This window comes from Paenibacillus sp. FSL K6-1096 (assembly GCF_037977055.1).
In the GTDB taxonomy this organism is placed as follows: domain Bacteria; phylum Bacillota; class Bacilli; order Paenibacillales; family Paenibacillaceae; genus Paenibacillus_AQ.
In genome coordinates, this window is record NZ_CP150274.1 from 6,112,171 (window position 1) to 6,169,841 (window position 57,671).

General features: G+C 55.9%; 56 protein-coding genes (1 of these 56 running past the window's edge). 42 read left to right on the forward strand and 14 right to left on the reverse strand.

The genetic code is table 11. The annotated features are described in order from the left end of the window. The 7 genes from MHI24_RS26805 to MHI24_RS26835 all read left to right on the forward strand — a co-directional run. Positions 1-472, forward strand: partial view of a GTP-binding protein gene (locus MHI24_RS26805; RefSeq protein ID WP_340022597.1) — the final stretch only. It extends 737 nt beyond the left edge of the window; only the last 472 of its 1,209 coding nucleotides appear in the window; the start codon falls outside the window, past its left edge; its stop codon occupies positions 470-472. Positions 473-1,602: 1,130 nt separating this feature from the next. Beyond that, positions 1,603-2,310 (forward strand): metal ABC transporter ATP-binding protein, encoded by a 708-nt coding sequence (locus MHI24_RS26810; protein WP_340022598.1) that lies wholly within the window; start codon positions 1,603-1,605, stop codon positions 2,308-2,310. Next, on the forward strand, positions 2,256-3,095 hold the full coding sequence (locus MHI24_RS26815; RefSeq protein WP_340026804.1) for a metal ABC transporter permease: 840 nt from the start codon (positions 2,256-2,258) through the stop codon (positions 3,093-3,095). Before MHI24_RS26810 ends, MHI24_RS26815 begins: the two co-directional genes overlap by 55 nt. 21 nt (positions 3,096-3,116) lie before the next feature. Continuing rightward, positions 3,117-4,280, forward strand: coding sequence for a metal ABC transporter substrate-binding protein (locus MHI24_RS26820; RefSeq protein ID WP_340022599.1), 1,164 nt, complete (start codon positions 3,117-3,119; stop codon positions 4,278-4,280). A gap of 22 nt (positions 4,281-4,302) precedes the next feature. Next, complete coding sequence (gene rpsN / locus MHI24_RS26825) at positions 4,303-4,572, forward strand: 30S ribosomal protein S14 (RefSeq protein WP_340022600.1); 270 nt, start codon at positions 4,303-4,305, stop codon at positions 4,570-4,572. Between the two features lie 155 nt (positions 4,573-4,727). Continuing rightward, a complete protein-coding gene (locus MHI24_RS26830; RefSeq protein WP_340022601.1) occupies positions 4,728-5,147 on the forward strand; it encodes a DUF6157 family protein in 420 nt (139 codons plus the stop codon). 41 nt (positions 5,148-5,188) lie between these two features. Beyond that, positions 5,189-5,815, forward strand: coding sequence for a class I SAM-dependent methyltransferase (locus tag MHI24_RS26835; protein WP_340022602.1), 627 nt, complete (start codon positions 5,189-5,191; stop codon positions 5,813-5,815). Between the two features lie 129 nt (positions 5,816-5,944). On the opposite strand, the gene MHI24_RS26840 is transcribed toward MHI24_RS26835, so the two are convergent. Then, positions 5,945-6,529 (reverse strand): helix-turn-helix transcriptional regulator, encoded by a 585-nt coding sequence (locus MHI24_RS26840; RefSeq protein WP_340022603.1) that lies wholly within the window; start codon positions 6,527-6,529, stop codon positions 5,945-5,947. Positions 6,530-6,731: 202 nt separating this feature from the next. On the opposite strand from MHI24_RS26840, the gene MHI24_RS26845 reads away from it, so the two are divergent. The 18 genes from MHI24_RS26845 to MHI24_RS26930 all read left to right on the forward strand — a co-directional run bounded on the left by MHI24_RS26845 (position 6,732) and on the right by MHI24_RS26930 (position 25,672). Beyond that, on the forward strand, positions 6,732-7,019 hold the full coding sequence (locus MHI24_RS26845) for a Dabb family protein (RefSeq protein WP_340022604.1): 288 nt from the start codon (positions 6,732-6,734) through the stop codon (positions 7,017-7,019). Positions 7,020-7,237: 218 nt separating this feature from the next. Then, positions 7,238-7,690, forward strand: coding sequence for a HepT-like ribonuclease domain-containing protein (locus tag MHI24_RS26850; protein WP_340022605.1), 453 nt, complete (start codon positions 7,238-7,240; stop codon positions 7,688-7,690). A gap of 26 nt (positions 7,691-7,716) precedes the next feature. Then, positions 7,717-8,382 (forward strand): metalloregulator ArsR/SmtB family transcription factor, encoded by a 666-nt coding sequence (locus tag MHI24_RS26855; protein WP_340022606.1) that lies wholly within the window; start codon positions 7,717-7,719, stop codon positions 8,380-8,382. Positions 8,383-8,479: 97 nt separating this feature from the next. Next, entirely contained in the window at positions 8,480-8,965 is a 486-nt protein-coding gene (locus tag MHI24_RS26860) for a YtxH domain-containing protein (protein ID WP_340022607.1), read from the forward strand. 72 nt (positions 8,966-9,037) lie between these two features. Then, positions 9,038-9,511, forward strand: a complete 474-nt coding sequence (locus MHI24_RS26865) for a DUF1572 family protein (protein ID WP_340022608.1) — start codon at positions 9,038-9,040, stop codon at positions 9,509-9,511. Positions 9,512-9,668: 157 nt separating this feature from the next. Then, entirely contained in the window at positions 9,669-10,475 is an 807-nt protein-coding gene (racE, locus tag MHI24_RS26870; protein ID WP_340022609.1) for a glutamate racemase, read from the forward strand. A gap of 238 nt (positions 10,476-10,713) precedes the next feature. After that, complete coding sequence (locus tag MHI24_RS26875) at positions 10,714-11,925, forward strand: M14 family zinc carboxypeptidase (protein WP_340022610.1); 1,212 nt, start codon at positions 10,714-10,716, stop codon at positions 11,923-11,925. Between the two features lie 382 nt (positions 11,926-12,307). After that, positions 12,308-13,246 carry a sugar ABC transporter permease gene (locus MHI24_RS26880; RefSeq protein WP_340022611.1) on the forward strand — a complete coding sequence of 313 codons (939 nt, stop codon included), beginning with the start codon at positions 12,308-12,310 and terminating at the stop codon, positions 13,244-13,246. 25 nt (positions 13,247-13,271) lie between these two features. After that, entirely contained in the window at positions 13,272-14,108 is an 837-nt protein-coding gene (locus MHI24_RS26885) for a carbohydrate ABC transporter permease (protein ID WP_340022612.1), read from the forward strand. A 102-nt stretch (positions 14,109-14,210) separates the two neighbouring features. Then, a complete protein-coding gene (locus MHI24_RS26890) occupies positions 14,211-15,575 on the forward strand; it encodes an extracellular solute-binding protein (protein ID WP_340022613.1) in 1,365 nt (454 codons plus the stop codon). Between the two features lie 79 nt (positions 15,576-15,654). After that, complete coding sequence (locus MHI24_RS26895) at positions 15,655-17,400, forward strand: histidine kinase (protein ID WP_340022614.1); 1,746 nt, start codon at positions 15,655-15,657, stop codon at positions 17,398-17,400. Continuing rightward, a complete protein-coding gene (locus MHI24_RS26900) occupies positions 17,381-18,985 on the forward strand; it encodes a helix-turn-helix domain-containing protein (RefSeq protein ID WP_340026805.1) in 1,605 nt (534 codons plus the stop codon). The genes MHI24_RS26895 and MHI24_RS26900 overlap by 20 nt, the downstream gene beginning before the upstream one ends. A gap of 590 nt (positions 18,986-19,575) precedes the next feature. Further along, positions 19,576-20,928, forward strand: coding sequence for an FAD-dependent oxidoreductase (locus MHI24_RS26905; RefSeq protein WP_340026806.1), 1,353 nt, complete (start codon positions 19,576-19,578; stop codon positions 20,926-20,928). Between the two features lie 24 nt (positions 20,929-20,952). Next, on the forward strand, positions 20,953-23,073 hold the full coding sequence (locus MHI24_RS26910) for a family 16 glycoside hydrolase (RefSeq protein WP_340022615.1): 2,121 nt from the start codon (positions 20,953-20,955) through the stop codon (positions 23,071-23,073). A gap of 175 nt (positions 23,074-23,248) precedes the next feature. Then, a complete protein-coding gene (locus MHI24_RS26915; protein ID WP_340022616.1) occupies positions 23,249-23,500 on the forward strand; it encodes a hypothetical protein in 252 nt (83 codons plus the stop codon). A 135-nt stretch (positions 23,501-23,635) separates the two neighbouring features. Beyond that, positions 23,636-23,938: an iron-sulfur cluster assembly accessory protein gene (locus MHI24_RS26920; protein ID WP_340022618.1), complete on the forward strand. Its 303-nt coding sequence runs from the start codon at positions 23,636-23,638 to the stop codon at positions 23,936-23,938. A gap of 42 nt (positions 23,939-23,980) precedes the next feature. Continuing rightward, positions 23,981-24,220 (forward strand): DUF1450 domain-containing protein, encoded by a 240-nt coding sequence (locus MHI24_RS26925; RefSeq protein ID WP_340022619.1) that lies wholly within the window; start codon positions 23,981-23,983, stop codon positions 24,218-24,220. A 771-nt stretch (positions 24,221-24,991) separates the two neighbouring features. Further along, on the forward strand, positions 24,992-25,672 hold the full coding sequence (locus MHI24_RS26930; protein WP_340022620.1) for a hypothetical protein: 681 nt from the start codon (positions 24,992-24,994) through the stop codon (positions 25,670-25,672). A 382-nt stretch (positions 25,673-26,054) separates the two neighbouring features. Here the strand turns inward: MHI24_RS26930 and MHI24_RS26935 are convergent, their stop codons facing one another. Next, positions 26,055-27,188 (reverse strand): class I SAM-dependent RNA methyltransferase, encoded by a 1,134-nt coding sequence (locus tag MHI24_RS26935; RefSeq protein WP_340022621.1) that lies wholly within the window; start codon positions 27,186-27,188, stop codon positions 26,055-26,057. 179 nt (positions 27,189-27,367) lie between these two features. Here MHI24_RS26935 and MHI24_RS26940 point away from each other — a divergent pair, with 179 nt between their 5' ends. After that, positions 27,368-27,997: an O-methyltransferase gene (locus MHI24_RS26940; protein WP_340022622.1), complete on the forward strand. Its 630-nt coding sequence runs from the start codon at positions 27,368-27,370 to the stop codon at positions 27,995-27,997. 54 nt (positions 27,998-28,051) lie between these two features. Here the strand turns inward: MHI24_RS26940 and MHI24_RS26945 are convergent, their stop codons facing one another. Further along, the gene (locus tag MHI24_RS26945; protein WP_340022623.1) at positions 28,052-29,272 is read right to left on the reverse strand and encodes an MFS transporter; all 1,221 of its coding nucleotides are present in this window, start codon (positions 29,270-29,272) and stop codon (positions 28,052-28,054) included. 229 nt (positions 29,273-29,501) lie between these two features. On the opposite strand from MHI24_RS26945, the gene hemE reads away from it, so the two are divergent. The 10 genes from hemE to MHI24_RS26995 all read left to right on the forward strand — a co-directional run bounded on the left by hemE (position 29,502) and on the right by MHI24_RS26995 (position 40,091). Beyond that, complete coding sequence (gene hemE, locus MHI24_RS26950) at positions 29,502-30,548, forward strand: uroporphyrinogen decarboxylase (protein ID WP_340022624.1); 1,047 nt, start codon at positions 29,502-29,504, stop codon at positions 30,546-30,548. Between the two features lie 29 nt (positions 30,549-30,577). After that, entirely contained in the window at positions 30,578-31,522 is a 945-nt protein-coding gene (gene hemH / locus MHI24_RS26955) for a ferrochelatase (protein ID WP_340022625.1), read from the forward strand. Continuing rightward, positions 31,519-32,973 carry a protoporphyrinogen oxidase gene (gene hemG / locus MHI24_RS26960; protein WP_340022626.1) on the forward strand — a complete coding sequence of 485 codons (1,455 nt, stop codon included), beginning with the start codon at positions 31,519-31,521 and terminating at the stop codon, positions 32,971-32,973. Before hemH ends, hemG begins: the two co-directional genes overlap by 4 nt. Before the next feature lie 232 nt (positions 32,974-33,205). Continuing rightward, positions 33,206-34,618: a CapA family protein gene (locus MHI24_RS26965; protein WP_340022627.1), complete on the forward strand. Its 1,413-nt coding sequence runs from the start codon at positions 33,206-33,208 to the stop codon at positions 34,616-34,618. Positions 34,619-34,673: 55 nt separating this feature from the next. Further along, entirely contained in the window at positions 34,674-35,405 is a 732-nt protein-coding gene (locus tag MHI24_RS26970) for a glycerophosphodiester phosphodiesterase family protein (protein ID WP_340026807.1), read from the forward strand. Between the two features lie 60 nt (positions 35,406-35,465). Next, positions 35,466-36,089 carry a fumarylacetoacetate hydrolase family protein gene (locus MHI24_RS26975; RefSeq protein WP_340022628.1) on the forward strand — a complete coding sequence of 208 codons (624 nt, stop codon included), beginning with the start codon at positions 35,466-35,468 and terminating at the stop codon, positions 36,087-36,089. Between the two features lie 25 nt (positions 36,090-36,114). Beyond that, the gene (locus tag MHI24_RS26980; protein ID WP_340026808.1) at positions 36,115-36,918 is read left to right on the forward strand and encodes a DUF92 domain-containing protein; all 804 of its coding nucleotides are present in this window, start codon (positions 36,115-36,117) and stop codon (positions 36,916-36,918) included. A gap of 76 nt (positions 36,919-36,994) precedes the next feature. Continuing rightward, positions 36,995-37,603 carry a TetR/AcrR family transcriptional regulator gene (locus MHI24_RS26985; protein ID WP_340022629.1) on the forward strand — a complete coding sequence of 203 codons (609 nt, stop codon included), beginning with the start codon at positions 36,995-36,997 and terminating at the stop codon, positions 37,601-37,603. A gap of 18 nt (positions 37,604-37,621) precedes the next feature. After that, positions 37,622-39,562, forward strand: coding sequence for an ABC-F family ATP-binding cassette domain-containing protein (locus tag MHI24_RS26990; protein ID WP_340022630.1), 1,941 nt, complete (start codon positions 37,622-37,624; stop codon positions 39,560-39,562). A 40-nt stretch (positions 39,563-39,602) separates the two neighbouring features. Continuing rightward, on the forward strand, positions 39,603-40,091 hold the full coding sequence (locus MHI24_RS26995; protein WP_340022631.1) for a tetratricopeptide repeat protein: 489 nt from the start codon (positions 39,603-39,605) through the stop codon (positions 40,089-40,091). Between the two features lie 97 nt (positions 40,092-40,188). Here MHI24_RS26995 and MHI24_RS27000 read toward each other — a convergent pair whose 3' ends face one another. From MHI24_RS27000 to MHI24_RS27020, 5 genes are all read right to left on the reverse strand, one after another. Next, a complete protein-coding gene (locus MHI24_RS27000; RefSeq protein ID WP_340022632.1) occupies positions 40,189-41,232 on the reverse strand; it encodes a M42 family metallopeptidase in 1,044 nt (347 codons plus the stop codon). A 27-nt stretch (positions 41,233-41,259) separates the two neighbouring features. After that, on the reverse strand, positions 41,260-41,580 hold the full coding sequence (locus MHI24_RS27005; protein ID WP_340022633.1) for a lipopolysaccharide assembly protein LapA domain-containing protein: 321 nt from the start codon (positions 41,578-41,580) through the stop codon (positions 41,260-41,262). An 85-nt stretch (positions 41,581-41,665) separates the two neighbouring features. After that, the gene (gene pepF, locus MHI24_RS27010; RefSeq protein ID WP_340026809.1) at positions 41,666-43,456 is read right to left on the reverse strand and encodes an oligoendopeptidase F; all 1,791 of its coding nucleotides are present in this window, start codon (positions 43,454-43,456) and stop codon (positions 41,666-41,668) included. 209 nt (positions 43,457-43,665) lie between these two features. After that, positions 43,666-43,836, reverse strand: coding sequence for a hypothetical protein (locus MHI24_RS27015; protein WP_340022634.1), 171 nt, complete (start codon positions 43,834-43,836; stop codon positions 43,666-43,668). Between the two features lie 6 nt (positions 43,837-43,842). Further along, entirely contained in the window at positions 43,843-44,076 is a 234-nt protein-coding gene (locus MHI24_RS27020; protein ID WP_238649347.1) for a hypothetical protein, read from the reverse strand. 172 nt (positions 44,077-44,248) lie between these two features. Here MHI24_RS27020 and MHI24_RS27025 point away from each other — a divergent pair, with 172 nt between their 5' ends. Further along, positions 44,249-44,446 (forward strand): cold shock domain-containing protein, encoded by a 198-nt coding sequence (locus MHI24_RS27025; protein ID WP_087914664.1) that lies wholly within the window; start codon positions 44,249-44,251, stop codon positions 44,444-44,446. A gap of 218 nt (positions 44,447-44,664) precedes the next feature. On the opposite strand, the gene MHI24_RS27030 is transcribed toward MHI24_RS27025, so the two are convergent. Further along, positions 44,665-45,918 (reverse strand): MFS transporter, encoded by a 1,254-nt coding sequence (locus MHI24_RS27030; protein WP_340022635.1) that lies wholly within the window; start codon positions 45,916-45,918, stop codon positions 44,665-44,667. Positions 45,919-46,142: 224 nt separating this feature from the next. Between MHI24_RS27030 and MHI24_RS27035 the strand changes: the two genes are divergently transcribed. The 4 genes from MHI24_RS27035 to MHI24_RS27050 all read left to right on the forward strand — a co-directional run bounded on the left by MHI24_RS27035 (position 46,143) and on the right by MHI24_RS27050 (position 51,193). Next, positions 46,143-47,225 carry a tetraprenyl-beta-curcumene synthase family protein gene (locus MHI24_RS27035; protein WP_340022636.1) on the forward strand — a complete coding sequence of 361 codons (1,083 nt, stop codon included), beginning with the start codon at positions 46,143-46,145 and terminating at the stop codon, positions 47,223-47,225. A gap of 73 nt (positions 47,226-47,298) precedes the next feature. Beyond that, positions 47,299-48,270 (forward strand): 6-phosphofructokinase, encoded by a 972-nt coding sequence (gene pfkA, locus MHI24_RS27040; RefSeq protein ID WP_340022637.1) that lies wholly within the window; start codon positions 47,299-47,301, stop codon positions 48,268-48,270. Positions 48,271-48,417: 147 nt separating this feature from the next. Further along, complete coding sequence (locus MHI24_RS27045) at positions 48,418-50,916, forward strand: FAD-dependent oxidoreductase (protein WP_340022638.1); 2,499 nt, start codon at positions 48,418-48,420, stop codon at positions 50,914-50,916. Positions 50,917-50,932: 16 nt separating this feature from the next. Next, positions 50,933-51,193, forward strand: coding sequence for a metal-sensitive transcriptional regulator (locus MHI24_RS27050; RefSeq protein WP_340022639.1), 261 nt, complete (start codon positions 50,933-50,935; stop codon positions 51,191-51,193). Between the two features lie 78 nt (positions 51,194-51,271). Here MHI24_RS27050 and MHI24_RS27055 read toward each other — a convergent pair whose 3' ends face one another. The 4 genes from MHI24_RS27055 to MHI24_RS27070 all read right to left on the reverse strand — a co-directional run bounded on the left by MHI24_RS27055 (position 51,272) and on the right by MHI24_RS27070 (position 55,381). Then, the gene (locus MHI24_RS27055) at positions 51,272-52,627 is read right to left on the reverse strand and encodes an MATE family efflux transporter (protein ID WP_340022640.1); all 1,356 of its coding nucleotides are present in this window, start codon (positions 52,625-52,627) and stop codon (positions 51,272-51,274) included. 137 nt (positions 52,628-52,764) lie between these two features. Next, complete coding sequence (locus tag MHI24_RS27060) at positions 52,765-53,997, reverse strand: putative glycoside hydrolase (protein WP_340022641.1); 1,233 nt, start codon at positions 53,995-53,997, stop codon at positions 52,765-52,767. Between the two features lie 247 nt (positions 53,998-54,244). Next, positions 54,245-54,433 (reverse strand): hypothetical protein, encoded by a 189-nt coding sequence (locus tag MHI24_RS27065; protein WP_238649356.1) that lies wholly within the window; start codon positions 54,431-54,433, stop codon positions 54,245-54,247. 174 nt (positions 54,434-54,607) lie between these two features. Then, positions 54,608-55,381, reverse strand: coding sequence for a YitT family protein (locus tag MHI24_RS27070; protein ID WP_340026810.1), 774 nt, complete (start codon positions 55,379-55,381; stop codon positions 54,608-54,610). 390 nt (positions 55,382-55,771) lie between these two features. Here MHI24_RS27070 and MHI24_RS27075 point away from each other — a divergent pair, with 390 nt between their 5' ends. Further along, complete coding sequence (locus tag MHI24_RS27075; protein WP_340022642.1) at positions 55,772-57,436, forward strand: DEAD/DEAH box helicase; 1,665 nt, start codon at positions 55,772-55,774, stop codon at positions 57,434-57,436. A 77-nt stretch (positions 57,437-57,513) separates the two neighbouring features. On the opposite strand, the gene MHI24_RS27080 is transcribed toward MHI24_RS27075, so the two are convergent. Then, on the reverse strand, positions 57,514-57,612 hold the full coding sequence (locus tag MHI24_RS27080; protein WP_340022643.1) for a YjcZ family sporulation protein: 99 nt from the start codon (positions 57,610-57,612) through the stop codon (positions 57,514-57,516). Between the last annotated feature and the right edge of the window lie 59 nt (positions 57,613-57,671).

Genomic DNA, 57,671 nt, shown 5'->3' on the forward strand with positions numbered 1-57,671 from the left:
AGAGCATACACCCGAGACGGAGGAGTATGGCATTACCTCGTTCGTCTACCGGCGCAGAGCCCCGTTCCACCCGCAGCGGCTGAGCTTCTTCTTCAGCAACTGGCCTGCTGAGGTGGTCCGCGCCAAAGGCCTCGTCTGGCTGGCCGCACGCGGCGATCTGGCGGCGACGGTCAGCCAGGCAGGACCGTCGATCCAGTTCGGCCCCGCCGGCTACTGGCTGGCGACCCTGCCGGTGGAACAGCAGCAGGAGGTGCTGGCCACCGAGCCGGATGTGCTGGCGAAATGGGACGCGCAGTGGGGCGACCGGCTGAACGAGATAGTATTCATCGGGGTCAGCATGAACCGTGAGGATATCGAGGCCCGTCTGGACCTCTGCCTGCTGACCGACGCAGAGATGCAGCAGGACTGGAGCAGCTTCAACAATCCGCTGCCTTGGCCTGCGGAGGAGCTGCTTGCGGCAGCGCAGGAGTAGGCGGAAGCTGGTGCTGGGGAAATAGTGCAGTGTGTGGGGAGCCGGAATCATTGAGCTGATTCCGGCTTCTCTGTGCTTACGGCATTGTGCGGGCGGAATGTAGTCGGAAAACCGATTACAATGCGCAGGCGCGGGGTGTGCGGGCTGAATGTAATCGGAAAACCGATTACAATGCGCAGGCGCGGGGTGTGCGGGCCGGATGTATGCGAAAAACCGAACACATTCGGCGCTGCGTGGGCATGAGGAGCAAATGTAATCGAAAAATCGAACACATTCGGCGCTGCGTGGGTACGAGGACCAGATGTATGCGAAAAACCGAACACATTCGGCGTTGCGTGGGTACGAGGAACAAATGTATGTGAAAAACCGAACACATACGGCGCTGCGCGGGTACGAGGACCAAATGTATGTGGAAAACCGAACACATTAGGCGACGGCGGAGGTACATGGGCCGGATGTATGCGAAAAACCGAACACATTCGAGCGCTGCGTGGGTACGAGGGCCGGATGTATGCGAAAAACCGAACACATTCGGCGCTGCGCGGGCACGAGGGCCGGATGTATGCGAAAAACCGAACACATTCGAGCGCTGCGTGGGTACGAGGGCCGGATGTATGCGAAAAACCGAACACATTGCGCCTAGTGTGGGCGCGCATGCGCAATGTAATCGAAAAACCGATCACATTGCGAGTAGCGGGGATGAGCGCGCTGGATGAGGGCACTGGAGCCGGAAGATTGCGGAATACCGAGCACAATGCGCAATAGTTGGTACGACGGCGTATGGTCTGGTGATTATTTAGCTTGCTGCCTTGAAATCAGGAGTATTGAGCAGCTGCAAATCGGTGCGATTACGATAAATTTACGTTTACGGGTTTACAAATCGTAATTGTTACGATAAACTCAATGAAGTTAAATAGTAATTATTACGAATAGAAGGCGAGTTAATAGCTACTTAATAGCTACTTAATAGCAATTTGCTAACAAGTCACTAATAATTAACTAACTAGTAACTGACAAGCCAACAACAAGTCAACAACAAGCCAACAAGCGACTACCAAGTCATTAACAATCAACAGACACTCTAGCTCATTCACCCTGCTACAGTGTCAGGAAGGGAGGGACGATGCCATATGATTCTGTCCTCGATGCGGGATGTGGTGTTCGGCTACGGGAACGAGCCGGTGATCAGCGGCTTGTCGCTGGATATTGAAGCCGGGCAATTCATCGGCATAACCGGTCCGAACGGAGCAGCAAAGACTACGCTGCTCAAGCTGATGCTGGGCCTGCTGAAGCCATGGAGCGGAACGGTCACCCTGAACCGGGGGATGGATGGAGCAGGGCGGCCTGTGATCGGTTATGTGCCGCAGCAGGTGGCCTCCTTCAATGCCGGGTTTCCCAGCAAGGTAATTGAGCTGGTCCGCTCCGGCTGTTATGCCAGGCTCGGGCTGTTCGGCCGGTTCTCGAAGCAGCAGGAGGCGCTGGTTGAGCGCAGCCTGCGGCAGGTAGAGATGTGGGAGTACCGCAATTCCCGGATCGGAGAGCTGTCCGGCGGGCAGAAGCAGCGGATCTGCATTGCCCGGGCGCTGGCCCAGCAGCCGCAGGTGCTGGTGCTGGATGAGCCGGTGACGGGGATGGATGCTGCCAGCCGCAGCGGCTTCTATCAGCTGATGCGCCATGATGTTACCAGCCATGGCCGGACGGTCATTATGGTTACCCATAACCTTGGAGAGACAAGTTCCTATCTGGATACAGTGATCAGCCTGGAACGCAAAGAGCAGGAGGGCTGGACATGCTTGGTTACGAATTCATGCAGCGTGCATTTTGGGCAGGAGGCCTGATCGGCCTCATTGGCCCGTTGCTTGGCGTGTACCTGATGCTCCGCAGGCAGGTGCTGATGGCAGATACGCTATCGCATGTATCGCTTGCCGGAGTTGCACTGGGCTCCGTGCTGCACTGGAATCCGGCGCTCAGCGGCTTTGCCGTGGCTATAGCCGGCGGCCTTGTCATTGAGCAGCTGCGCCGCTCTTACCGTACATACAGCGAGCTGCCCGTAGCGATCATTATGACCTCGGGCCTGGCGCTGGCTGTCGTGCTGATGAGCCTGAAGCAGAATCTGGCGAAGAGCTTCAGCTCCTATCTGTTCGGCTCTATCGTTGCGGTCAGCGATACACAGCTTAAGCTGATTGCAGCGGTGGCCGCCGCCGGCCTGCTCTATTTCATCATCCTGCGCCGCCCGCTGTACAGCCTGACCTTCGACGAAGAGACGGCAACCATCGGCGGCGTCCGCACCGGTCTGCTGTCCTTCTCATTCGCGGTGCTGACCGGCATGACCGTTGCGGCAGCCATGCCGGTGGTCGGCGTGCTGCTCGTGTCCGCTCTGATCGTCCTGCCGGCCTCCATTGCCCTGCGGATCGCTTCAGGCTTCACAGCAGCGATTCTTATCGCGATCGGCACGGGTCTTACCGGTGTGTATGCCGGACTGACGGCTTCCTACTATATTAATACGCCTCCCGGGGGCACCATTGCCCTGATTCTGCTGGTGTTCCTGCTGACCGTTATGGCATTGCAGAAGATGGTCAGACGAAGAAGCCGCCGTAAGCTTCACCATTCCCAAACTATATAAGAAAAGAGGTCAACACATCCCATGTCTATGTTGAAATCAGTACACCGCTCCAGAAACGGATTCAGAATCCGCCATCTGGCCGCTGTATCCCTGACGTCCATCCTGATTCTCGCCGGCTGCGGAAGCAATAACACGGCGGGCAATGCGGCATCTGCCGGCAGCCCCGAGGCCACTCCTTCTATTGCTCCTTCCGCTGCTGCTTCTGAAGCGCCGGGGAACCGCTTGAATATTAAAGTCAGCTTCTACCCGATGTATGAATTCACCAAGAATATTACCGGAGATCTTGCTGATGTGGAGGTTCTGGTCCCGGCCGGGGTCGAGCCGCATGACTGGGAGCCGACCGCGAAGGATATGGCCGATATTTCGGATGCCGATGTGCTGGTCTATAACGGTGCAGGAATGGAGGGCTGGGCACAGCAGGTCATTGACGCCGCAGCCGGGAGCAGCCTGCTTGCCATTGAAGCCAGCAAAGGGCTGGAGATCGTGGAGGGCGCCGAAGAGGAGCATGAGCATAATGAAGACCACGATTATGACCATGACCATGACCATGATCAGGCTGCCGCTGATACTGCCGACCACGACCACGATCATGCGGATGGCGAATCCGCTGCCGGAGAAGCAGAACATGATCATGACCACGAACACAGCCATGACCACGGCGGTCTGGACCCGCATGTCTGGCTGGACCCGGTCATGGCCATCGGAGAGGTCCGCACGATTGAAGCGGCGCTCTCCAAGGCATCCCCGGAGAATGCCGCAGCCTTCAAGGCGAACAGTGAAGCTTATATCGCCAAGCTGGAGCAGCTCGACCAGGAGTTCAGAGACGGGCTGAAGGACACGAAGCGCAAGGATTTCATTACTCAGCATGCCGCCTTTGGTTATCTGGCCCGGCAATACGGCTTAACACAGGTGCCGATCGCCGGATTATCACCCGAGCAGGAGCCTTCCGCAGCCCAGATGGCCGATATCGTGGAGTTCGCCAAGGCGAATAAGGTGACCACGATCTTTTTTGAGACACTGGTATCCTCCAAGGTAGCCGATGCTATTGCCCAGGAAATAGGCGCGAAGACGGCTGTGCTGAATCCGATTGAAGGGCTGACGGATGAGGACGTTAAGAATAATCTGGATTACCTGGGTCTCATGCGCCAGAATCTGGCCGCGCTGACCCAGGCGCTGAACGAATAGGAAGGGAGGTCGGATTCAGACCATGGCTAAGAAATCGAAGGTTATCAAGGAATTGAAGCGGCAGGAGCTGGTAGCCAAATACGCCGCGAAACGCAGAGAGCTGAAGGCAGCGGGGGATTGGATGGCCTTGCAAAAGCTGCCGCGCGACTCCTCGCCTGCCCGGCTGCACAACAGATGCAGCGTAACCGGCCGGCCACGCGGATATCTGGGCAAATTCAAGATATCCCGGATCGTCTTCCGCGAGCTGGCGCATAAGGGCCAAATTCCCGGAGTTACCAAGTCAAGCTGGTAGGCCTGGAAATCATTTCATAGCTCCGCTAATGGCAGGCGGCTGGTTCTCTGTGATACAGGGATCAGCCGCCTGTTTGTGTTAATCGCTTCTGTCGGAACCGCAGAATTGGGTTATAATAGAAGCAGAACATCTGTCTGCTGGAGGAGGCGTATTTCATGAGTTATACGGATACATTCATACGGGTGTCCGAAGATTGTCCGTCTGAGACAGGCATAGTTCCGGTATCCGGCCGGACACTTCCGCCCGCCCATGTCATTCAGTACCATTTGCTGGCTGAATCACCTTACCGGTATACCCATGAGGAGCTGCTGTACGAAGTCCATGTACGCCACAAAGCGATTCCCGAAGAGGAGCGTGAAACGCGCCGGGAGGAGCTATATACTGAGCTGTTCTCCAAAAAACATCCGTGCCTGCGCGCCTCCATGCTGCCCAAGAAATTCGGCTGGGGGCTTCATTATAATGCAGAAGGCAAGATTGCCCTGTATGCCAGGGAATCTCCGGAGTATGATTATTACACCTCCAGTGACGAAGCAGGCGTGAAGCTGCTGAATGCGATGCGCAATAAGCGGGGCTGATCAATAAGAACACAATTTCGGACACAGAAAGAAGGAACAGCATGACAGAGTATTGGGATCACAGGTTTGCCGGGGAAGGGATGATCTGGGGGAGCGGGCCGAGCCCGTCAGCGGAATGGGCGAAGGAGCGGTTTCGCAGGGCAGGGGTGTCTACGGTGCTGGTTCCCGGGGCCGGTTATGGACGGAATACCAAAGCTTTTGCCACTGAATTTACAGTTTACGGCATAGAATTAAGTGAAGCGGCACTGGAGCTGGCGAGGGAATGGGACCCGGCTACGACCTTTATTGCAGGATCGGCGCTGGAGCCGCAGCTTACAGCTCCGGTGGATGCGGTCTATTGCTATGATGTGCTGCATTTATTCCTGGCGGAGGACCGCCGCAGGCTGATTGAGGCAAGTCTTGCTCAGGTCCGGCAGGGAGGGCTGCTCTACTTCACCAGCTTCTCTGATGAGGACCCCAACTATGGCTGCGGAACGGAGCTGGAGCCGGGAACCTATGAGTATAAGAAGGATAAATACGCGCACTTCTTCAGTGAGGCCGGACTCAGGTCGGAATTCGCCGGAACGGAGATTCTGGAGACAGGTACGTTTACTGAGATTTTACATAGCCCGCAGGGCGGCACGCATGAATACATACTAAGAACGATTCTCGCACGCAAACAAGTGTAAACGGCCGTCCTTTTAAAGGAGGGTTCCGTTTCAGCGAGAAATAGAAGGATAAACCGCCCTCCAGCAGACGCCAAAAGGCCCTTCTCCGGGGGAAGGACCTTGCTTCGTTGATGGCCTGCATAGACTGAGTTAATGATGCTCGCAATCCGCGAACAGAATATGCCTTGGAATGCGGAAGAAATTCTCCGCCTTCTCCTGCAGGGCCGGTGTAGGCAGATGGCAATGGTGCAGCCACTTGCGGAAGGTTCCGGGATGCACGCCGATCCAGATGCTGACATCGGTTACCGAGAAGTCATACACCATGCAGAGGCCGGTCAGAATGGCATTGCGCTGCGGTGAATGGGCAAGCGTTCTTTTCATGAAGCGGGAAGGGGTCGGCTGGCATACAATCGGACTCTGCCGCACAAGAGCTTCATTGAACAGGATATGCGGAGGATAGCCTAAATGGCGGCAGACCTTGTCCAGATTGGTTCTGGACGGAATGCGGCCTTCATATACCCAAGCGCTTACGCTGCGGGAGGAAACGGAGAGCTCTTCGGCAAGCCGGGAGAGCTTCATGTCCTTGGCCATCAGAACGGCCAGCAGCACGCGGTTGCGGATCTGGCTGCGTGTGGGACGGCGAAATCGTTTGACCCGTACACCTTGTCCAAGATATTTGCGGTTGATCAGAGACCAGGCCTGAATTTTATGTGTTTCTTGCTGATTCTTAGGCATAATTCCTCCGGTTTACTGATTTCATGAAGTGGTCGTTGTTCTAGTTTAGCTGTTATGACTTTAACATTTCATCAAGGCATTCGTCCAGAGGCGAGGCTCCTGTTTTGCTCAAGATCCGGGATTGTTTCAGTAATGCTGAGGTTTATGATATATTTTTAGTAATCTAATTTACAATAATCTAAGAGCTGGGAGCGGGATTTCGATGATCAAGCATATTGTATTTTTCAAATTAAAGGACCGGTCCCCGGACAAGGTCGCAGAGACGGTTGCCGTGCTGCGTAATATGGAAGGCCGCATTCCGCAGCTCCTGTCCATTGAAGTCGGCGCCGATGTGATTCATTCCGAGCGTTCATTCGATATTGCGCTGGTTACCGAGGTGGCCTCGCTGGAGGATTTGCAGGCGTATCAGGTGCATCCGGCCCACAAGGAAGTCATCGCCCATATCAACGAGGTTAAGGAACTGTCTGTAGCTGTTGACTACGAGGTCTGAGTGTACGGCAATTCTGTAAGTCGCTAGCCCATTATGGACAGAAAGCGGTGAGGGAAATGCGCGAGCTGGAGTATCCGATGGAAGCGTTGACGTATCTGATTGTTTTTGTAGCGGCGTGTGTGGTCATGCTGTTCTGGCTGAAGCGCCGGGGCAGGCGCGGGAAGTAAGGGAACGGCTCAGGCCGCTTAGTCAAAATACCGCAGGGTGGAGGGTCAGCTGTGTATTATGTCAACCGGAAGCAAATTGAAGTGATTCTTGAACAGATCCCTGATCTGAATGAAGGTCTGCGCCACGCGGCTGCTTCCTGGGACGGAAGCACGATGATGGGCCTTATGCAGGAACGCTGCCTTCATCTGGCCGTTGAGGTGGTCACGGATGTCGGCAGCTGCCTGATCGACGGGTTCATTATGCGCGATGCGGGTAGTTACGAGGATATCATCTCCATTATTCATGATGAGCAGGTGCTGGGCGACAGCGGGATCTATGAAGCTCTGACCTCCCTTGTAGCCTTGCGCAAGCCGCTGGTTCAGGACTATTATGTGTGGAACCGGCAGGCGCTGCATCCAATGACAGCGGGGCTGCCGGAGATTCTTGAGCGGTTCGCCGCCGAGGTGCGCAGATATCTGGACCAGGAGCTGGGCAGCGGGGCTATAAGCCAGGCAGGGCCATAAGTAATCTGACAGAAAGGAGATTCTCTATGGCGAAGAAAGGTCAGGAGAGCGGTTCTACCCGGCGGATGATTATGACGCTGCTGAAGATGCGGGGGCCGCTGACGATCAGCGCGCTTGCAGAAGAACTGGGGATTACCGAGATGGGTGTCCGCCGCCATGTGCTGCAGCTGGAGCAGGAGTCACTGGCCAAGACCCGGGTGGTGCGCCAGGCGATGGGACGTCCCATCCATGTCTATTCGCTGACGGAGAGGGCGGAGGATCATTTTCCCAAAAGCTATCACAATCTGGCGCTGGAGCTGCTGCGGGAGCTGGACCACGGGAGCGGCGGCGAAGCCGTCAATCAGCTGTTCGAAGGCCGCAGGAAGCGGATGCTGGCCCAGTACGGCAAAGTGATGCAGGGCCGTGATCTGGAGCAGCGGGTCGCCGAGCTGTCTTCGATTCAGAATGCCGGAGGGTATATGGCGGAATGGAGCAAGGAGGAAGACGGCTCCTACGTCCTGCGTGAATATAATTGTCCGATCCGCCAGGTGGCGGCAGAGTACCGCAAGGCCTGTGAGTGCGAGCAGCATCTGTTCGAGGAGCTGCTGGATGCCAAGGTGATCCGCAGTGAGTGTATGGCCGAGGGCGGCCAGTGCTGCCGGTATGCGATTACCCCGGGCTCCAGGGAGAAAACTTCCGAAATGAAGAGCTGAACAGTCACAGGACATCCTCTCTATGCTTATGATATAGCAGAACTAGGCGATCGCCCGGTGGCCGGGCAGAGGCACTTACAATCCGAAGGAGAGATGCATGATGAGAAAAGATACCAAAAGCTTGTTCTGGGGTGTGCTTGCCGGCAGCGTGGTGGGAACGGTGACAGCCTTGCTGTTCGCTCCCAAGCCGGGCAAGGAGCTGCGTAAGGATATCGCCGAAGGTACGGCTGATGCGGTGGATAAGGTCCAGACTATCGCCGGCCAGGCCAGCGAGAAGACTACGGAAATTTACGGCAAGGCGAAGGAAGCAGTAGTCTCTGTGGCCCATGAGGTGAAGGAATGGAGCAAGTCCGTTAAGGGTGCGGTCGAAGAAGCAGATGTGGATGTGGCCACAGTAAGCGGCATTGCCGGGCAGGCTGTGGAAGCTACGGATGCCGTGGAAGCTGTGAAGGATGAGATTGCCGCTTATGAGGCTGCGGAGCAAGCCGCCGTGGCTGAAGCGGAGATCAGCGATGTGACAGGTACAGATGCCGCCGTAGCTGAGGCGCTTGAAGATGGGAAGAACGCAGAGAAGCTGTCCTAAGCTTCGCTTGACAGATAGGGAGCCGCTCTCCGCCGGCAGGCGGGGGCGGCTTTTTAAAAGGGAGGGAATCTAATGAATTATGATTTCAACAGGGAGTGGCTGTCAAAGAAGTTTGCAGAGATTCGAGACCGTATACTGAAAGCTCTGCGGCAGCTTAATGATGAACAAGTGAATTGGAGACCTGACCCTGCAAGTCATAGCATATCGACATTAATAAAGCATATTGAAGGCAACATTCAAGAAAGAATTATAAAGGGAATCCTGCATCAGGACATTCAGAGAAACCGTGACGATGAACTCAAACAAACCTATATTCCAAGGTCGGAACTGGAAAAAGTAATTCAAGACAGATTTGATCTGGTGATCAGCACGGTAACCAATATCACCGATGAAGAGCTGGAGCACACACAATGGGTCAGAAGCCGGGAAAGAACCAATCTGGATATGCTGCATCAATGCGGAGCACATTACTCGGAGCATATGGGGCAAATATTTTATATCGCCAAGCAAATTTTACAAGAAAATTACAAGTCCACATCCATATAAAGCACCTTACTTAGCAACGGAGCAGAGCATCCTTATCCTTGACTTGAACTCACCGGGTAAATGGAGTATTATCTGCAATTGGGGCTGAAAATAGTGGTACACTTTATTCCGGCCTTACATAAGCTACACAAAACAAGTTAAAGGATGCGGTGTGTTCGTGCAGCAAGCCATAGCTATATTAGACTCAGGAGTGGGAGGCTTGACCGTGGTCAAGGAAGTGATGCGGCAGCTCCCCCGGGAGAAGATCATCTATTTCGGCGATACAGCAAGAGCCCCGTACGGACCCCGTTCAACTGAGGAAGTGAAATTGTTCACCGAACAAATCGTGGACTACTTAATTCAATTTAATCCTAAAATGATTGTCATTGCCTGCAACACCGCCACCGCCGCCGCCCTTGATTATATTTCTGCCAAGGTTGCCGTTCCGGTGATCGGCGTCATTCACCCCGGTGCCCGCGCCGCCATCAGCGCATCCAAAAGCGGCCGGGTCGGCGTCATCGGCACCATAGGTACCATTGCAAGCGGAGCCTACACGGCGGCGCTGAAGCAGCTATCGCCCTTCGTTGAGGTGGTCAGCCAGGCCTGCCCGGCCCTTGTCCCTTATGTGGAGCATGGAATGTTCCGCTCGGTGGAGAGCCACCTGGCTGTAGCCGAATCCCTGAACGGGATCAAATACGAGCCGATAGATACCCTGATCCTGGGCTGCACCCATTATCCGTTCCTGGTTGAGCCGATCAGCAGGGTGATGGGGCCGGGCGTTAAGCTGATCAGCTCGGCGGATGAGACCGCGCGGGAGATCAGTACGATTCTCTATGATAAAGGCCAGCTGGCCAGCGGGGATGACAGCCCGATTCACCAGTTTTTCTGCAGCGGGGACGCGGAGATGTTCCAGCGGATCGCCCGGGACTGGCTCGGAGAGCAGATCAGCCGGACGCCTGTCGTCTGGCAAGTGTCCGCCATGTAGCCTCTGGGCTATGGAGCGTTGAACTGAATAGGGACAAACCCTGAAGGGTTGTCCAGCGTAAAGAGACCGGGAGGAATTCCCGGTCTTGCTGTGTCTGCTGGTGTGAACCGGTGCACTTGTGACATTTCCACATGACCCGCTGCCGCCGTTCATATATTAGGCTAAGGGCTGTGTTCCGTATCTCTTTCGCGGGAGAAGCAAGGGACAATCGGCTCAACAGGCCGGGAGGATGAGGCATATGCAGCAATACATTGCCTGCAGGGGAGATACCGTTAGCCGTATCGCCGCAAGGCACGGATTGACACCAGAGCATGTCATACAGGGGAATCCATGGGCTGGCAGCCAGCCCTATCTATACCCGGGACAGGTGCTGTTCCTGCCGTCTGCCCCGCGCAAGCGTTATGCGGTGCAGGCGGGGGATGACGTGTACAGCATCGCGTCTTTATTTGGTGTGGGCATCGATGAGCTGGAGCAGCTCAACCCCGGCGTCAGCTCCGGGCGCCACTGCCAGCCGGGCAAGATTCTGGTCATTCCGGCCGGGAGCCGCCGGAGCGGGGTCTGCCTTCGCGGCGAATATGGGCCGGCGGAGGCGGAAGCGGATGCCGCACGGCTGGCGGCTCATTATTCTGCCTGTGTCCATTCTGAAGTGATCGGGCACAGTGTGCTGGGCCAGCCGATTACGCTGCTGCGGATCGGCAGCGGTCCGCGCCACCTGCATGTGAATGCGGCGCTTCATGCCAACGAATGGCTGACCGCACCCTGCCTGATGCGGTTCATCGAAGAGTATGCGGCTGCCTTCACATCAGGCGCAGACTGGCACGGCCACCGGCCGGCGGACTGGCACCGGGACTGGACGCTGTGGGCGGTGCCGATGGCGAACCCTGACGGTGTCCAGCTGGTGCAGGAGGGAGTGCTGGCGGACCACCCCTATTACCGGGAGCTGATAGCATGGAACAGCGGCCGCCGCAGCTTCCGGCACTGGAAGGCCAACATCCGCGGCGTGGATCTGGGCGACCAGTTCCCCGCCCACTGGGAGGAGGAACGCGACCGGCGGCAGGTTCCCGGCCCGGCCCCGCGCGATTACAGCGGCCCTGCGCCGCTCAGCGAGCCGGAGGCTGCGGCGCTGGCAGCGCTGGCCGAGCGCGTTCCGGGCGATGCAGCCGTCTCTCTGCACAGCCAGGGTGCGGAGATCTACTGGAACTACCGGGGCTATGAGCCGCCGGAGAGCAGGCAGTGGGCAGCCCGGCTGGCGGCGGCCAGCGGCTACCGGGCGGTGGAGCTGACCGGCAGCGATGCCGGCTACAAGGACTGGTTCATCCAGCGCTTCCGCAAGCCGGGCTTCACGGTGGAGCTGGGCATAGGCAAGAACCCGCTGCCGATGGCGGACTTCAACGACATGGCGCTGGAGACCGGCCTGATTCTCGCGGCGATCCTGTCCAATTTGAAATAAATATGAAACAATCTCTGCAATTTGCGTAAGATAACAGCAAAGGGTGCGGCCGCAATTCTGACTAATCATGCTTTGCGGCTGTATCCTTTTTTTGGTGCGGGATGAAGGGCATAAGTGCCCCTTCCACCCGCTCCATCCCCCAAAGGTCAAAATAATACACATCAACCCGTATGAAAGCTATACCGTACTTCCATAGGTCCCTTGCTAGAATGGGCTTATAGATAAGCGGCAGACGGGAAACGGCTACAGCAAAGAGCCAACAGCCAGCCTCAAGTGTCTGCCGGGAAAGTGAGGGCGAGATGGAGTACGATACATTTGCATTAATTAGTTGTAAAAGCCCGCTGACTATCCTTTGCGGCGCAGCAGCAGAGGTGAGCGTGCGATGAGCGGGACTGCGGTTACCCGGACGGCGGACAAGCCCGCTGCCCGTACGTACTGGACGCGCAAGCGGCGGGAGCAGCTCGCCGGCTGGCTGTTCATTGCGCCGGAGGTCATCGGGATGCTGGTCATCGCGGTGTTCCCGCTGCTGTTCAGCCTGTTCCTCAGCCTGACGGAGTGGAACCTGGTCGGCGGCTTGTCGGCGATCCACTTCGTTGGCCTTGATAACTTCATCGAGCTGTTCAGGGACAACCGTTTCCTGCTGGCGCTGAAGAATAATGTGCTGTTCACCGTCGGCACCGTGCCGGTCACGATGCTGCTGGGCGTGGTGCTCTCGGCGCTGATCCATAAGAAACTGTACGCCAAGACTTTTTTTAAGGTCGCCTTCTTTGTTCCTTATATCTGTTCCACGGTAGCGATCGCGGCGGTCTGGCAGGCGCTCTATCATCCGTCCAAGGGGCCGGTGAATCAGATCCTGATGCAGCTTGGGGTGTCCGAACCGCCGCGCTGGCTGGTCGATACCAGCTTCTCGCTGATTGCGATTATGATCATCTACGTCTGGCAGCTGCTGGGCTACCAGATGATTATCTTCCTGGCCGGGATGACGAACATTCCCGAGGAGCTATATGAGGCGGCGACGATTGACGGGGCCAGCGGGATCGGACAATTCCGGCGGATTACGCTGCCGCTGCTGGGACCGACTACCTTTTTCCTGGCGATAACGAGCACGATCTCTTCCTTCAAAATCTTCGACATGATCAAGTTCCTGACGAACGGCGGGCCGAACTATTCCAGTACCGTTATCGTGTACCAGATCTATGAAGAAGGGTTCGAGCGCTTCAAAATGGGCTACGCCTCCGCGATGTCCTGGGTGCTGTTCCTCATCATCATGCTGGTGACCTCGATTACCTGGATGACGCAGAACCGCAAAGTCCACTACTAGTCTAAGGCGAAAGGAACGAAAGGCAATGACAATGAAAAAACTCAAGCCCGGCAATCTGATCTTCACGGTCCTGTTCGCCCTGCTGTCGGTATTCTTCCTGATGCCGCTGGTGTGGATGCTGTCGGCCGCCTCGAAGACGGAGAAGGAGGTCTGGACCTTCCCGATTCAGTGGATTCCTACCGATTGGAACCTGGCCGCCAACTTCAAGGCGGTGTGGATGGGGGATGTGGCCTTCGGGTTATTCTATATGAACTCACTCAAAATCGCCCTGATCTCCACCCTGGCCACGATCGTCATCTCCGCGATGGCCGGGTACGCGCTCGCCAAGCTGGATTTCAAGGGCCGGGCGCTGATCTTCACCCTGATGCTGGCCTTCATGATGATTCCCGAGCAGGCGACGCTGGTGCCGCGCTATATTATGATTAAGGAGCTGGGACTCTATGACTCCCATGCAGCGCTTATTCTGATGGGGATGTTCTCCAGCTACTTCACCTTCCTGCTGCGCCAGTTCATGATCGGCATTCATAATGATATGCTGGAAGCGGCCGAGCTGGACGGCGCCGGGTTCTTCCGCATCTTCTGGAGTGTCGTGCTGCCGCTGAGCCGCCCGATTCTGGCGACGGTGGGGATTATCAAGTTCATCTGGACCTGGAACGATTACCAGGGGCCGCTGATTATGCTCAATTCGACCAAGCTGTACACGATTCCGCTGGGGATGCAGTTCTTCAAGGAGGAATTCGGCACGCAAATCTCCGTGATGATGATGGCCTCGGTGGCTGCGGTTCTGCCGCTGCTGGTGCTGTTCCTGGTCCTCCAGAAGCAGGTTATCAACGGCATTGCCATCGGCGGTGTCAAAGGCTAGAGGTCAAAAAAGTCTACGCGCATACCGCAATCCTGTACACGGTATGCGCGGACCTTCGATTGTATAATGAGCTTGCAGAACATAAATCTAGGGGGAATTGCTGTGAAGAAACTATCAATCATGCTCGCCAGTATGCTGCTTATGCTCTCGGTCAGCGCGTGCGGCGGAAATGGCGGGAACGGCGGGAACGGGGCAGGCAGCTCAGCGGCCACCGATGCACCGGGGGCAGCGTCAGCTGATCCGGGGGCGGCAGGCAAAGCCAAGATCAAATTCTACACCTTCAAAGCAGATAAGCCGGAGGAGCCGATCTACCAGGCTGTTCAGGCGTATAACGAAGCCCAGGATAAAGTGGAAGTGGAGTATGAATCCCTGGTTCAGAACAGCGACAGCACCGATTTCATGAAAAAGCTGGATATTCTCGTCGCCGGGGGCGAAGTGGTCGATGTGTTCATGACCGGCAATGAGGATGAGCTGCTGGAGCGCGCTTCGCGGGGAGTTGTGGAACCGCTTAATTCTTTTTTTGAACAGGAAAAGATCACTCCAGAGGATGAATATTCCAAGCTGCTGAAGCTGGAAGACAAGGTCTACGGCATTCTGCCCAGCTCTACGCAGTGGCTGACGGTCTTCAACAAGGACCATCTGGAAGCGGCGGGCCTCTCCTTGCCGGAGATGGGCTGGACCTGGGATGATTTCCGCGACTATGCCAAGAAGCTGACCACCCCGGAACATTACGGAACCTACTTCCACACCTGGGGCGAATATCCGAACATTATCGCTTACACCGAGAAGCCGCATCCGCAGCTTAGCGCGGACCTGAAGCCGATTTTTGACGATCCGTCCTTCGAGTACTTCTTCAACCTCCGCCGTGCGATGGAGAAAGAGGATAAAAGTGTTGAGCCGTATGCCGATGTGCTGGCCTCGAATTATCATGTGCTGCAGCAGTTTTTTGCCGGAAATGCCAGTATGCTGGCCGTCCCGAGCTATGCCGTCAGAGCGGCGCTGAATCAGGAGAAGTTCCCGCATGAGTTCCAGAGCATGTATGCTCCGCTCCCCCGTTCGGTGGACAGCAAGGAGCTGGGGATGACGAATATTTCCGGCGGCGGCCTGGCGATGGGCGCGAAATCAGCGAACAAGGAAGCCTCGTATGACTTCATCCGCTGGATGTCCAAGGAATCCTACAAGTTCACCAAGGAGATTCCTTCGTTCAAGGGCGTGGACGGAGCGGAGCTGATCAACGGCTTTTTCGGGGAAAATACAGATCTGATCGATACCGCCTCCCTGACCAAGACGCTGTTCGACCCCAACATCAAAATGCCGGACACCTTCAGTGTACCGTATGGCAGTGAGCTGAAAGCGATTGTGGAGAACGGCTTCGCCAGCTTCATCCTGGATAACCGCAGCTTCGATGAAGTCAAGGGTGAGATGACCGCGGAAGTAGAGAAGGTCGTGCAGGCGAACCAGAAATAACGATTAGGCAAAAGGCGGCAGCGATTATGGATTATAATAGGGACGTTGAAGTTACATTACAGTGCAAGGTGGAATCCGGATGAAATGGTTAAGCCGTTTTTCGTTCCATCGCAGACTGCAGTTCACGTTCCTGATCCTGATCCTGCTGCCTTTCGTTGTTGTAACCTTCTGGTCGTATACCTCTGTCCGCGAGAATGTGAGTGAGAAGATCGCCCGTTCCAATGAGGAGACGTTGAAGGTGATTGGCAGCCAAATCGAGAAGACGGTGGACAACATCTCGTTCGTCTCCGTCTATTTCTCCGAGGCGTATGATCCGGCGGTGCTGGAAAGTCTGCGTTACTTACAAGATACCGCGAGCTTCGGCAATTACCGCGTGTATACCCATTACAACAAACTTAGGACTACTGCGAATATTCTGTCGGTCCAGTCGCTGGATGCGGACCTGCAGATTATGCTGGTCAACCGGGAGAACCGGGTGCTGATCGGCAGCCAGGAGTATCCGGTTTTCTCGGTGCTGCCGGAGGCGCTGCTTCAGGAGAGCGGCAGGCTGGATGAGCGGGAAAAAGTGTCGCTGCAATGGTTCCCCTACGGCGGCACTCCCGCAGCACCGGATTATTATTATGCGGTACGCTTCATTGCCGACCCGCTTAATCAGGACAAGCTGGCAACGCTGTATGTGGGCATTCCGAGCCATTATTTCCGCAGCCTGCTGGATACGGGCAATGCGGGGAGCCGGCTGTCTCTGTTGGATCAGCAGGGGAGGAATATCGCGGTTACGGGGGAAGCGGGGCTTACCGATGAAGGAGCGATGCTGGTCAGTGAGACCCGCATTCCTAAGGTAGGCTGGTTACTTACCGGTAAGACGCCACGCAGCTCCATCGACAGCCACATTAACCGTGAGTTTCTGGTGTCGATCTCGCTGATCGGCTTGTTCTTCCTGGCCTTCCTGCTCCTGTCCATGCTGTGGGCCGGATATATTAACAAGCCGATCAGCCTGCTGCGGGCCAGCGTCAAGCAGTATGTCGGCGGTAACCGCGCGGTGCGGATTCCGGTGCAGGGCAAGGATGAAGTCGCGGTGCTGTCGGGGGCCTTCAATCAGATGCTGGACGATATGAACGGGCTGCTGCAGCAGGTTGAGAGTGAGCAGGAGGAGACAAGGCGGCTGGAGCTTCAGGCGCTGGCGGCGCAGATCCGGCCGCATTTTCTGCTGAATACGTTGAACTCCATTAAAGTGGATCTGCTGCTCAGCGGTGACGAGCCGCACGGGGCCATGATCGATGCGTTGATGAAGCTGCTGCGTGTATACATTCATGTCGACAAGCCGCTAAAGCTGGCCGAGGAATGCAGGGTGCTGGGCAGCTATGTGCAGGTGATGCAGATCCGCAACCGTCTGGATATTGCCTTTGAATGTGCGGTGGGCGAGGCGGAGGGAGAGGTGATGCTGCCGCGCCTGCTGCTGCAGCCGATTGTCGAGAATGCGATCAGCCACGGCTTCTCGGCCCGTCCGGAGCATCCGGCTATCCGGCTCGAAGCCGTCATGGAGCAGGACCTGCTGAAGATCAGCATCAGCGACAACGGCCGGGGGATGCCGGAGGACAAGCTTCAGCGGCTGAACCGCCGCCTGCAAGGCCATGAAGACCCGGCGCTGTGGCCGGACAAAGGGGTCGGGCTGGTGAACACCGCCCGCCGTCTGCAGGTCCTGTACGGTTACCGTGCGCGGCTGAGCGCGGAGGCAGGCCCGGAAGAAGGCATGACGTTCACACTATATATCCCTGTACACCAAGAGAAGGAGGCGGCTGCCCTTGATGACCCTGATGCTGATTGATGATGATGTCCCGATGCTGGAATATGTAGAATATCTGCTCGGGCCGCTCGGGCTGGAACTGCAACTGGTGGCTTCGGCGTATAGCAGTGAAGATGCGCTGGAGCAGTTCCATGCGGTGCTGCCGGATATCGTGATTGTCGATATCGGGCTGCCGGGCATGGACGGGCTGGAGCTGGCCGATGCCTTCCGCAGCACGAAGCCGGAGGTGCGTCTGATTTTCCTGACCTGCTACGAGGATTTCCATTACTCGAAGCGGGCCATTCAGCTTGAGGCGGATGATTACCTCATCAAGGATGAGCTCTCGCCCGAGCAGCTGAAGAGCAGCCTCACCAAGGCGATGAGCCGCTTCAAGGGCCGCGAGGAACTGCTGGAGCGCTACTCCTTCCGCCAGGCGATTGAGCGCAATAAGGAGGTGCTGAAGCAGAGCTTCCTGAAGCAGCTTTTGTCGGGTACAGCCGCTCAGGAGGGCACCCTCGCGTTCGGGGAACGCCTGGGCATCTCCTTCAGGCATCCGTATCTGCGCTACGGATTTATTCATATGGATGCCGCTTCCGTTACGGAGCGCTACCGGTATCAGGATATCCCGCTGATTCATTTTGCGGTGAACAATATCGCACTGGAGCTGGCTGGCGGGGATACTTCCATTACGCCCGTCATGAGCAGGGACGCTGACCTGGATCTGCTCTGGAATGTGGCCGACCCCGGCAATGCGGGGAACCGGCTGGCTGAATTCATGCAGGCGGTGCAGGAGAAGGTGGAGCAATATCTGAAGATTACTGTACGCGGGTTCTATTCAGAGTCCTGCGCTAAGGTGGATCGCTTCGACGGGTTATACCGGACGCTCACCGGCAGCCGGGAGAACAATTTCTATGCTCCGGCGCTGCCGGTAGCTGTGCTGGATGCGCAAGCAGACTTCGCGCAGACCATTGAGTGGCGCGGAGAGAAGGAGCGTGGGATGCTGTCCCTGGCGCTGGCGGAGCAGCAGGCCGCCTGGATCGATCTCGCGGTCAACCAGTACACGCAGCAGGCTGCGGCAGAGCGGCTGCTGCCCCGGCTGGTGAAGGAGGCCTACGGCAGCTTCGTCCGCCAGATGGCTTACGAGGCCGGGGAGGCGGCCGGGGAAGCCTTCTTCACGCAGCTGGAGCAGACGGTACAGCTTGAGGAAGCGGCCAGCCTGACCCGGCGGGAGCTGCGGCGGTTGTGGCGGGAGCACACACTGGCCCCGGCTGCGGCGGAAGCCAAGGATATCCGGCTTCAGGCGGTGGACCGGTTCCTGGAGGAGCACGCGGACCGGATGGTCACCTCAACGGATATGGCTGAGCATCTGCATCTGAATGCCAGCTATTTCTCCCGCTACTTCAAGAAGCTGGCTGGCGTTAATTTCACCGACTACGTCAACCAGTACAAAATAAAGATGGCCATCGCCATGCTGGCCCGCCCGAACGAAACAGTGGAGAATGTCGCCTACACCCTCGGCTTCTCCGACCGGGCCTACTTCTCCAAGGTGTTCAAGAAATACAGCGGCCGGAACCCGAGCGAGTATAAGGCGGGGCCGGTGGAGGAGGATGGGGACAGGCCGGAATAGGATCGGGCTGGGCGGTGACAGGATGAGGTGGAACCGGAATAGGATGAGGCACAGTCGTAACAGGATAGTGCAGAGCCGTAACAGTAGAGCAGCAGGTTTGAACTAGTGAGAATGGTTTAACTGATGCCGTGCTAACAGGTTCGTCGTGTTGCGGAGTCGTGTTCCAGATAAGGAGCAAGCGGAGAGCTTTATTGCATTCCGTACAACTAAAACATCTGATTTACCACCGATTATCCATTTAGCTGTAAAACGTACATTTAAACTATCCCCTCCACCCTGGTTCTCTCTCGTTTGGGCGAATATAGTTGTACAGACTACAGTTAGAAGAGAAAATCCTTCCTTTGCAAGGTTTTTAAAAGTACAGATTACAACTATCGCAGAATGTTCGCTTCCCCGGAATAGTCGCTTCGATGCTCTAATTGAATGACGCGCAGCCGCAAAAGGTCAAAACTGTGCACCGCCACAAGCAATCAGTCTGCACGCTATCGAAGCCTCCGCCTCACTATAATAGTGGGGAACAGATATAGCTTATTGCTGAGCAAAGGAATTAACAATAAGCATCGAAGTGGAATTTTGGAGGAGGAACAATGATGAACAGAACTGTATTTACCCTGCCTGCGGAGGAGATCGCGGTATCCTATGAGGTGGATGTGCTGGTGGCCGGCGGCGGGCCTGCCGGCGTGGCGGCGGCGATTGCTGCGGCCCGTAGCGGGGCGCGGACACTGCTGATCGAGCAGCGCGGCTTCCTGGGCGGCATGGGGACCGTTGCCCTGGTGCCGGCCTTCTGTCCCTACAGTGACGGGGAGAAAGCCGTGGTGCGCGGCATCGGCCTGGAGCTGCTGGAGCGGATGAAGGCCGGGTGTGAGCCGGAATTCCGCGAGCGCTTCGGAAATGAGCTGGACTGGGTGCCCATCGACCCGGAGGTACTGAAGCGTGTCTACGATGAGGCGGTAGCGGAGAGCGGGGCAGAGGTGCTGCTCCATACTGTCGCCAGCCAGACCGTGATGGATGAGACCGGCAGAAGGATTGACGGCGTAGTGATCGTGAACAAGTCCGGACGGAGCCTGATCCGCGCCGGAACGGTTATTGATACGACCGGCGATGCCGATCTGGCTGCCCTGGCCGGTGCGCCCTTCCATAAGGGCGGGGAGGGCGGCGACCTGCAAGCCGCGACCATGTGCTATCTGCTGGCGAATGTGGACCGCCGGCGGTTCGAGCAATACCGGATTGAAAGCGGTGACACTGACCAGATCCATCAGGCGGTGCAGCAGGCCCAGGCGGACGGGAAGCTGCCGCAGGGCCGGGACTCCGTCTCGGGCCTGTCCTGGGTGGCCGATTATCTGGTCGGGGTGAACTTCGGCCATGTGTTCGGCATCGACGGCTCCCGTGCTGAGGACCTGACCCGCGGGGCGATAGAGGGGCGTAAGCTGGTCCTCCGCCAGCTTGAATTCTTCCGCGACTATGTTCCCGGCTTCGAGCAGGCCCATCTCGTCTCCACCGGCGAGCAGATCGGCATCCGCGAGACCCGGCGGATTGTGGGCGACTATGTGCTGACGCAAGAGGATTTCATGAATATGGTATCCTTCGCGGACGATATTGCCCGCAACAGTTATTTCATTGATATTCATATGGCGCGCAGCAGCGGGGCGATGCATATTCACCATCTGCCGCCCGGGAAGTCGCACGGCGTTCCTTACCGTTGCCTGCTACCGGTTGGCTTGGACAATGTGTGGGTGGCGGGCCGCGCAGCCTCCTCGGACCGTGTGGTACAAGGGTCGCTGCGGGTGATGCCCAACTGCTTCGCCATGGGGCAGGCGGCCGGGATGGCCGCAGCAATGGCCGCAGCAGCGGGCGGCGGGAGCCGGAGCATGGATGTTCCGCAGCTCCAGCGCAGGCTGATGGAGCAGGGAGCCTGGCTCGGCGAAGCCTTGGCTGCGTTATAACTTACCTTCAGGAGAGTGATGGATGTGACAGGCTCTAACGGCTATTCTCCCCGCAATACCGGCAGGCGGCGAAGGCTTCCCATGCTGGTGATGATTTTCGTGCTGCTGCTCGGTCTCGGATCAGGCATTTCAGGACCGGCTGCTTCCGCTGCCGGAACCACCTATTATGTCGATGCCGTCCAGGGCAGCGACAGCTACTCAGGCACCAGTGAAGCAGCGGCCTGGAAGACGCTAGGCAAGGTGAACAGCATGACCTTCAATCCGGGCGACCGGATTCTGCTCAAGGCAGGCGGCGTATGGAATGACCAGTATCTGGACCTGCACGGCTCCGGGACAGAGGGCAGTCCGATTACGGTGGACCGCTACGGCAGCGGCGCCAAGCCGCTGATTAACTTCGGCAACACAGCCGCAGGCGGCGAAGGCTTCGGTGTCCGGCTGCGCAATGTCTCCTACTGGGAGATTAACAACCTGGAAATCACAAGCGGGCAGCACGCCACCGACATGCGCCGGAGCGGAGTGCTGGTCGTTGGTGAAGGCACAGGAGCCGGGGATTTCCGGCATATTGTAATCCGCGGTCTCGATATCCACGATATCTTCGGCACAGACCGCCGGACAGGCGGCATTAACTTCCATGCGCGCGGATCGGGCTCCGCGCCGGAGAGCACCTGGGATGGTATCCTGATCGAGAACAATACGGTGATCAACGTGGCGGATACGGGGATTCAGACGATGACGGATGCTTTTCTCAACAATGCCTGGACGCATAAATTTGACGCCTTCCGGGGTGTGGTCATCCGCGGCAATACCGTGGAGCGAATCCACCGGGACGGTATCCTGGTCAGAGCCGCTGTGTCCCCGCTGATCGAATACAACAAGACGAAGTCCATCGGCGAAGCTTGCGACATTGACCCTGCCGTGGTGAATTATCTGGACAACATTGCTGTCGTGGCGGCACAGTGGGCTTATTATACGACCGGCGCGCTTTTCCAGTACAATGAGGCTTCGGATACCCGGATGCTGGAGGGGGACGGCCAGCCGTGGGACTTCGACGTTGAGGTGCATGACAGCATTTACCAGTACAATTACAGCTACAACAACGAAGGCGGCACCCTGCTCGTCATGAACAACACGAACAACAACATCTTCCGCTACAACATCAGCCAGAATGACCTGGACGGCAACGGGGCGTTCCATCTGCTGAGCGGCGGGGGCAATCTGCACATCTACAACAATATCATCTACCGTTCCGGCACGCAGAACCGGGCGCTGACCCATGCGAGTAATACAGGGATGGTCTACTACACGAACAATATTTTCTATAATGCCGCCAGCGGACAATACACGAACAGCCCTAGAATGACGTACAGCCACAACAGCTTCTACGGCGCGAATGCGGGCGTCCCAAGCGATCCCTACAAAATCACCGGCAACCCCGGGCTCGCCAGCCCCGGCACCGCAACCGGACGCGAATCGGCAGACGGCTATAAGCTGCTCCCGTCCTCCCCGCTGATCCACGCAGGTGTATCTGTCCCGGACAATGGTGGTCTGGACTATTTCGGGAATCCGCTCTATAACGGTGCGCCGGATATCGGGGCTTATGAGTTCCAAGGGACAATTACACCACCGGCTACGCTGTTCCAGGACGACTTCGAGGATAATGATTACAGCGGCTGGACCACCTCCGGGGGAGCCTGGAGCGTGACGGAAGACGGGACCCGCACGTTATCGCAGACTTCCGGGAGCGGTGAGGCGCTTGCTTACACTGGAGATGCGGCCTGGAGGAATTACACGTATTCGGCCCGGGTTAAGCTGCTGAATACATTCGGCAACGTAGGGCTGCTGTTCCGTTATGCAGATGCTTCCAATTACTACCTGTTTCGGCTGAATGATTCAGGCGACAAGGCGGAGCTGCTCAAAAAAACCGCCGGCACGCTTACCGTGGTCAGCAGCACGAATACTGCCGTTATCCCCGGCCAGTGGACAGAGCTGAAGGTGAGCGTCAGCGACAGTACGATTACAGCATCGGCGGGCGGCGTGCAGCTGATCGAGTGGACCGATCCGGCGGCACAGCCGGCCGGTGGCTTGATTGGGCTGCGGATGCACTCCAGCACCGCACGGATCGACGATGTGAAGGTGACTGAGTAGATTGTCGATTAAGCTTGTATTATGGCGATGCGATCGATCAAATTTTAGCTTAAAACTGAAACGTTTCCTGCACAATTGCGTAAACTACAGCAAAGGGTGCGGCCGCTATCCTTCGACAGGTGTTGAGCGGCTGTGCCCTTTTTCTAATTAGAATGATGAGCAGGGAGGGCTAATCGTGAAATTCAGAAAACTGTTGTCACTCAAACAATGGTCTCATATATTCCGCAGCTCCTGGCATTATCTTGTTTCCCCTAATGTTGCCTTGGCTGATAAGCTGCTGTTCACTATCCCCGCGCTGCTCTACTGGGTGCTGCCGGATGTCATGCCATTCGTTCCGATTGACGATATCGGGGTGACGATGCTGCTGATGGGCTGGTTCACTGCGCGGATGGACCGTAAATATGCGGCGGTGAAGCAGGGAAGATGACGTTTTAGCGACTATTTGCAGGAGAGCAGAGCGGATTTAGATGGGATCTGTAGCTAATGGTTGCTTTATCCGCCGCGATTCCTTAAAATGAATTATTGAGTATTTAAACTATAGATGCTTGGGAGATGGAACAGGATGAACGTCAAAATTACCCGCAACGCGGCTAAAGTGATAAAGAAAACAATGGAGCTGGAAGGCAACAGCGAGCTTAAACTGCGTGTAGCGGTTACTCATGCCCATGGCGACCATGCCCACTACGGCCTGGATTTGGACACGCCTAAGGAGAACGATGTCGTGATCTCCACCGACAAGGAAATCGATGTCATTCTGGACAAGGACCAGCCGCTGCTGGATGGCGTGAAGATCGATTATCTCTACTTCCCCGAAGAAGGCTTCGTGATTACTAATCCGTCTAAAGGAAATCATGGCGATCACTAATGGATTCGCCCGTATTTTACGGACATAAAGAAGGGTTGCTTCATGGCTAACGATATTAGAATCTGTGACGAATGCAATCATATCAAAATGAAAAGCATCGTGCCCAAGCTGATGAAAATGGCGCCGGACGCCGAGATTAAGACAGGCTGCATCTCCTACTGCGGCCCATGCGGCAAACGCCCGTTTGTCTACATCAACGGCCGCTACATCAGCGGACCGTCCGAGGATGAGGTGCTGGCCAAAGCGGCCGCCTTCGTCAAACAGCCGGCAGAGAAGAAGTAATTCCGATCTGCTGCGCCGGCAGCATCTGCATCGTGCAGCCCCCGCTTTTTTGGCGGGGGCTGTTTTGGTTTGTGCGGATGTATGCGGAAAAGTGAACACATTGGGCGGTGTGGGGGAGCGTGGGTCGAATGTATGCGGAAAACAACATACAATGTGTAGCTGCGGGGGTGAGTGGGGCAAAGTATGTGGAAAACAACATACAATGTGTAGCTGCGGGGGTGAGCGTGGCAAATGTATGTGGAAAACAATATACAGTGTGTTGCTACGAGGGTGAACGGAGGAAATGTATGTCAAAAACAACATACAATGTGTAGCTGCAAGGGTGAGCGTGGCAAATGTATGTCGAAAACAATATACAATGTGTAGCTGCGGGGGTGAGCGTGGCCAATGTATGTGGAAAACAATATACAGTGTGTTGCTACGAGGGTGAACGGAGGAAATGTATGTCAAAAACAACATACAATGTGTAGCTGCAAGGGTGAGCGTGGCAAATGTATGCTGAAAACAATATACATTCTTTATAGTCGAGGGGGTAGAAATGAATAATGGGGTTTGTCCACCAAATACCAATAAGCACTTGTTGATTTTTATAGATGAGGAATTTCTAACTCTATATTACTACTTTTAACTTGCATTCGTTGCCTAAAAGTGGGACACTAATTTTAGGTGTAATTTAACGCGGCAAAGAATGCCCCGCTCCCTTCTATTCAGAAGGAGGCGGGGTTTTGTGCGTTGTGAGATTAATTCCAATGCTAAGTGGGGGGGACTGAAATGGGCTTTGCTGGAGAGCATGAACAATGGTTAAGCAATCATCTCAAACGAAGAAAGGGGGAGCGGCTAGATGCGCTGAAGCGGGGGCATGGCTACGGGAACCGCTTATTCGTCGAAAGTGTATGGTGGCCGCTTGCCGGACATTTTCACGGACTGCATCCGGAATACGAAGTAAAGGACTGGCGCGGCAGATCCTATTTTGTCGATTTACTATGGAAGGTTGGATCTTCGCGCATTGCGTTTGAGATTATGGATTTTGGGTCGCATGGCACGGACCGGAGCAAATACCGGATGGACCTGAATCGGGGTCTATTCCTGCAATCACAAGATTGCATGGTGCTCTATATCTCTCTGGACGAGATGAAAGATAATCCATCTTTTATCCTTTCCGCACTGCGGAACCTTTTGTTTCCTTATTTGTCGGCTGAACCTGCAAATCGGAGTACAGAAAAAGCTTATTCCAGAATTGAACGGGATTTAATGCGATTAGCTATCCGTTACAATCGTGTTCTTCGTCCGGGGAATGCTGCGAGAGAGCTTGAACTGCAAACCGCGACAGTCATTAAGTACAGCCGCATATTGGTGGATAAAGGTAAATTTCGCCCTGTAGCTCGAGGAGTATCAGAGCGAATTATTTACTATGAGTATATAGGTTCGCTGCAAAGCCCAGATCTGGTTTAAGGTCTGATTCCACCCGCGAATGTATGTGGAAAACAACATACAATGTGCAATTGCGGGGATGAGCGTGGAGAATGTATGTGGAAAACAACATACAATGTGCAATTGCGGGGATGAGCGTGGAGAATGTATGTGAAAAACAACATACAATGTGCAGCTACGGGGGTGAGCGGGCCAACTGTCGGTGCGAAAATGATGCATCAGCAGCAGCTTATTGAGAAAAAAGCCTTAAATCCACAGCACAGAGTGCTTCAGGGGACTTAAGGCTTCTTAAGGCGTAGTTACTTTAATTAAATCTGTTCAGCAGACGCCGGAGAGGGTTCGAGCCGTCACCGGTCCAGTTCCATAGTTGTTCAAGCTAACTAGCTAACCTGCGCCGTTCACGCTACTTGCGCGGAGGCAGCGGGCCCAGGTACTGATAGTACTGGCATTCGATCCGGCCGTTGTACAGCTTGCGGCGCTTGTCCGCCTTGCGGCCGTAGTATTGCTCGAACTCCTTGTACGGGCTGATGGCGAAGAAGGACCAGGTCGGCAGGTAGAGCATCATCTCGCCGAATTGGCGGGTGAGCTTCTCTACTTCCTTGTCATTGCTGATCCGCTCGCCGTAAGGCGGGTTGGTGATGATGCAGCCGTATTCGCCTTCGGGGCGGGCCTTGGCGGCGGCCATATGCTTGAAGGTGATCTCGCCGGACAGCCCGGCGCTCTTCGCGGCTGCTTCCGCGATCTCAATCGCCGCCGGATCGATATCCGTTCCGGTCAGCTGCAGCGGATAGTCGTCGCGCACGGCGTCGAACGCTTCCTCGCGGGCCTCCTCCCAGAGGCGCTGCGGAATCTCCGGCCAATGCTCGGAAGGGAACGAGCGGCGCAGGCCCGGCGCAATATTCCAGGCGATCATCGCAGCCTCAATCAGGATCGTGCCTGATCCGCAGCAGGGATCGAACAGGGGACGCTGGCCGTTCCAGCGGCTGAGCTGGATCAGTGCCGCCGCCATCGTCTCCTTCAGCGGCGCTTCGGTGGCATGACGGCGGTAGCCGCGCTTGTGCAGCGCCGGTCCGGTTGTATCCAGCGTGATCAGCGCGATATCATTCAGCAGGATGACCTCAATCACATACCGGGGACCGTTCTCAGGGAACCATTCGGTACGGTACGACTGCTTCAGCTTCTCGACAATCGCCTTCTTGACGATACCCTGGCAGGCCGGGACACTGGTCAGCTGGGATTTGTGCGAGCGTCCTTCAACCGGGAATTCGCCGTTCTCGGGAATCCAATCCTCCCAGTTGATGGCCTTCACGCCTTCAAACAGCTCATCGAAGGTCTTGGCCGGGAACTGGCCCATCTTGACCAGGACCCGGTCCGAGGTACGAAGCCACAGATTGCAGCGGCAGATATCGATATAATCCCCGCAGAACAGGACTCTGCCATTCTCAACGGTGGTCTCATAACCCAGTCCGTTCAATTCTCTTGCCACTACAGCCTCCAGCCCCATGGGGGCGGTGGCGATCAATTGCAATTTGCCCAAATGCGCTCAACTCCGTTTAACTTGTGGTTACAACCTTATAGCCAGTACAATGGGGGAAGCCTGTTCCCGCCATGAACCGCTGAATCGTTGTAATGTTCAGTTCTCAGTATAGGGGAATGAAGGGCTCTGCACAATGCCCGTCCGCAAGACTCAACATGATACCTGAAGGAGAATCAAGTATGCAGAATCAGGAAGAATACAGCGAACAGCTATATACAGAGGATGAATTATTATTACAGGTCAAAGCAGCCATCGCCGCAAACGGCATGCCGGAGGTATCGATTGCTCCGGGCTACGGCAGGCTGCTGACGATGCTGGTGGCCCTCTCCCGTTCCACCCGCCTGCTGGAGATCGGAGCGCTTGGCGGGTACAGTGGAATCTGTCTGTGCCGCGGCCTCCAGCAGCAGGGCAGCCTCACGTCACTGGAGCTCCGCGCAGAATATGCAGCGCTGGCAGAGCGCCATCTGCAGCAGGCAGGCTTCGGCGACCGGGTGGAGTATAAGATTGGCCCTGCGCTGGACAGCCTGAAGCTGCTGGAAGCACAGGGCCAAAAGTATGATTTCTTCTTCATCGATGCCGATAAGGAGAACTATCCGAATTATCTGGAATATGCCATCCGGCTGGCTTCGCCGGGGGCGATCATTGCCGGGGATAACATTTTCCTGCGCGGCCGGACGCTTAACCCGGAGAAGAACGGACCCGCGGTGCAGGCGATGCGCCGCTTCAATGAGATGATCGCAGGCGATCCCCGCCTGACCAGCACTCTGCTGCCCGCCTATGACGGACTGGCACTCGCGATGGTGAAATAGCTTGTCCCGCAGCAGCACCTGTCCTTGCCGCACCTGTTATAGAGAAGCAGCCCCCTAACGGAATAGCCGGGGTTCAGTCTTCTTGTATAGCTTGATCCGCACCCAGACTGTATTGATCAGCAGAAAGGCGCCGGAGATAATGAACAGTCCTTCAATGCCGATATAGCCGGACAGGAAGCCGCCGATCAATGCACCAAGCATATTGCCGAGCGCAAGGGTGCTGCTGTTGAAGCCGAACGCCCGGCTCTCCTTGCCGTCAGGCGTATAAGAGCGGATCAGGGCGTTGACGCTGGGCAGCAGTCCGCCCATGAAGACGCCCATCATGAAGCGCACAAGGATCAGCTGCCAGACGCTGGTGACGAAGGCTTGAGGGATCAGGAACAGGGCCGCGCCGATCAGCGCGTAGGTCAATATCCGGTGCGCCCCGACCTTGTCGCTGAGCTTGCCGAGCAGCGGCGAGGCGAGCATATTCGAGATACCGGTCACGGCGCTGACCATACCTGCCCAGAAGGCAAGGTCCACAGTAGTGCCGTGCAGTTTTTCTACATAGAGCGGTAACAGCGACATCGGGCTGACCATAGCGAATTGCAGCAGAAAAGTTACGCCGAACAAGGCGGGAAGCTGCGGCACCTTCGCCAGCTCCTTGAAGCCTTCCAGCACGGATACCTGGGGCACCTGTGCTGCTTCTACGCGGTCGAATTTCTCTTTGACCAGGAATAATGCCAGCAGTGAAGCAACGAACAGAAGTGCACCGACCACATAGAAAATCGGGCGGAACCCGATCCAGTCCGCCAGTAAGCCGCCCATCAGCGGCCCGAGAATCGTTCCGGCTACCGCGCCGGACTGCATCAGACCCATCGCGAAGCCCATCTTCGGTTTCGGTGTGGTGCCTGAGACCAGCGCGACAGAGGCGGGATTGAAGCCGGAGATGGTTCCGTTCAGCAGCCGGAGCAGCAGCAGCTGCAGCGGGGACTGGGCGAAGCCCATCAGCACAATAACAATCGCCATGCCGAAGCTGGAGCGCAGGAGCATAATTTTGCGGCCGTATTTGTCGGCGAGCTTGCCCCACAGCGGCTGAAAGATGAACGAGGTCAGGAAGTTGGCGGCAAAAATAAGCCCCGCCCACATCCCGATGGCCCGGTCGCCGGTCACCCCCAGGTCTTTCGCGAGATAGAGGGACAGAAACGGGGTAATCATAGTCATCCCGGCATTTACCAGAAATTGGCCAAACCAAAGCACCATGAGGTTGATTTTCCAGGTCTCCCAATTCTTCAAAGTGCTTTTCACTTCCTTTCTGAAATTTCTTGCAAAATACTTCACGAAAAGTCGACATTATATCAGTATATCATATTTTTTCAGCGAGTTAATGCAACACTTATCATAGTTATGTCATCGGATTGTCATTCCCGGAAGCGTCCGGGAGTTGTTAGCCGCTTTCAAAAGGGGCATAATAATGATATGTGTTTAATCACAGCATTCTATCAAATCTAATGGAGATCTTATCATGACCTACAACGACACTTTTATCCGTGCCTGCAGACGGCAGGACACAGAGTACACCCCCGTATGGTACATGCGGCAGGCCGGCCGGTATGATCCCGACTACCGTACCATCAAAGAGAAATACTCGCTGCTGGAAATCTGCAGACAGCCCGAGCTTGCCGCCGAGGTGACCCTGATGCCTGTGCGCAAGCTGGGGGTGGATGCGGCGATTTTGTATTCCGATATTATGAATCCGGTAGCTTCGCTGGGTGTGGATTTCGACATCGTGAAGAATGTCGGGCCGGTCATTGAGAACCCGATCCGCTCAGCCAAGGATGTAGACCTGCTGAAGCCCATTGATGTGGAGGGCGATCTGGGCCACATTCTGGAGACAATCGCCCTGCTGGACAGGGAGCTGGAGGTGCCGCTGATTACTTTTGCCGGAGCCCCGTTCACGATTGCCAGTTATCTGATTGAGGGCCGTCCCTCGAAGAGCTATCACCGCACTAAAGAGATGATGTTCAGCCAGCCCAAGGTATGGGAGAAGCTGATGGACAAGCTGGGCGATATGGTGATCGCCTATCTGCGCGCCCATGTCCGCAGCGGCGGGAAGGCGTTCCAGTTGTTCGACAGCTGGGTCGGGGCGCTGGCACCGCGCGATTTCGAGCAGTATGTGCTGCCGACGATCACCCGGATTTTCTCCGAGCTGTCTGATCTGGATGTTCCAAAGATTTATTTCCCGGGTGTCAGCTCCGGGGAGCTGCTCCCCTGCCTGACCGAGCTGCAGGCCGATGTCATCGGACTGGACTGGCGGGTAAGCATTACTGAAGGACGGCGCAGAACCGGCGGGGGCTTTGCTGTCCAGGGGAATCTGGACCCTTATCTGCTGACTGCACCTATGGATGTACTGAAGGCGCGGGCCAGGGAACTGATCGATGAAGGGATTCAGCAGCCGGGGTATATTTTCAATCTGGGCCACGGGTTATTCCCGGAAGCCTCACTGGACACGCTAAAGGAATTAACGGATTACGTGCATGAATATTCGGCAGCGGCAATGAAGCAGAGCTAATTCAAACAGTGAAAAGGGGGATGGACACCGTGACCACCAAAATTGGAGTACTCGTGATGTCGTACGGCACGCCTGAGAGTCTTGAGGATATCGAGGCTTATTATACGCATATCCGCCGGGGACATGCGCCCTCACCGGAACAGCTGAAGGAGCTGACTGACCGCTATAAGGCGATCGTCGGCGGGGTGTTCCCGCTCAGGGAGAATACAGACCGTCAGGTGGAGGCGTTGCAGGCCAAGCTGAACAGCGGGCAGATCCGTTATGTCTGCTACCAGGGGCTGAAGCATGCCAGACCGTTCATTGAGGATGGCGTGGAGGCGATGGTCCGTGACGGAATCACGCAGGCCATCGGCATTGTTCTGGCCCCGCATTACTCGGTCATGAGCGTGGGCACCTACATTAAGCGTGCCAAGGAGAAGGCTGAAGCCAGCGGCATTCATATGGAGTTCGTGGAGAGCTACCATTTGCATCCCGAGCTGATCGATGTGCTTAGCCGGAGAGTGACCGCCAAGCTGGATGAATTCGAGGAGACGGGTGCCGTGCGCGATGAGGTGCGTGTGCTGTTCAGTGCACACAGCCTGCCTGAGCGCATTCTGTCCATGGGCGATCCGTACCGTGACCAGCTGCTGGAGACTTCCCGGGCCATTGCCGCCCAGGCCGGTGTAGAATCCTGGCAGTTCACCTGGCAGAGTGCGGGCCGGACAGCGGAGCCGTGGCTGGGTCCGGACATCCTGGATACGCTCCGCGAGCTGTCTGAGACCCAGGTGAAATATGTGCTGTCCGCTCCCATCGGCTTCGTCTCCGACCATCTGGAGGTGCTGTACGATCTGGACATCGAGGCGCAGGCTCTGGCCTCTGAGCTGGATCTGCGGCTGCTGCGGATTGATTCGCTGAACAGCGACCCGGCTTATATGTCGGTGCTTGCCGATGTGGTACGCAAGAAGGCACAAGAGCTGAAGGTGAAGCAGCCATGACGGGCACTCCCCGCAGAATAGCGATCATCGGCGGCGGCCTCAGCGGTCTCACTGCGGCGCACTACGTCCGTAAATTGTACGGTGAAGCCGGCGTTCAGCCTGAGATCACCGTGATTGAGAAGGACAAGGCTCTTGGCGGCAAAATTGAGACGCTGCGCAAGGAAGGCTTCGTCATCGAGAAGGGCCCCGACTCCTTCCTGGCCCGCAAGACCGCTATGAGCGATCTGGCCAAGGAAGTGGGGCTGGGCGATGAGCTGGTGACGACGAATCCGAATGCCAAGAAGACCTATATCCTGCAGCGCGGCAAGCTTCATCCGATGCCTGCGGGACTGGTGCTGGGGATTCCTACAGAGCTGAAGCCGTTCCTGCAGAGCGGGCTCGTCTCCTTCGGCGGCAAGCTGCGGGCGATGATGGATTTCGTGATTCCGCCGCGCCGCAGCACGGAGGATGAAGCGCTGGGCGATCTGATTGAGCGCCGGCTGGGTACTGAGGTGCTGGAGAATATGACAGAGCCGCTGCTCGCCGGCATCTATGCAGGCGATATGCGCAAAATCAGCCTCCAGGCGACCTTTCCGCAGTTCGGCGAGGTGGAGCGCAATTACGGCAGCCTTATCCGCGGGATGACGACGGGCAGGAAGCCGGTGGAGACTCACACGGGGACTAAGAAGAGCGCCTTCCTCACCTTCCGGGGCGGGCTGCAGAGTCTGATAGAGGCCCTGATCGAGGAGTTGCAGGATATCCGGCAGATCACCGGCACAGGAGCGGTAAGCATTAGTGTCCGGGAAGAGGCTTCTTCCGCCCCGGCCCGCTATGAGATTGAGCTGGAGAACGGCGAGCGGCTGGAGGCGGATGATATCTATATCACTGTACAGAATTTCGTTGCCGCCGAACTGCTTCGTCCGCATGTGGATGTATCGGCGCTGGACGCAGTGAACTATGTGTCTGTGGCTAATGTAGTTATGGCTTTCGATAAGAAGGATATTGATACCGAGTATGACGGCTCAGGCTTCCTGGTGCCGCGCAAGGAGGGGCGGAACATCACCGCCTGCACGTGGACCTCTACCAAGTGGCTGCACACCAGCCCTGAGGATAAAGTGCTGCTGCGCTGTTACGTTGGACGTTCAGGCGATGAACAGAATGTGGATCTGCCGGATGAGGCGCTGGCCGGGCTGGTGCGCAAGGACTTGAAGGAGATCATGGGAATCAGCGCCGCACCGCTGTTCACCGAGATTACCCGGCTGAGGTCGTCCATGCCGCAATATCCGGTCGGACATCCGGGCCGGATTGCCGCTCTGCGCGGCGATCTGGCCCAGAAGCTGCCGGGGGTCTATGCCTTTGGTGCCGGCTATGATGGTATAGGGATGCCGGACTGCATCAAGCAGGCGAAGCTTACCGTGGAGGCGGCCGCAGCCGCGCTGAAGCAGCAGCCGGAACCAGCAGCAACGGTATAGCCTAAGTGAGGGAAGGGTGAAGCGGAGCAGGAGCGCTTCACCTTTTTTTTAAAATATAAGAATTTATATGTTGCACACGATAACTTATCCTTATATTTCTCGCTGAAACGGAACCGCCCTTTAAAAGGACGGGAAAGCCGTTTCCACTTGCAGCGGGGCGGGCCTTGGAGCGGTACCTGATAGATATGCTATAATAGAAACACTTTATGGTTAAAGGAGATTACTTGGACTCATGTATCCGCCGAGATCAGGCAGTAGACAAGGCAAGAAACGCAGCAGCAGGCGCCGGCGCAGAAGGGCTTGGGCCTGGATTAACGTAGCATTGCTGCTGATGATTACCGCTGCGCTCGCCTATTTGTTTATGGATGATAGAGCTCAGCGGAGCGCGGCTCCCCCGCCAGCAGCGTCCGCAGCCGCGTCTTCACCGGAAGCTGATGCCGGCGCTGCACCGGATGCAGTGGCAACACCTGAAGCAGAAGTGACAGCCACACCGCAGCCATCTACACCAGAGCCTGCTCAAGCGGAGACTCCTGCGGCCCAGGCAACGCCAGAGCCAACAGCGGAAGCCACTGCTACACCGGTTCCGTCAGAGCAGGCAGCTGCGTCCGAGACACCACCGGTAGCGCAGGCCACACCGGCAACAGCGGGCAATCCCGGCGGTCTGGTCTCCGGGTTACCGGAGAACAACACCGGCAAGACAGTGAAGCTGAGCTTCGCCGGAGATATTATCTTCAGCGGCAAAGCGGGCGCACTGCTGGAGCAGAAGGGCTATGATTATTCTTACAGTGCACTGGACGGCATGTTCAAGAAGGATGATCTGACGGTCGTCAATCTGGAGACTCCGATTACTACACGCGGGGTAGGAGCCAAGAACAAGCAGTTTGTATTCAAGGGCCCGCCCAAGGCGCTGGATGCGCTCAAAGCGGCCGGAATCGACGCGGTTAATCTGGCGAACAACCACACGCTCGACCAGGGGGAAGAAGGGCTGCTGGATACCCTGAAGCACCTGAACGACCGGGGCATCCCGCATGTGGGGGCCGGGAAGAACAGCCAGGAGGCGTATTCAGCACAGTATTTTGAGCGTAAGGGAATTAAGATTGCCCTGCTGGGCTTCACCCGGGTGATGCCGGTGATTGAATGGAAGGCCGAAACGGGCAAGCCGGGCCTGGCCTCGGTGTACGACAGTGCGGAAGCCCTCAAGGCGATTGCCGCAGCGAAGCAGAAGGCTGATCTGGTTGTCGTTGTCGTGCATTGGGGACGGGAGCGCATGGAACAATATGACAAGACCCAGCAGGGGCTGGGCCGCAGCTTCATCGATGCCGGAGCTGATCTGGTGATGGGCGGCCATCCGCATGTCTTGCAGGGAATCGAGCCGTACAAGGGCAAATGGATCGCCTACAGCACAGGCAATTTCATTTTCACACGCGGTTCCGTCCCGGCGACTTGGGAGACCGCGGTATTCCAGGCGGAATGCAGCAAGCAGGGGCAATGCTCACTCACCTTGAAGCCGATGGATGCCGAGCTGGCCCAGCCGGTGCCGATGAATGAAGCGGACGGGCAGCTTCTGCTGCACAGAATGCAATCCATCTCTTCCGGCCTGATCCGGGTCCGCAATGACGGCACGGTTGTCCAAGCCGTGAAATAGGCGGGCAAGCTGAACACCTGAACAGATTCTTTTTCTGCCGGAGGTGCTTGTGATGATGAACAATATGTGTGTCGCCCACCGCGGCTTTTCCGGCAAAGCCCCTGAGAATACACTGGCTGCCGTCCGGATGGCGCTGGCTCTGCCGTATGTACGCTGGATGGAGATTGATGTGCAGCTGACGAAGGATGGGGTGCCGGTCGTCATCCATGACTTCACGCTCGACCGCACCACGAACGGACACGGCAAGGTGAAGGATATGGATTATGAACACATGCGGCGGCTGGATGCGGGGAGCTGGAAGGGGCGTGCTTTTCGCGGAGAGCGGGTGCCTTCCTTAGAGGAGATTCTCGCCCTGGCCTCGGGGCGGCTGCGGCTGAACATTGAACTGAAGACACGGGGGGAGATGTATCCCGGTCTGGAGCAGGCGGTGATTGATCTGGTGAACGCAAGGGGCATGCGTGAGGATGTGGTGCTTACTTCGTTCGACCCCGGGGTTCTGCAGCGGATCAAGGAACTGGACCCCAGGTTTCGTACAGGCCTGATCTACGATTCCAGGTCTGGTGATCCCGCCGGGAAGCTGCATGAGCTGGGCTGCTCCCTGTTATCGATCAGCTCAGGCCGGCTCAGTCCGGTGCTGGCGAAGACGCTGGCGGAGCAGGGTGTGAAGATTATGGCCTGGACCGTGAACAAAGGCAAGGAGATGCGCCGCCTGTCCGCCATGCATTCCGATATTATGATCTGCACGAACCGGCCGGATATCTGGGGCGATATCTTTTTGAAGGCCTGAGCGAATTATAATTGTGCTTGTTCCCCTACAAATTCATGAATGAAAGAGAGCTGAAGATCAATGAGTGGCACTGTCAGAAATGTATACTGTGTGGGACGTAATTACCGATTACATGCAGAAGAGCTGGGCAATCAGGTCCCGGCGGAGCCGCTGATCTTCCTGAAGCCGTCCCATGCGGCAGTAGCACTGGATAAGGCGATTATCCAACTGCCCAAGGATGCCGGCCTGATCCATTATGAAGGGGAGCTGGTGCTGCGCATTGCGCGTGACTATGTGCCGGGAATGAGTGTGCAGGAGCTGGTGGACGTCATGGCGCTGGGCCTCGACTTCACGCTCCGTGATGTGCATAATGACCTGCAGCGCAAAGGCCTGCCCTGGACGCCCGCGAAGGGCTTCAAGAATGCGGCTCCGCTCACGCCATATATCGCTCTGCCTGAGCAGGAGGAGCTGGAGGCCACCGATTTCACCGTCCTTAAGAACGGGGTGGAGGTTCAGCGGGGGAACGTGAAGAACATGATTTTCTCATTGCAAAAAATCGTCGACTTCATCGCCGCCCGCTACGGGCTCGGCAAGGACGATATTATCTTCACCGGAACGCCCGCCGGCGTAGGTCCAGTGGTTACCGGCGATTCGTTCGAGCTGTTCTGGGGCGGGAAGCTGCTGGGCACCTGCCTGATCGGTTAGGGCGATGCGCTCTGGACTTGAAGTGCTGCAATGGCTGATCGGGGGCTGCGGGGCGCTGCTGGTCGCCGGGGCCGCGTACTGGAAGCAGTCACTCAGCTTCTCCGGAATGCTGGCCGCTGTTCTGATGGGGACAATCTACTTTGGTGCGGGCAATCTGTTCTGGTTCGGCATCCTGCTGGTGTTCTTCATCTCTTCCTCCTTATTGTCGAAGCTGCACCATGAGAATAAGGCGGAGCTGGAGGCTACCTATGACAAAACCGGACGCCGGGACGCCGGCCAGGTCTTCGCCAATGGCGGGCTGGGGATGCTGCTGGTCCTGCTGAACACGATATATCCGCTGGAAATGTGGGGTTTCCTGTTCATCGGTGTGATGGCGACTGTGACCTCAGATACGTGGGCGACAGAGATCGGAACACTGGCCAAGCGGCCGCCGCGCTCGGTGCTGAACGGGAAGGTGCTGCAGGCGGGCACCTCCGGCGGTGTATCCCTGCCGGGTACACTTGCAGCAGCGGCAGGAGGGGCGCTGATCGGCGCTTCCTCCTGGGCGCTGCGGCTGGCCTCCGGCATGACGCCCCATCCGCTGCTGCTGCTTGTTCTTGCCGGACTGCTGGGCGGGCTTGCGGGAGCTTTTGCCGACTCGGTTCTGGGTGCCACGGTACAGCGGATGAACCGCTGCACAGTCTGCGGCCGCGAGGTCGAAGCCTCGTCCCATTGCGGGAAGCAGACGGTATTCGCCAGAGGCTGGCGCTGGATGGACAATGATGCGGTGAATGCGGTAAGTTCTGTAATAGGCGGCGGTGTGGCGCTGCTGGTGAGTTACATAGGATAAAGGCAGCGCGGATTACTCCCGCCTGCGTTATAATATGGAGTACATTGTTCATTCTATTTTGCGGGGAGGTGAACCGTTGAGCAGCGCATCTATAGACAAACATGAAGCGATTCTGGATGCCGCTTATGAGCTTTTCGGTTCGAGCGGTTTCTATGAAACGAAGATGTCGGAAGTAGCAGAGGGTGCCGGAATTGCCAAGGGAACGGTGTATTTGTATTTCAAAAGCAAGGAAGAGCTGTTCATGGCCGTCACCCGCCGGGATTGTGAAGGGTTCCTGGAGCAGCTTGAACAGAAGCTGGCCACCTGCTCCACATTGACAGAGAAGCTCTCCGTCATTGCCCGGCATCATCTGTTCTATTATTACGAACGCAAGCAGCATACGAAGCTGTTCTTCCGCGCACCCAACAATAATCCTGAGCTGGTAGCCTATATGGCCGAGTTCATGGAAGCCTACATGCAGGCAGTGGTGAAGGTGCTGCTGGAGGGGGGAGCCACCGAGCCGGAGCTGATGGCGCAGTCCTACATCGGGATTCTGGACCGTCTGAAGATGGATATCCTGTTCAATCCCGGGTTTGCGGAGGCGGATGCGGATAAGCGGGCGAAGTTCGCGGCGGGGCTCTTCATGACCGGGGCACTGGGCAGTCTCCATGCTGCGCCGGAAGAGCTTCCGCCCTTTAAAATATAAGGCAAGCGAGGACAACTGATGAATATTATGACGGTGGAACATCTCTCCAAAAGCTACGGGGAGAAGACCCTGTTCCGCGATGCCTCCTTCGGCATGGATGACAGGGATAAGATTGGAGTAATCGGGGTCAACGGCACAGGGAAATCAACCTTTCTGAAAATCATTGCCGGGCTGGAGACTGCGGATGAAGGACAGATTGCCATCGGCAACGATGTGCGCGTGCAGTATCTGGCCCAGAACCCGCCTTATGAGCCTGACAATACCGTATTGCAGCAGGTATTCGCCGGAGACGACCCGGGGCTTGCCGCGATGCGGGAGTATATGGAGATTCTCGCGCTGCTGGAGCAGCAGCCGGGAGATGCGGAGCTGGAGCGCAGGCTGGTCAAAGCCAGCCAGACTATAGATGCCGCCGGTGCCTGGCAGCTGGAGAGCGAGGCCAAGACCGTCCTGACGAAGCTCGGCATTACCGGGTTCGATGCGCGGATGGAGAGCCTCTCCGGCGGGCAGCGCAAGCGCGTGGCACTGGCAGCTGCGCTGATTACACCTTCGGAGCTGCTGATTCTGGATGAGCCTACGAACCATATTGATACGGATTCCGTAGCCTGGCTGGAGCAGTATCTGCAGAAGCGGCGCGGCGCGCTGCTGATGGTTACGCATGACCGGTATTTCCTGGAGAGAGTAGCGGGAGTAATGCTGGAGTTGGACGGCGGGAATCTGTACCGCTACGAAGCGAACTATTCCCGCTTCCTGGAGCTGAAGGCGGAACGCGAGGAACGCGAGGCCTCGGAGGAGCAGAAGCGCAAGAATCTGCTGCGCACCGAGCTGGCCTGGATCCGCCGCGGAGCCAAGGCCCGCTCAACCAAGCAGAAGGCGCGGATTGACCGCTTCGAGAAGCTGAAGGCTAGCGTGGGCGGGGCTTCCTCCTCTTCGCTGGATATCTCCGTGGCCTCCACCAGACTGGGCCGCAAAATCATCGAAATTCAGAATCTCACAAAATCACTGGACGGCCGGACCTTGATCAAGGATCTGTCCTATATCGCTGTGCCGCAGGACCGGGTCGGGATTGTCGGCAAGAACGGCAGCGGCAAATCGACCCTGCTGAACCTGATTGCGGGCAAGCTTACGCCTGACAGCGGCCAGGTGGAGCTGGGGGCCACCGTCAAGCTCGGCTACTTCACTCAGGAGCATCAGGATATGGACCTTAGCCTGCGGGCGATTGAATATGTGAAGGAAGAGGCGGAGATCATCAGAACGGCGGACGGCAGTGTCATCACTGCGGCGCAAATGCTTGAACGCTTCCTTTTCCCGCCAGCCATGCAGTGGACCCCAATCTCCAAGCTCTCCGGCGGCGAGAAAAGACGTCTGTACCTGCTGCGCGTCCTTATGGGTGCCCCGAACGTGCTGCTGCTGGATGAGCCGACAAATGATCTGGATATCGGCACACTTGCTGTGCTGGAGGATTACCTGGATGAATTCCCGGGCGTCGTCTTCACCGTATCGCATGACCGCTACTTCCTGGACCGGACGGTGGATAAGCTGATTGCCTTCGAGGAAGGGACGATCCGCCTGCATGTCGGGGACTATACGGAATATGAAGAGTGGCTGGCGAAGAACGTGCCGTCCGCTGTAGGCGGGAGCTCCGGCAAGGCAGACACCGGCTCCGGACGCACGGGCTCCGGCGCCCCGGAAGGCGGGCAGGCTCCGGCAGCCGCCGCGCCGCGCGAGAAGCTGAAGTTCACCTTCAAGGAGCAGCGCGAATATGAGGGAATCGATGAGGCGATCGAGCAGGCGGAGCAGCATCTGGCCGACATTACGGCACAGATGGAGGCGGCCTTCGCTGACTCCGGCAGGCTGCAGGAGCTGGTAGAGCAGCAGCGGCAGGGAGAGGCTGAACTGGAGCGGCTGATGGAGCGCTGGACCTATCTGAACGAGCTGGCTGAGAAGATCGCCGGGAAGTAACATAAGGGAGAGATAAATAAGAAGGAAGGAGCCAGTAACCGTGAACCATTCAATCGAAGCCGCTGTGGCGCTGCGCTCCTCCGGCCGCGCGGAAGAGGCCAGGGCGATGCTGCTTCAGCTACTGCCGGCAGATAGCAGCAATGCAGAGCTGCATTATCAGCTGGCGTGGACGCATGATGTCCTGGGCCTGGAGCGTGAGGCGGTGCCCTATTACGAGCAGAGCCTTGCTCTGGGTCTGCCGGATGATGAGCAGAAGGCAGGGGCTATGCTGGGCCTGGGCAGCACCTACCGGACGCTGGGGCAGTATGCCGAGTCCCGGGCGCTGCTGGAGCAGGGTGTCCTTGAATTCCCGCAGCGTGCGGAATTTAAGGCTTTTCTGGCGATGGCCCTGCATAATCTCGGTGCGCACACGGAGGCGATGGAGCTGCTGCTTAAGCTGCTTGCGGATTCCTCCGCCGATGCGGGCATCCAGGATTACAAGAAGGCGATCATGTTCTATGCAGATAAGCTTGAGCAGGTATGGCCTTAACCGCAATATAACCGAAAAAGAGCTGCACCAGCCATTCACATGAGCCGGTGCAGCTCTTTTTGTTGTATTTCTATTTATGCCTGGCTATCGCCAGCTCTCAGTTCGTGCCGACATAAGCGGCCAGCAGTTTGGCTGTGTTGAGCACAGCATCTTTGTGGGTCCGCTCCATGGAATGGGAGGCATGGACGCCTGGACCGATCAGCGCGGCCCGGATGTTGTTGCCGCCGCGCAGGGCGGCAGAGGCGTCTGAGCCGTACTGCGGATAGATGTCTACCGCGAACGGAATCGCCAGAGCATTCGCCAGCTCAATCATCCGGCTGGTCATCGTATAGTCATACGGGCCGGAGGAATCCTTGGCGCAGATTGAGACATCGGTCTCCTTGCAGCTCAGGTCATCGCCCATTGCGCCCATATCGACGGCAATCATCTCGTGGATTCCGTCGGGAATCCAGGCTGCGCCGTGCCCGACCTCTTCATAATTGGAGATGAGCAGGGACAGGTTATGCAACGGCTTCCAGCCTTCGCGGCGGATGCTCTCCAGCAGCCCGAACAGGGCGGCTACGCTGGCTTTGTCGTCCAGATGGCGGGATTTGATATATCCGCTTGGCGTAAGCACAGGACGGGCATCGAACGAGATGAAGTCGCCGACAGCAATGCCCAGCTTGAGCACATCGTCTTTGGTCGAGACCCGTTCATCGATACGGATCTCCATATTCTCTTCGGAACGCTTGAACTCACGCGCATCGGCATAGACATGCACCGAAGGGTGGCTGGTAAGAATCGTACCGGTATAGGTTAATCCGCTGCGCGTATGGATGATGCAGTATTCATTCTCAATACTGTGCATGCTGAACCCGCCTACCGAGGTCAGGCGGAGCGTGCCATTAGGCTTAATAGAGCGGACCATCGCGCCGAGCGTATCCACATGGGCGCTGATGCCGATAGTGCGGGAAGGATCCAGTCCGGGCACAGTGAGAATCGCGCCGCCTTTTTCGTTCCAGCTTAGCGGAATGTCCAGTGCAGCCGCCTCTTCAGCGACCAGGGCCATCGCCTGGGCGGTGAAGCCGCTGGGACTGGGCGTGTTAAGCAGCTTTTGGAGCAGGGTAAGAATATATTCTTCGTTGGGATGAATGGTAAGCAAGGGGGTTCCTCCTATTCGTTATATGGGTTATCTCTGAGCGGGTTCCTCCGTCTGGAGGGGGTCATCCTGAACGCCTGGCACATCCATAACATTACCGGCATCACTGAGCTTGGCCAGCTCTGTCTTCAGGCTCTTAATTTCCTTCTGCAGCTTATACTGGCGGTAGATGCCGTAAGAACCGACGACCACGCCGCCAATCAGCGCGCAGCCCAGAATTATCAGAATCAGCGGGATGCTGACCACATCGAAGCCGAAATTAACCGGCACCGGATCAACGTTCATTACTGCGAATATTGCAGTCAACAGGGCAAAGATCAAACCTAATATTAGCGACCACTGAAATCTCATATGAATTCCTCCTCGGTTCGGTGTGACAAACTAAATCCCTTGCCCGGGTAGGGCAAGGGATTACTGTTATCCTAAGCGCTCCGGCTTATTTGGTCAACTGCTCCATCTGCTCAATTACATTCTCGAAGACGCTCATCGCTTCGCGTATCGGTTCAGGCGAGGACATGTCAACGCCGGCCTTGGCCAGGATATTGATCGAATAATCACTGCCGCCGCTCTTCAGGAAGCCGAGGTAACGGTCCACCGCCGGTTTGCCCTCCTCCAGAATCTGTTTGGAGAAGCTCGTCGCCGCCGAGAAGCCGGTAGCATATTTATAGACATAGAAGCTGTTATAGAAATGCGGAATCCGCGCCCATTCCATCTCGATGTCCTTATCGACCACCATATCCTTGCCGTAATACTTGACGTTCAGGTCGTAGTAAATGGCGGACAGATCCTGCGGAGTCAGCGCTTCGCCATCCTCGGCACGCTGGTGGATAATCTTCTCGAATTCAGCGAACATCGTCTGCCGGAACACCGTGGTGCGGAACTGGTCGGCGTAATAGGTGAGCAGGTACATTTTCTCCTTCGGATCGGTAGACTTCTTCAGCAGATAATCCATCAGCAGGGCCTCGTTGGTCGTGGAAGCCACCTCCGCCAGGAAAATCGTGTATTGCGCATCCCGGTACTTCAGCGCCGTGTCCGAATAGTACGAATGCAGGGCATGACCCATCTCATGGGCCAGCGTGAACATGCTGTTCAGGTTATCGTTGTGGTTCAGCAGCACGTACGGGTGGGTGCCGTAAGCTCCCCAGCTGTAAGCGCCGGTGCGTTTGTTCTCGTTCTCATACACATCAATCCAGCCGTTATCATACCCTTGCTGCAGTACGCTCAGATAATCCTCGCCCAGCGGCTTAAGGCCTTCCTTGGTGATCTTCTTGGCTTCATCGAACGTGATGTCCAGCTTGTATTCGTCCACGAGCGGAGCGAACAGATCATACATATGTAGCTCATCCACACCCAGCAGCTTCTGGCGCAGCTTCATATAACGGTGCATCAGCGGCAGGCTCTCATGGATGGTATCAATCAGGTTCGTGTAGACTTCCTTCGGAATATTGTCGCCATAGAGGGACATTTCCAGCACGGAAGGGTATTTGCGGACACGGGAGTAGAACACGTTCTTGTTCACATTCGCGCTCAGCGTGGCGGCAATGGTGTTCTTCTGCTTGGCGTAAGTGTCGTAGACCGCCTTGAAGGCATTCTTGCGCACCTCACGGTCCGGACTTTCAAGGAACTGAATATAGCTGCCATGGGTCAGCTCGACTTCCTTGCCTTCTTCGTTCTTGATCTTCGGGAACTTCAGGTCCGCATTGTTCAGCATGCCGAACACGGTCTGCGGGGCCTGGGCCAGCGTACCGACCTGAGCGAGCAGGGCTTCCTCCGCCTTGGACAGCACATGCGCCTTCTCGCGCTTCATTTCCGTCAGTGTGAAGGTGTAATCAGACAGGGAAGGATCAGCGATGAACTGGTCCAGTGTTGCGTCAGGCAGGGCCAGAATCTCCGGTGTCACAAAAGAAAGGGCTTCTCCGGCTTCCACGCCCAGCTTCTTGGCCTTCTGGGAGAGCGCCTGATACTTCGGAGCGGCTGTGTCCTCATCCTGGCGCATATGCGCATAGACATAGAGGCGTTCAGTCAGGAGCGACATTTTGTCGTCCAGCTCGAAGCACTTCTTGAGGGTATCGGCCGAATCCAGCTTACCCTGGAAGGCGGCGGCGCTGGCAATCAGCTCTTTGACTTCCTTATATTCGGCATCCCACTGCTCCTCTGAAGCAAACATATCTTCAAGCTTCCAGCGGTTCTCGGCGGGCACTTCACTTCTCTTAGGTAATTGTTCCATGGAAATCCTCCTCGGTTGTTGGGATGCGGCTGGCCTGCTCAGCAGCTGCGGGGCTGCCGGCGGCAGATTCCCCTGCAGCAGACTGAGCGCCAGCAGAAGCGGGAGAGATTTGGCAATAACGGACATGGCGGCAGCCTCCTGTATTCATAGGTCCGCTTAGTATGTCCAGCCAATTCCTCTTTATGAAAAATCCGGTCTGCCCGGCGGTGTCAGGCCAGCAGACTGTAAATAATGAAGACAAAAGCCAGCGCAATCATAATCACTGCGGTTAGCGCCATGCCGCGTTTGAACCGCTGGGGCATTCTGTCCTTGCTCATAATCAGTACAGCGCCCAGACACAGAACAGCGATGATATAGATAACAAGACTCTCGTTATTCATATCTGCCTACACCTGTTTGAAGGCGGCGATAATATTATGGTATTCTTCCTCATTATCCTTGTAGGACTCTTTATTGAAGCGGTTGTTCACCCACTGCATCATGGCCGGACGGCTCATGAAGGTATGCGTCTCTTCGCCCCACTGATCGGATATTTCGCGGAGGATAATGTAACGTCCCTGAACCTCGACCGTCATCATGTTCCACTTGTCTGTTTTGTATATTTCATGTTTTTTGATCATTTTCATTACCACCCTGGCGATTTTTGGCTTTTGGCTCAATGATAACGCACCGGAGAAGGGAAAAGCAAATGAAATCAAGAATTCAGGGAAATGATGGATTGCTTTACAGGTATAGATAGAGTATAATATAGATATTCGCCATATATGGCGGTATTTTTAGGAGGTTGTTCATTTGAAAGGTACAGTAAAATGGTTTAACGCAGAAAAAGGTTATGGTTTCCTTCAAGTAGAAGGCGGCGAAGATGTATTCGTTCACTTCTCAGCTATTCAAGGCGAAGGCTTCAAGACATTGGATGAAGGCCAAGCGGTAGAATTCGATGTAACTGAAGGCAATCGCGGTCCACAGGCAGCGAACGTAGTTAAATTATAAGATTCGGCGCAGACAGAGCTTCTGTCAGCCGCAATATATATATTTGATGCAGCACGCACTGGCATGAGTAGCATCAGGCAACTTAAGCAGCACAGTTCCTTCGGGGGCTGTGTTTTTTTATTGTTATGGATCGCGATGGTGTGAGGGGCGGATGTAGTCGAAAAACCAACCACATGGGCTTGCCCGGCCAGGCTCTCACCCGGTCCGGGCAACATAAACTACAATGAAGTTTTGGACTTGTTCCGCAGCGGCCGGGATATACCGCCGCCGGTATCCAGCAGATGCCGGAGCAGGAAGCCGGCGAAGGCCAGGATGGAGAAGCCGGTGGCCACTACATAGAAGATAACCCGCCCGGCATCCTGGTAGACGATTCCGCCGAAGGTGCCACTGAGCAGCCCTGCTCCGCTGGACCAGACCACCGTGAACAGCGCCATGCCCGTTGCCCGGAGATGATCGGGGATCATCCGTGTGATGTAGCGCACGGCAGTGACATAATAGATGCCGAACGAGACGCTGTGCATCGCCTGTATGGCCACAACCATACCCGGCTCCTGGACCAGCGCCATCAACAGGAAGCGTAGCGTGAACATCAGGCTGGCAAAAGCGAGCAGCGGCAGCTCCTTGAACCTGTCGCCGTATTTGCTGAGCAGGAAGAAGACCGGGATTTCGCTGAGCGCAGAGGCCAGGAGCGCCCAGCCCACAATCTCATCGCCCGCATTCATCCCCTTGAGGCTGATGGTCAGGAAGGCCTCGTTCATCCGGTAGCCGATGGCAAGCAGGAAGACGGAGCCGAAGAACCACAGCACTTCCTTTTGCAGCAGAATCTGCCGGAGTCCGGCTCCCTTAAGCGGCTGGTCCGGGTCTGGAGCTTCATCGTCCGGTGTCACAGTCCCCGAGGGCTCGCTGCGTTTCACATCCTTAAGTCCCAATGTAATCAGCAGCGCAGTTACAACGATTACAATACAGATCGCCACGCTGTACTCAGGACCCAGAGCTCTGAGCACATAGCCGATGGTCAGGGCGAAGAACGAATATCCCAGAGAGCCGAACACACGGATGGCGATGAAGTTGCGTCCGTGCCGCTGGGCGATTCGGATTGCCATCGTATCTGCAAGCGGAAATACAGGGTAATAGAAGAAATAGAAACAGGATAAGATAAGCAGTACGCCGGAGAAACTGGTGGCCTGGAACAGAATAATCGCGGTTACGAGCTGCCCGCCAAGCAGCAGAGCCATAATCTTACGTACCGTACCGAGCCGGTCACTCATCATACTCCAGAAGAGATTCGAGAGAATGGAGATTAGCGGGCCTACGGAGTAGAGCAGACCCATCTGCGGACTGCTGAAGCCTAAATGCGCATAGAATAAGGGGAAATAAGACACAACCAGCACACTGGTGCCGTACAGCGTAAACATAAAGGACCGCAGCCAGTTCTGGTCGCTGTACTGGCCGCTGCGATGTCCTGTATTCATGAATTGCACTCCTCCGGATACAGCAATAGTTGAATTTTAACCTTTGTCAGGCCGAATGGCTAATAGTATAACACATAACAAGAGGGCCATGGGCCTTGTTAAATATCATTTTTCTGAATCTTTCAAGCTTTTGCGAAAGTGATTTTGTTGTTTGTACAAATACGCTCTGCATATTATAATAATGATGATTTGGATAAGGAGACAACAATGTGGAGGCACTGTCATTGAATGAATTTGAGCAAGGCCGTTACCTGAGTCCGCGCGGTCCGATTGGACTGATGAACAGGGTCTACAAGTACGTGCTGCCGGAAGTGCGATCATGTCTCGATTTCTGGCGCAAGGATGCAGCAGGGATTCCTGATCCCGAGCTCCGCAAGCAAGCGCTTGCCAGCATTGAAACGAAGCAGTTTCATTGCGAGGGCGGCGGAATCTATGCCGCCGGCAATTTGTCGATGAGACATATACTGATTCCGCTAATTGTTGCTTATCAGACGATCAGTGATTATTTGGACAACCTGTGCGACCGCAGTACTTCGCTTGATCCTGCCGATTTCCGGCTGCTGCACCAGTCCATGCTGGATGCAATTACCCCCGGGGCAGAGCTGGTGAATTATTACGCGCTGCGCACCGAGCAGAATGACGGCGGATATCTGCACAGACTGGTGCTGACCTGCCAGGAGATGACCGCCAAGCTTCCCGGATATGGTGCGGCTGCTGAAGAGATTCGTCATCTGGCCGTATTATACACCGATCTCCAGGTCTACAAGCACATCCACCCGGAGCTGAGGGAAGCTGCTCTGAAGGAATGGTGGGAGAAGGAGGGCCATCTCGCGCCTCATCTCCAGTGGAACGAGTTCGCGGCCGCAACCGGTTCAACCCTTGGCGTATTCATGCTTTTTCTGGCTTCCTGCGATCCGGGGCTGAGCCTCTCTGCAGCGGCTTCCATTCGTGCTGCCTACTTCCCGCATGTGTGCGGACTGCACATTATGCTGGATTACCTGATTGACCAGGACGAAGACCGGGCAGGCGGAGATCTCAATTTCTGCAATTATTATGACGATACGGAGACGATGCTGAACCGGATAGCTTCCATCGTGGAGTGGGCCCGCCGGGATGTCGCTGATCTTCCCGAGACCTCTATGCACCGTATGGTCATCGAAGGGCTTCTGGCACTTTATTTATCCGATCCGAAGGTCAGGGAACAGCGGGAGGTCCGTCTGGTGTCCCGGCGGCTGATGAGAAGAAGCCCGCTGACCCGGCTGTTCTTCTTCGTCAACAGCCGGTGGATACGCAAACACATGTATTAATTGGATTCAGATGCAGCCGGAACATGCTCCCTCCAGGAGAGAACCGGCGCAATTTTAAGGAGGAACTTACAGAATGTCAAACGTCAAAAAAATTGCAGTACTAACCAGCGGAGGCGACTCCCAGGGCATGAACGCCGCTGTGCGTGCAGTAGTCCGCAGCGCGATCTACTTCGGGATTGAAGTGTTCGGCATCCAGCGCGGCTATCAGGGCCTGCTGAACCGTGATATTTTCCCGATGGATCTGCGCAGTGTCGGCGACATCATCCAGCGCGGAGGTACGATTCTGCAATCGGCACGCTGTCTGGAGTTCTTGAAGCCTGAAGGCCAGCAGAAGGGGGCCGACATTCTTAACGAGCTGGGCATCGACGGCCTGGTCGTTATCGGCGGCGACGGCTCTTATCAAGGGGCCAACAAGCTCAGCAAGCTGGGCATCAAGACTATGGCTCTGCCGGGTACAATTGATAATGATATTTCGTTTACGGATTATACAATTGGCTTCGATACCGCTGTTGGGGTGGTAGTCGATGCCATCAACAAATTGCGCGATACCATGTCTTCCCATGAGCGTTCCTCCATCGTTGAGGTCATGGGACGCCACTGCGGCGACATCGCACTTCATGCCGGCCTGGCTTCCGGAGCGGAGACCATCCTCGTGCCGGAGATGCCGTATGACCTGAATGAAGTGGCTGACCGGATGAAGGATAATTTCGCCCGCGGCAAGCGTCACAGTATCGTCATTGTGGCTGAAGGCGTAGGCAAGGGTGAGGACGTTGCCCAAGCCCTTAAGGACCGCCATGCTTCTCTGGATGCCCGTGTAACCGTACTGGGTCATATTCAGCGCGGTGGTACGCCAACACCGGGTGACCGCAACCTGGCCAGCCGTCTGGCCGACTTCGCGGTACGCAAGCTCATTGAAGGCGAATCCGACAAGGCCTGCGGAATCATCAAAGGCGAGCTTGTCCTTACGGACATTGATAAAGTTGTTAATACGAAGAAAGATTTCAATCTGGAGCTGTACGAACTGGCTTCCCGGCTGTCCCAATAAAATTAACGGAATTATAGCACTTCGGACCATTATGGGCGGACCTGCTCTTTTCGCAAAGAGAGGTCCGCTTTTTTCTGCCTTGACATATACCCCCGCCCGTATATAATAATACCCATAGGGGTATACAAAACGAGGAGGAAAATACAGATGGGCAGAACTATAGTCATTATAGGCGGCGTTGCCGGAGGAGCTTCGGCGGCTGCACGCTTAAGAAGATTAAATGAAGAGGACCGGATTGTTATTCTGGAGCGGGGCGAGCATGTTTCTTTTGCCAACTGCGGACTGCCTTATTACATCGGTGAGAGCATTGATGCCAGAGAGAAGCTGTTCCTGCAGACACCGGCCGGTATCCGGGCGCGCTTCAATATTGAAGTGAATGTTCTCACGGAAGCAACAGCGATTGACCGCGAACGCAAGGAAGTCCATTGCCGTAATGTTACCACCGGAGAGGTTATGCGGATTCCGTATGACATCGTTGTCCTCTCGCCAGGAGCGAAGCCGGTTGTTCCACCGATTCCGGGCCTGGCAGCGGCGGAGAATCTGTTCACGCTGCGGAACATCCCGGATACGGACCGGATTAAGGCTTATGTCGATAACCGTCAGCCTGCACATGCTACGGTAATCGGTGCAGGATTCATTGGTCTTGAGATGGCGGAGAATCTGCGGGAGCGGGGGCTTGACGTCACCGTCATAGACCGGGGCGGGCAGATCTTAAGTCCGCTTGATGTGGAGATGGTCCGCCCGCTGGAAGCCCATATGCGGCTGCATGGGGTGGAGCTGCGGCTCCACGAGGGGGTTGAAGCTATTGAAGAGCAGGGCCGGCTCCTTCGTCTATCCTCCGGCAGTGAGCTGAGAACGGATATGATTATTCTGGCGATAGGGGTCAGCCCGGAGAGTGATCTCGCCCGCAGCAGCGGTCTGGAGCTTGGTGTACGGGGGGCAGTGAAGGTTAATAACTCGCTGCAGACCAGTGATCCGGCTATCTATGCTGTCGGAGATGTCATTGAGGTGAAGGACCGTGTCCAGGGCTTCGATACCATGGTATCCTTGGCCTGGGGCGCGAACCGGCAGGGCCGTCTGGCCGCAGACCATATTAACGGGCGCGAAGCTTCTTACACCGGGGCGCTTGGAACGGCAATTATCAAAATTTTTGATCTGACCGCCGCCCTGACCGGCAATAATGAGCAGACACTGCGGCGCCTGGGCGTTCCTTATGAAGCTGTGCATATCCATCCCAATTCTCACGCCGGGTATTATCCAGGTGCGGCTCCAATTGCCTTGAAGCTCCTGTTCAATCCGCAAACTGGTGAAATCTATGGAGCACAGGCGGTAGGCAGCTCCGGTGCAGACAAAAGAATCGATGTTATTGCCACCGCTATCCGCAGCGGGCTGAAGGCCGGAGAGCTTGCTGACCTGGAGCTGGCGTATGCCCCGCCATATTCCTCAGCCAAGGACCCGGTGAATATGGCCGGATATGTGGCCTCGAACGTTATGGAGGGGCTGGTCCGCAATCTGCAGTGGCATGAAGTGGATGCTTTTGCAGGCGGCGGAGGACTTATCATTGATGTCCGGGATGCAGCGGAGCGGCTGGCGGGCTATATTCCGGGTTCGGTTAATATACCTCTGCCTGAGCTGAGAGACCGGCTGGCTGAAATTCCGCGCGGCGGGGAGATAGCAGTGTCCTGCCAGGTCGGGCTGCGCGGCTATATTGCTGCCAGAATGTTGAGCCAACACGGATACCAGGTGCGCAATGTGGATGGAGGCTACAAGACATACGCAGCCATGGCTGAGGAGACGCCGGAACCGTCAGAGCGGCAGCAGGTGCAGTCAGCAGAGCGGCCTGTGCTGTCAGAGCAGACCGTTCAGCCAATACAGCACCTGGAGCAGCCTTCTGTCAGGCAGCCTCTTGTGCTGGATGCTTGCGGTTTACAGTGCCCGGGCCCTATACTCAAAGTGTATGAGACGCTGCAAGCGATGGAAGAGGGACAGCAGGTGGAGATTACCGCGACCGATTTCGGCTTTGCTGCTGACATCAGGCAGTGGTGCAGCAAGACGCATAACACGCTTGAAGCAGTGGACATCACCGGCGGCAAGGTGCGGGCCAGAGTGCGCAAGGGACAATCCGGGGAAGCAGGTGCGGCCCTTCAGACCGCACAAACTGCACAGGCCGTGCCCCTTGAAGGGACAACCATGATTGTATTCAGCGGTGATCTGGACAAAACTATTGCCTCCTTCATCATCGCGACAGGCGCTGCGGCAATGGGCAAGCAGGTAACGATGTTCTTCACCTTCTGGGGGCTGAATGTGCTGCGCCGTGATCAGGCGCCACGGGTGAAGAAGGGCGGACTCGACAGGATGTTCAGCAGCATGATGCCTAAGGGGACGCGGAAGCTGCCGTTGTCCAGAATGAATATGGGCGGGCTTGGCGCGAAGCTGATCCGCTATACTATGCGGCGCAAGAATGTGGAATCTCTGGAGAATCTGATGCAAGGCGCACTCAAGGCCGGGGTTAAGCTGATGGCCTGCACGATGAGTATGGATATTATGGGCATCCGCCAGGAAGAATTAATTGAAGGGGTAGATTTTGGCGGTGTTGCCAGCTATCTGGGAGCCGCCGAGGATTCAGGTGTGAATCTGTTCATCTAAAGGGGGCGAAGGAACGATGGAGTATGACAAAGCAATTATCAACCGGCTGAAGCGCATAGAAGGACAAGTGCGCGGCGTGCTGGGGATGCTCGAGGAAGGGAAGGATTGCCGGGAGATTGTCACTCAGCTGACAGCCATCCGCACTGCCGTAGACCGTACTGTCGGTGCAGTCATCGGTGATAATCTGGAGCACTGCATTCAGGATGAGCTGGCCCAGGGGAATTCTCCCGAGCAAGTGATTAAGGAAGCGGTCGCGCTGCTTGTGAAGAGCCGTTAACCGCAGAACAGCCACAGACGAAAGGGAGGGTCTCCCGGGTGTCTGTGGCTGTTTTTGTTGTAAGTTTGTGGGGCTGCTCTATGCCTGCTCCGGCCGGAATCTGCGTTGGACTCTAACGAGCCGGGCCAACAGCAGGATTGCACCTATGCCCAGGCCGGTAATAAGTCCGATCCAATAGCCGTAAGCGCCCAGACTGCTGTAAGTAGCGAGCAGATAGCCTACCGGCAGGCCGATCACCCAATAAGCGATGAAGCAGATGACGAACGCCGGATTCACATCCTTGTAGCCCCGCAGCACACCTTGAGTCGGGGTAGCGATGGCATCGGAGATCTGGAAGAAGATCGCATAGATCAGGAAATGCTGGATCAGCGAGATGACCTCCGGCTCATCCGAGTACAGTCCGGCGACGTGGTTACCGGCAAACAGCAGCACCAGGGCTGTCAGCAGGGACAGGAATGCAGCCGTCCCGATTCCCATGATGCTGTACTGGCGGGCATCCTTCAGCCGGCCCGAGCCGCTCTCGAAGCCGACCAGAATGGTCAGGCTCATGCAGATGCTCAGCGGGATCATGTACAGGGTGGAGGCGAAGTTAATAGCCGCCTGATGGGCAGCAATCGTTACCGTATCGAAGCGGCTCATCAGCAGGGTTACAGCCGAGAATACCGCAGTCTCAAAAAAGATCGAGAAGCCGATCGGCACCCCGATTTTCAGCAGCTCCTTAATGCTTGATAGAGACACTGCATAGAATCTGCGGAAGATTCTCAGGCTCTTGAAGGGCTCGGTGCGATAGATCAGGAGCAGGGCAATCAGGAAGATCACCCAGTAAGTGATGGCAGAAGCTACACCAGCACCCACTCCGCCCAGACGGGGGAAGCCGAAATTCCCGAAGATTAGCAGGTAGTTCAGCCCCACATTGACCGGCAGCGCAATCAGGGTGATGAACATCGATACACGGGTCTGCCCCAGGGCATCAATACAGCTGCGGACGACGGTATAACCAAACAGCGGGATGATGCCAAAGGAGATAGCGCCCAGGAAATGCTTCGCGATATCGTGGACCGCAGGGTCCAGGCTCATGAAGTTCAGAACCGGCGAGATTGCGAAGCCCCCCAGCACCAGCACCAGCACAGAGACGATCAGCGACAGCCAGATGCCCTGCATCACCTGGTTGGCTACCTCGTTGTCCCGTCTGCTGCCGATAAGATGGGAGACAATGGGGGTAATCCCCATGAGAATCCCGCTGAGACCGGTCTGGACAGGAATCCACAGGCTTGTGCCGATCGCGACACCGGCGAGGTCATTCGTGCCGAATTTGCCGGACATATTGGTATCGAAGAAGGTGATGGCGGACAGGGCGATCTGCGTAATCAGAATGGGAAGCAGGATATGCAGGAACTGCCCGGCCTTTTGTTTAATAGTAGAAGTCTGGTTCATTGTGTTATTGCTCCGTTATAATTAATTTGGTAGATGTGTGGAACCTTCTGAAGAATTCCAGCAAAAGAACCCGGCAGCTGCCGGGCTCAGTTGTATTGCCGATGGATGCATCTGATGATTGCTGAGTGCGGTAAGGTTTATTGTTCGTACTTCACATCGGACGTATAGCGGTTATTGGCATTCCAGAGCAGGAACTCGTCAATATTCTGATCCTTTAAGGCCCGGATCTGATCTTCGACTTGCTTCTTGCCATACTTGATATAGTGGCCGCTGCCCAGCCAGCTTGCGGTGAAATCCTGAATCCAGGGACGGATCACCGGCTTGTAGCTGCCGAGCGGATCAAGCTTTTTGTGAGTATCGACCATTGAGCCCTTGATTGTCGCATACGGGTCCTTGTCCGGGTCCTTCACATCGAACCAGCCGGTGGAATAATGGCTCGGATAGACCATAGGGCTGATGACATCGACGTTCTTCGAGATCTTCACGAAGTCCTGGCCGATGCCTTCGGCAGCAGGCACTGAAGCAGCATAACCGAAGATATCAACAGATACCCGGACGCCAAGCGGTCCCAGCTCTTTACGGGCATATTTGACAAAGTCGGCGATGATCTCCACGCGCGGTCTGTCGCTCTTCGTGTATTTGAGCTTGTCGGCACGCTTCTCGAAGCCTTCGGGGAAGCGCACGTAGTCGAACTGGATCTCCTTGAAGCCGAGCTTAACCGCCTCCTTGGCAATATCCACATTGTATTTCCAGACCGCTTCATTATAAGGATTCACGAAGCTGTCTCCGCCCTTGTTCGCCCACACGGAGCCGTCGGCATTGACGAAGGACAATTCCTTGTTCTTCTTGGCCAGCACAGAATCCTTGAAGACAACGATGCGGGCAATCGGATAGACCTCATGCTCCTTCAGGCGGGTCATCAGCTTGTTGATGTCGCCAATGAACGGCTGGGGATGGCCCATGCGCTGCAGCTCAGGGTTATCCGTCTTATAAGTGATATATCCGGCGTCATCCTTGATGTCGATGACCATAGAGTTCAGCTCGGTCTTGTCGAGCAGGGCAAGCAGGTTCTCCATCCGGGCCCCCCCTGCGCTGTAGGCGGTGACGTAGATGCCTTTGACCTTGGGAGCATCCGGCTGCGGGTCAGTATGTAGCGCCGTGTCCGGTGCGGCACTTGGTGAAGGTGCAGGAGAGGCAACGCCTCCTCCATTCGGTGTTACTGCCGTTCCATCCGGATTCGTGGTGTGTTCTGCGACGATGGGGGGATTCGCGGCGTTCTGCAGGACGGCTGCAACATCTGCCTCATGTCCCTGGTTCGGAACACCGACGCCTCCCAGGGCCATCATCAGTAATGCCCAGGTGATATTCATGTTCTGATTCGCTCCCTTTATGTACATTCCCTATAAAGTATAAAGTAACGGATGCACGCAAAAAGAACAGACTTGTAACAATACCCGTTATTTTTGACGTGTGAATTCCGCTCTTGTTGTTAATAAACGGGAAGTACAGATTTTGAACCGCAGATGTAAAAAGTAATGCCGCCCCGGAACGGCACATAAGGCCAACTCCCAGGCGGCAGCTATTACAACTTGCTCTTAAAGCAGCTTGCTCCAATACTTAATGAAGATACGCAGAATTCTGGTGTTCGCAAATGCTGTAGTGGATGATATCCATGGCATCTGCAGGCTCCAAAATATTCAGGCCGTCACGCAGAACGATTACGGAATTGAGTTCGTCCTGCTTGAGAAACGGTATCATATCCGGATACCACTTCATGACGATTGCTGACAGTTTTACCGTTTCCATTTCCACAAAAATCACCCTTTCCTTTTTCGAATCGAACTGAATGAGAATTCAGGGTCCACCCGGAAAAACGAAGTGCCTGGAAAAAAGAGGGTAAATCACAATCTTCATGAAATTGTTGAGGTCCTGCGTATTAATAATATACCACAAATTTGATCATTTAGCATTTCTGACAGCTTATCTTTTGCGGAATGAGCCCATAACCCCTACGGTTTCAACAATATTTACAAAAGCCTGCGGGTCGCTTGTCTTGATGATGCGCTTCAGCTCGGCCAGCTCGTAACGTGTGGTTACAGTCATTAGCATGTCCCGTTCTACGTGAGAATAAGCGCCTTCGGTCTTGAATTTGGTCACGCCGCGCTGAAGCCCCAGCAATTGCTGCAGCAGTTCATCTGTCTTGTTGGTGATGATATAGACGGTGACCTTGATGTGGCTGATATGAATCAGGTCCACAACCTTGCCGGTGACGTAAATGGAGACCATCGAGGCCAGTGCGAGGTTCCAATTTTTATCAAAGTAAGCCGCCGCCAGAATGACCAGCCCGTTGAGGCCGACCAGCACATTGCCGACCGGGAAATCGCGGTAGCGCGTGATAATGGAGCCCAGAATATCGAATCCGCCGGATGACCCGCCTACACGGAAGGATACACCCGCGCCAACGCCGACCAGTACGCCCCCGAAGACGGAGGCCAGCAGCATATCTGAGGCCACTTGTTTGACCGGGACTACGGTCATCAGCCAGGTGGTGGCTCCGACAGAGACCATACTGAAAATAATAAATCTGCGGCCAAGCTGGAACCAGCCGGCAACCAGCAGCGGCACATTGAAGAGCAGGTACAGCAGACTGATGTTGAAGGGAGTGAAGTAACCGACCAGCATGGCCAGACCGGATACGCCTCCGCTTAACAGTCTGTGGGGGATCAGGAACAGGTTGAAGCCGCACGCAATCATTGCTGATCCGAACAGCACGGCCAGGACGCTCCCGAATAATCTTAATTTCACCAAGCAAATTCACCTCTGATTGTATTGTAAGTGTTGTGGTTAAATGTAAGTAATGAAAGTAAGGAATACACTGGTATTCCCAATGAGGTTTGTGATATAATGTATAGGATATTCTTGAGTAGGACGTTACAATGGTATTTTTGCATTGCTTAGAATGCGAAGCTACAATTGTCAGGTGCATGTAGCGGCCTGATCATAGGGCATATTTTGTGTCCCCATACGCGACTAAACCATGCAGGAAATACGGCATGATTGGACAGCCTATAAATGTGTTTACCGCTACTTAAGAATACAGACAAGCATGTGGAATGTCCACTGTATAGAAGGAGCATGAATAATTTGAAAACATTCGCAGAATTCGGCTTGGAGCCAAAGGTGCTTCAGGCAATTACAGAGCTAGGATTTGAGGAGGCAACACCAATCCAGGAGCAGGCAATCCCGCTTGCGCTGACCGGATCAGACCTGATCGGACAGGCACAGACGGGAACAGGTAAGACTGCAGCCTTCGGGATTCCCCTCATCTCCAAGATCACACGGGAAGAGGATAAGATCCTTGCATTGGTTATGACACCGACACGCGAGCTGGCCATTCAGGTGGCTGAGGAAATCGGCAAGCTGACCCGCTTCAAGGGACTCCGTTCACTGGCAATCTACGGCGGGCAGGATATCGGCCGCCAAATCCGCGGACTTAAGAAGAAACCTCAGATCATTATTGGTACTCCGGGACGTCTCCTGGACCACATCAACCGCAAGACCATCCGCCTGGATGATGTTCAGACCGTTGTACTTGACGAAGCTGATGAAATGCTTGACATGGGCTTCATGGAGGATATCCAGACCATCCTCAAGCTTGTACCTGAAGAACGTCAGACCATGCTCTTCTCGGCTACAATGCCTCCTAACATTCAACGCCTTGCCCAGCAGTTCCTGAAGAACCCGCAGCATGTATCCGTTATTCCTAAGCAGATCAGCGCACCGCTGATTGATCAGGCTTATATCGAAGTTCCTGAGCGCCAGAAGTTCGAAGCGCTGAGCCGCCTGATTGACATGGAATCTCCAGATCTGGCTATCGTCTTCGGCCGCACCAAGCGCCGGGTAGACGAGCTGTCCGAAGGCTTGCAGAAGCGCGGATATTCCGCAGACGGCCTGCACGGTGACCTGTCGCAGAACCAGCGCGATGCTGTAATGCGCAAATTCCGTGACGGCAGCATCGATGTATTGGTAGCTACAGACGTAGCGGCACGCGGTCTGGACGTATCCGGCGTGACGCATGTTATCAACTTCGACCTTCCGCAGGACCCTGAGAGCTATGTACACCGTATCGGCCGTACCGGCCGCGCCGGTAAGGAAGGAACCGCATGGTCCTTCGTGACTCCGCGCGAGATCGATCATCTGCACCTGATCGAACGTGTAACACGGCACCGTATTACCCGCAAACCGCTTCCTACGATGGCTGAGGCCATTGAAGGCAAGCAGCGCATTACGGCTGAACGCCTGCTGGCTATGGTTGAAGCCGGCGAGCTGAACGAATACAAAGGGATTTCCATTCAATTGCTGGAGCAGTACGACTCCGTACAGCTGCTGTCTGCTGCGATGAAGCTGCTTACCGGCGATAACAAGGATACACAGGTTGAACTGACACCGGAAGATCCGATCCGTGCTAAACGCCGTGGCGGCAAGTACGACATCCGCAGCGGACGCAAGCCTAACGGCGGCTATGGCGGCAACCGTTCAGGTTCCGGCTACGGCGGCGGATACAAGGGGAACCGTGATAATGCCGGCGGCGGCTACCGCGGTAACCGTGACAATGCAAGCGGCGGCGGAAGCACCCGCGGCGGCTACAGCAGCGGCTATGGCGGCAGCGGCAGCAGCTACAGCGGCGGAAGCAGCTATGGCGGCGGCTACAAGGGCAACCGTGACGGGGGCAGCCGCAATTCCGAAGGCAGACCTTCTTCTCGTCCAGCAACAAGCACACGTCCTGCCAAGCAGGATTATGATGCATAAGCCTATCTCATGACACCCTGAAGAAGACGAGCAGCCGTTAACGGTTGCCGTCTTCTTCTTTTTGTGTCGCAATTCACTTAGATGATGAAGGTACGGGTGATGATGACCAGCAGAATGAAGAGAACGAGAATCGTGCCAGTAGAAGTCCAGGGAGTGCAGCAGCCAGGTGCGGACATGAGGTCAACCTCCTTTGTGCTTTGGTAAGTAGTTGTGGTTACAATCCTAATATATGGAC

What these genes read in the sequence shown, in the direction of transcription:
- MHI24_RS26810 (WP_340022598.1), top strand. Translation starts at nt 1,603, where the DNA reads ATGATTCTGTCCTCGATGCGGGATGTGGTGTTCGGCTACGGGAACGAG.
- MHI24_RS26820 (WP_340022599.1), top strand. Translation starts at nt 3,117, where the DNA reads ATGTCTATGTTGAAATCAGTACACCGCTCCAGAAACGGATTCAGAATC.
- rpsN (WP_340022600.1), top strand. Translation starts at nt 4,303, where the DNA reads ATGGCTAAGAAATCGAAGGTTATCAAGGAATTGAAGCGGCAGGAGCTG.
- MHI24_RS26830 (WP_340022601.1), top strand. Translation starts at nt 4,728, where the DNA reads ATGAGTTATACGGATACATTCATACGGGTGTCCGAAGATTGTCCGTCT.
- MHI24_RS26835 (WP_340022602.1), top strand. Translation starts at nt 5,189, where the DNA reads ATGACAGAGTATTGGGATCACAGGTTTGCCGGGGAAGGGATGATCTGG.
- MHI24_RS26840 (WP_340022603.1), bottom strand. Translation starts at nt 6,529, where the DNA reads ATGCCTAAGAATCAGCAAGAAACACATAAAATTCAGGCCTGGTCTCTG.
- MHI24_RS26845 (WP_340022604.1), top strand. Translation starts at nt 6,732, where the DNA reads ATGATCAAGCATATTGTATTTTTCAAATTAAAGGACCGGTCCCCGGAC.
- MHI24_RS26855 (WP_340022606.1), top strand. Translation starts at nt 7,717, where the DNA reads ATGGCGAAGAAAGGTCAGGAGAGCGGTTCTACCCGGCGGATGATTATG.
- MHI24_RS26860 (WP_340022607.1), top strand. Translation starts at nt 8,480, where the DNA reads ATGATGAGAAAAGATACCAAAAGCTTGTTCTGGGGTGTGCTTGCCGGC.
- MHI24_RS26865 (WP_340022608.1), top strand. Translation starts at nt 9,038, where the DNA reads ATGAATTATGATTTCAACAGGGAGTGGCTGTCAAAGAAGTTTGCAGAG.
- MHI24_RS26875 (WP_340022610.1), top strand. Translation starts at nt 10,714, where the DNA reads ATGCAGCAATACATTGCCTGCAGGGGAGATACCGTTAGCCGTATCGCC.
- MHI24_RS26880 (WP_340022611.1), top strand. Translation starts at nt 12,308, where the DNA reads ATGAGCGGGACTGCGGTTACCCGGACGGCGGACAAGCCCGCTGCCCGT.
- MHI24_RS26885 (WP_340022612.1), top strand. Translation starts at nt 13,272, where the DNA reads ATGACAATGAAAAAACTCAAGCCCGGCAATCTGATCTTCACGGTCCTG.
- MHI24_RS26895 (WP_340022614.1), top strand. Translation starts at nt 15,655, where the DNA reads ATGAAATGGTTAAGCCGTTTTTCGTTCCATCGCAGACTGCAGTTCACG.
- MHI24_RS26900 (WP_340026805.1), top strand. Translation starts at nt 17,381, where the DNA reads ATGACCCTGATGCTGATTGATGATGATGTCCCGATGCTGGAATATGTA.
- MHI24_RS26905 (WP_340026806.1), top strand. Translation starts at nt 19,576, where the DNA reads ATGAACAGAACTGTATTTACCCTGCCTGCGGAGGAGATCGCGGTATCC.
- MHI24_RS26920 (WP_340022618.1), top strand. Translation starts at nt 23,636, where the DNA reads ATGAACGTCAAAATTACCCGCAACGCGGCTAAAGTGATAAAGAAAACA.
- MHI24_RS26925 (WP_340022619.1), top strand. Translation starts at nt 23,981, where the DNA reads ATGGCTAACGATATTAGAATCTGTGACGAATGCAATCATATCAAAATG.
- MHI24_RS26930 (WP_340022620.1), top strand. Translation starts at nt 24,992, where the DNA reads ATGGGCTTTGCTGGAGAGCATGAACAATGGTTAAGCAATCATCTCAAA.
- MHI24_RS26940 (WP_340022622.1), top strand. Translation starts at nt 27,368, where the DNA reads ATGCAGAATCAGGAAGAATACAGCGAACAGCTATATACAGAGGATGAA.
- hemE (WP_340022624.1), top strand. Translation starts at nt 29,502, where the DNA reads ATGACCTACAACGACACTTTTATCCGTGCCTGCAGACGGCAGGACACA.
- hemG (WP_340022626.1), top strand. Translation starts at nt 31,519, where the DNA reads ATGACGGGCACTCCCCGCAGAATAGCGATCATCGGCGGCGGCCTCAGC.
- MHI24_RS26965 (WP_340022627.1), top strand. Translation starts at nt 33,206, where the DNA reads ATGTATCCGCCGAGATCAGGCAGTAGACAAGGCAAGAAACGCAGCAGC.
- MHI24_RS26970 (WP_340026807.1), top strand. Translation starts at nt 34,674, where the DNA reads ATGAACAATATGTGTGTCGCCCACCGCGGCTTTTCCGGCAAAGCCCCT.
- MHI24_RS26975 (WP_340022628.1), top strand. Translation starts at nt 35,466, where the DNA reads ATGAGTGGCACTGTCAGAAATGTATACTGTGTGGGACGTAATTACCGA.
- MHI24_RS26990 (WP_340022630.1), top strand. Translation starts at nt 37,622, where the DNA reads ATGAATATTATGACGGTGGAACATCTCTCCAAAAGCTACGGGGAGAAG.
- MHI24_RS27005 (WP_340022633.1), bottom strand. Translation starts at nt 41,580, where the DNA reads ATGAGATTTCAGTGGTCGCTAATATTAGGTTTGATCTTTGCCCTGTTG.
- pepF (WP_340026809.1), bottom strand. Translation starts at nt 43,456, where the DNA reads ATGGAACAATTACCTAAGAGAAGTGAAGTGCCCGCCGAGAACCGCTGG.
- MHI24_RS27015 (WP_340022634.1), bottom strand. Translation starts at nt 43,836, where the DNA reads ATGAATAACGAGAGTCTTGTTATCTATATCATCGCTGTTCTGTGTCTG.
- MHI24_RS27020 (WP_238649347.1), bottom strand. Translation starts at nt 44,076, where the DNA reads ATGATCAAAAAACATGAAATATACAAAACAGACAAGTGGAACATGATG.
- MHI24_RS27030 (WP_340022635.1), bottom strand. Translation starts at nt 45,918, where the DNA reads ATGAATACAGGACATCGCAGCGGCCAGTACAGCGACCAGAACTGGCTG.
- pfkA (WP_340022637.1), top strand. Translation starts at nt 47,299, where the DNA reads ATGTCAAACGTCAAAAAAATTGCAGTACTAACCAGCGGAGGCGACTCC.
- MHI24_RS27045 (WP_340022638.1), top strand. Translation starts at nt 48,418, where the DNA reads ATGGGCAGAACTATAGTCATTATAGGCGGCGTTGCCGGAGGAGCTTCG.
- MHI24_RS27050 (WP_340022639.1), top strand. Translation starts at nt 50,933, where the DNA reads ATGGAGTATGACAAAGCAATTATCAACCGGCTGAAGCGCATAGAAGGA.
- MHI24_RS27055 (WP_340022640.1), bottom strand. Translation starts at nt 52,627, where the DNA reads ATGAACCAGACTTCTACTATTAAACAAAAGGCCGGGCAGTTCCTGCAT.
- MHI24_RS27060 (WP_340022641.1), bottom strand. Translation starts at nt 53,997, where the DNA reads ATGAATATCACCTGGGCATTACTGATGATGGCCCTGGGAGGCGTCGGT.
- MHI24_RS27065 (WP_238649356.1), bottom strand. Translation starts at nt 54,433, where the DNA reads ATGGAAACGGTAAAACTGTCAGCAATCGTCATGAAGTGGTATCCGGAT.
- MHI24_RS27070 (WP_340026810.1), bottom strand. Translation starts at nt 55,381, where the DNA reads ATGATTGCGTGCGGCTTCAACCTGTTCCTGATCCCCCACAGACTGTTA.
- MHI24_RS27080 (WP_340022643.1), bottom strand. Translation starts at nt 57,612, where the DNA reads ATGTCCGCACCTGGCTGCTGCACTCCCTGGACTTCTACTGGCACGATT.